Source organism: Micromonospora craterilacus (genome assembly GCF_003236315.1).
Classification (GTDB): domain Bacteria; phylum Actinomycetota; class Actinomycetes; order Mycobacteriales; family Micromonosporaceae; genus Micromonospora; species Micromonospora craterilacus.
The window spans coordinates 1-43,947 of the sequence record NZ_POTY01000021.1; the positions used below are offsets into that span (position 1 = coordinate 1).

38 protein-coding genes, 1 tRNA gene and 1 pseudogene are annotated in these 43,947 nt (G+C 71.6%); 24 read left to right on the plus strand and 16 right to left on the minus strand.

Features of this window, described 5'->3' with window-relative positions:
• Positions 1-83 precede the first annotated feature (83 nt).
• The 8 genes from C1I95_RS05745 to C1I95_RS05780 all read left to right on the plus strand — a co-directional run bounded on the left by C1I95_RS05745 (position 84) and on the right by C1I95_RS05780 (position 7,896).
• Complete coding sequence (locus C1I95_RS05745; RefSeq protein WP_233513383.1) at positions 84-392, plus strand: YbaB/EbfC family nucleoid-associated protein; 309 nt, start codon at positions 84-86, stop codon at positions 390-392.
• A gap of 8 nt (positions 393-400) precedes the next feature.
• A complete protein-coding gene (recR, locus tag C1I95_RS05750; RefSeq protein ID WP_111212716.1) occupies positions 401-994 on the plus strand; it encodes a recombination mediator RecR in 594 nt (197 codons plus the stop codon).
• A gap of 222 nt (positions 995-1,216) precedes the next feature.
• Complete coding sequence (locus tag C1I95_RS05755) at positions 1,217-1,741, plus strand: hypothetical protein (RefSeq protein WP_146605642.1); 525 nt, start codon at positions 1,217-1,219, stop codon at positions 1,739-1,741.
• Between the two features lie 212 nt (positions 1,742-1,953).
• Positions 1,954-3,618 carry an ABC transporter substrate-binding protein gene (locus C1I95_RS05760; RefSeq protein WP_111212718.1) on the plus strand — a complete coding sequence of 555 codons (1,665 nt, stop codon included), beginning with the start codon at positions 1,954-1,956 and terminating at the stop codon, positions 3,616-3,618.
• Positions 3,619-3,692: 74 nt separating this feature from the next.
• Positions 3,693-4,697: an ABC transporter permease gene (locus C1I95_RS05765; RefSeq protein WP_111212719.1), complete on the plus strand. Its 1,005-nt coding sequence runs from the start codon at positions 3,693-3,695 to the stop codon at positions 4,695-4,697.
• Positions 4,694-5,650 carry an ABC transporter permease gene (locus C1I95_RS05770; RefSeq protein WP_111212720.1) on the plus strand — a complete coding sequence of 319 codons (957 nt, stop codon included), beginning with the start codon at positions 4,694-4,696 and terminating at the stop codon, positions 5,648-5,650. The genes C1I95_RS05765 and C1I95_RS05770 overlap by 4 nt, the downstream gene beginning before the upstream one ends.
• A 9-nt stretch (positions 5,651-5,659) precedes the next feature.
• A complete protein-coding gene (locus C1I95_RS05775; RefSeq protein ID WP_233513381.1) occupies positions 5,660-6,796 on the plus strand; it encodes an ABC transporter ATP-binding protein in 1,137 nt (378 codons plus the stop codon).
• On the plus strand, positions 6,793-7,896 hold the full coding sequence (locus tag C1I95_RS05780; RefSeq protein WP_111212721.1) for an ABC transporter ATP-binding protein: 1,104 nt from the start codon (positions 6,793-6,795) through the stop codon (positions 7,894-7,896). Before C1I95_RS05775 ends, C1I95_RS05780 begins: the two co-directional genes overlap by 4 nt.
• A gap of 63 nt (positions 7,897-7,959) precedes the next feature.
• On the opposite strand, the gene C1I95_RS05785 is transcribed toward C1I95_RS05780, so the two are convergent.
• Together C1I95_RS05785 and C1I95_RS05790 are read right to left on the minus strand one after the other, a co-directional pair.
• Entirely contained in the window at positions 7,960-8,412 is a 453-nt protein-coding gene (locus C1I95_RS05785) for a hypothetical protein (RefSeq protein WP_111212722.1), read from the minus strand.
• Complete coding sequence (locus C1I95_RS05790) at positions 8,394-9,053, minus strand: HNH endonuclease family protein (protein ID WP_111212723.1); 660 nt, start codon at positions 9,051-9,053, stop codon at positions 8,394-8,396. Before C1I95_RS05790 ends, C1I95_RS05785 begins: the two co-directional genes overlap by 19 nt.
• A gap of 108 nt (positions 9,054-9,161) precedes the next feature.
• On the opposite strand from C1I95_RS05790, the gene C1I95_RS05795 reads away from it, so the two are divergent.
• Positions 9,162-10,646, plus strand: coding sequence for an MFS transporter (locus C1I95_RS05795; RefSeq protein WP_111212724.1), 1,485 nt, complete (start codon positions 9,162-9,164; stop codon positions 10,644-10,646).
• 53 nt (positions 10,647-10,699) lie between these two features.
• Here the strand turns inward: C1I95_RS05795 and leuA are convergent, their stop codons facing one another.
• The 3 genes from leuA to C1I95_RS05810 all read right to left on the minus strand — a co-directional run bounded on the left by leuA (position 10,700) and on the right by C1I95_RS05810 (position 14,178).
• Positions 10,700-12,457, minus strand: a complete 1,758-nt coding sequence (leuA, locus tag C1I95_RS05800; protein WP_111212725.1) for a 2-isopropylmalate synthase — start codon at positions 12,455-12,457, stop codon at positions 10,700-10,702.
• Positions 12,458-12,696: 239 nt separating this feature from the next.
• Entirely contained in the window at positions 12,697-13,245 is a 549-nt protein-coding gene (locus C1I95_RS05805) for a nitroreductase family protein (protein ID WP_111212726.1), read from the minus strand.
• Between the two features lie 84 nt (positions 13,246-13,329).
• Entirely contained in the window at positions 13,330-14,178 is an 849-nt protein-coding gene (locus tag C1I95_RS05810) for a hypothetical protein (RefSeq protein WP_233513382.1), read from the minus strand.
• A gap of 223 nt (positions 14,179-14,401) precedes the next feature.
• Here C1I95_RS05810 and C1I95_RS05815 point away from each other — a divergent pair, with 223 nt between their 5' ends.
• Together C1I95_RS05815 and C1I95_RS05820 are read left to right on the plus strand one after the other, a co-directional pair.
• A complete protein-coding gene (locus tag C1I95_RS05815) occupies positions 14,402-15,667 on the plus strand; it encodes an aspartate kinase (protein ID WP_111212727.1) in 1,266 nt (421 codons plus the stop codon).
• Between the two features lie 6 nt (positions 15,668-15,673).
• Positions 15,674-16,735: an aspartate-semialdehyde dehydrogenase gene (locus C1I95_RS05820; RefSeq protein ID WP_111212728.1), complete on the plus strand. Its 1,062-nt coding sequence runs from the start codon at positions 15,674-15,676 to the stop codon at positions 16,733-16,735.
• Between the two features lie 19 nt (positions 16,736-16,754).
• On the opposite strand, the gene C1I95_RS05825 is transcribed toward C1I95_RS05820, so the two are convergent.
• The gene (locus C1I95_RS05825; RefSeq protein WP_111212729.1) at positions 16,755-18,173 is read right to left on the minus strand and encodes a sensor domain-containing diguanylate cyclase; all 1,419 of its coding nucleotides are present in this window, start codon (positions 18,171-18,173) and stop codon (positions 16,755-16,757) included.
• Positions 18,174-18,362: 189 nt separating this feature from the next.
• On the opposite strand from C1I95_RS05825, the gene C1I95_RS05830 reads away from it, so the two are divergent.
• From C1I95_RS05830 to C1I95_RS05840, 3 genes are all read left to right on the plus strand, one after another.
• Positions 18,363-19,142, plus strand: a complete 780-nt coding sequence (locus C1I95_RS05830; protein ID WP_111212730.1) for a phosphodiesterase — start codon at positions 18,363-18,365, stop codon at positions 19,140-19,142.
• Between the two features lie 512 nt (positions 19,143-19,654).
• Positions 19,655-20,113, plus strand: a complete 459-nt coding sequence (locus C1I95_RS05835; protein WP_111212731.1) for a lamin tail domain-containing protein — start codon at positions 19,655-19,657, stop codon at positions 20,111-20,113.
• A gap of 245 nt (positions 20,114-20,358) precedes the next feature.
• Complete coding sequence (locus C1I95_RS05840) at positions 20,359-20,814, plus strand: hypothetical protein (protein WP_146605643.1); 456 nt, start codon at positions 20,359-20,361, stop codon at positions 20,812-20,814.
• A 534-nt stretch (positions 20,815-21,348) separates the two neighbouring features.
• Here the strand turns inward: C1I95_RS05840 and C1I95_RS05850 are convergent.
• Both C1I95_RS05850 and C1I95_RS05855 read right to left on the minus strand, forming a co-directional pair.
• Positions 21,349-21,425 (minus strand) — tRNA-Pro (locus tag C1I95_RS05850).
• 64 nt (positions 21,426-21,489) lie between these two features.
• Complete coding sequence (locus C1I95_RS05855) at positions 21,490-22,383, minus strand: metallophosphoesterase (protein ID WP_111212747.1); 894 nt, start codon at positions 22,381-22,383, stop codon at positions 21,490-21,492.
• Positions 22,384-22,408: 25 nt separating this feature from the next.
• Between C1I95_RS05855 and C1I95_RS05860 the strand changes: the two genes are divergently transcribed.
• Entirely contained in the window at positions 22,409-22,864 is a 456-nt protein-coding gene (locus tag C1I95_RS05860) for a GatB/YqeY domain-containing protein (protein ID WP_111212734.1), read from the plus strand.
• Between the two features lie 325 nt (positions 22,865-23,189).
• Here the strand turns inward: C1I95_RS05860 and C1I95_RS05865 are convergent, their stop codons facing one another.
• The gene (locus C1I95_RS05865) at positions 23,190-25,661 is read right to left on the minus strand and encodes a penicillin-binding protein (RefSeq protein WP_111212748.1); all 2,472 of its coding nucleotides are present in this window, start codon (positions 25,659-25,661) and stop codon (positions 23,190-23,192) included.
• A gap of 401 nt (positions 25,662-26,062) precedes the next feature.
• On the opposite strand from C1I95_RS05865, the gene C1I95_RS05870 reads away from it, so the two are divergent.
• Positions 26,063-26,383, plus strand: a complete 321-nt coding sequence (locus tag C1I95_RS05870) for a WhiB family transcriptional regulator (protein WP_111212735.1) — start codon at positions 26,063-26,065, stop codon at positions 26,381-26,383.
• Between the two features lie 9 nt (positions 26,384-26,392).
• Here C1I95_RS05870 and bagB read toward each other — a convergent pair whose 3' ends face one another.
• The 3 genes from bagB to C1I95_RS05885 are packed head-to-tail and all read right to left on the minus strand — an operon-like array spanning position 26,393 to position 29,183.
• Positions 26,393-27,544: an ArsA family ATPase gene (gene bagB / locus C1I95_RS05875; RefSeq protein WP_199523622.1), complete on the minus strand. Its 1,152-nt coding sequence runs from the start codon at positions 27,542-27,544 to the stop codon at positions 26,393-26,395.
• Between the two features lie 53 nt (positions 27,545-27,597).
• A complete protein-coding gene (gene bagA, locus C1I95_RS05880; RefSeq protein WP_111212737.1) occupies positions 27,598-28,575 on the minus strand; it encodes an ATPase BagA in 978 nt (325 codons plus the stop codon).
• 26 nt (positions 28,576-28,601) lie between these two features.
• The gene (locus tag C1I95_RS05885) at positions 28,602-29,183 is read right to left on the minus strand and encodes an Rv0361 family membrane protein (RefSeq protein WP_111212749.1); all 582 of its coding nucleotides are present in this window, start codon (positions 29,181-29,183) and stop codon (positions 28,602-28,604) included.
• Positions 29,184-29,507: 324 nt separating this feature from the next.
• On the opposite strand from C1I95_RS05885, the gene C1I95_RS05890 reads away from it, so the two are divergent.
• The 7 genes and pseudogenes from C1I95_RS05890 to C1I95_RS05920 all read left to right on the plus strand — a co-directional run bounded on the left by C1I95_RS05890 (position 29,508) and on the right by C1I95_RS05920 (position 37,458).
• Positions 29,508-29,984, plus strand: coding sequence for a hypothetical protein (locus C1I95_RS05890; RefSeq protein WP_111212738.1), 477 nt, complete (start codon positions 29,508-29,510; stop codon positions 29,982-29,984).
• 44 nt (positions 29,985-30,028) lie between these two features.
• Positions 30,029-30,184 (plus strand): Sp36 family protein, encoded by a 156-nt coding sequence (sp36, locus tag C1I95_RS05895; RefSeq protein WP_013736319.1) that lies wholly within the window; start codon positions 30,029-30,031, stop codon positions 30,182-30,184.
• Positions 30,181-30,642, plus strand: coding sequence for a RidA family protein (locus C1I95_RS05900; RefSeq protein WP_111212739.1), 462 nt, complete (start codon positions 30,181-30,183; stop codon positions 30,640-30,642). The genes sp36 and C1I95_RS05900 overlap by 4 nt, the downstream gene beginning before the upstream one ends.
• Before the next feature lie 112 nt (positions 30,643-30,754).
• Positions 30,755-31,582: an MBL fold metallo-hydrolase gene (locus C1I95_RS05905; protein WP_111212740.1), complete on the plus strand. Its 828-nt coding sequence runs from the start codon at positions 30,755-30,757 to the stop codon at positions 31,580-31,582.
• Complete coding sequence (locus tag C1I95_RS05910) at positions 31,579-35,145, plus strand: adenylate/guanylate cyclase domain-containing protein (RefSeq protein ID WP_111212741.1); 3,567 nt, start codon at positions 31,579-31,581, stop codon at positions 35,143-35,145. The genes C1I95_RS05905 and C1I95_RS05910 overlap by 4 nt, the downstream gene beginning before the upstream one ends.
• Before the next feature lie 200 nt (positions 35,146-35,345).
• Positions 35,346-35,795, plus strand: a pseudogene (locus C1I95_RS05915) (hypothetical protein); the annotation flags it as partial.
• Positions 35,796-35,967: 172 nt separating this feature from the next.
• A complete protein-coding gene (locus C1I95_RS05920) occupies positions 35,968-37,458 on the plus strand; it encodes a serine/threonine-protein kinase (protein ID WP_111212742.1) in 1,491 nt (496 codons plus the stop codon).
• A 27-nt stretch (positions 37,459-37,485) separates the two neighbouring features.
• Here the strand turns inward: C1I95_RS05920 and C1I95_RS05925 are convergent, their stop codons facing one another.
• A complete protein-coding gene (locus tag C1I95_RS05925; protein ID WP_146605644.1) occupies positions 37,486-37,821 on the minus strand; it encodes a hypothetical protein in 336 nt (111 codons plus the stop codon).
• Between the two features lie 222 nt (positions 37,822-38,043).
• On the opposite strand from C1I95_RS05925, the gene C1I95_RS05930 reads away from it, so the two are divergent.
• On the plus strand, positions 38,044-39,846 hold the full coding sequence (locus C1I95_RS05930; protein ID WP_111212744.1) for an alpha/beta hydrolase: 1,803 nt from the start codon (positions 38,044-38,046) through the stop codon (positions 39,844-39,846).
• Between the two features lie 65 nt (positions 39,847-39,911).
• Here C1I95_RS05930 and C1I95_RS05935 read toward each other — a convergent pair whose 3' ends face one another.
• From C1I95_RS05935 to C1I95_RS05945, 3 genes are all read right to left on the minus strand, one after another.
• Positions 39,912-41,102 (minus strand): acyl-CoA dehydrogenase family protein, encoded by a 1,191-nt coding sequence (locus C1I95_RS05935; protein ID WP_111212745.1) that lies wholly within the window; start codon positions 41,100-41,102, stop codon positions 39,912-39,914.
• The gene (locus tag C1I95_RS05940) at positions 41,099-43,111 is read right to left on the minus strand and encodes an ATP-binding protein (protein ID WP_111212746.1); all 2,013 of its coding nucleotides are present in this window, start codon (positions 43,109-43,111) and stop codon (positions 41,099-41,101) included. The genes C1I95_RS05935 and C1I95_RS05940 overlap by 4 nt, the downstream gene beginning before the upstream one ends.
• 70 nt (positions 43,112-43,181) lie before the next feature.
• On the minus strand, positions 43,182-43,947 hold a 766-nt coding region (locus tag C1I95_RS05945; protein ID WP_325048779.1), incomplete at its 5' end, for a carboxyl transferase domain-containing protein.

A 43,947-nucleotide genomic window follows, 5' to 3' on the forward strand; every position in this document is an offset into this window, starting at 1 on the left:
GGGTCGGTGGGGACAGCTAGGCTGGGCGGCGGCCAAGTAGACGAGTCGAGGGAGCCATCGTGCGGCCTGGTGGACAGCCGAACATGCAGCAGATGCTGAAGCAGGCGCAGAAGATGCAGCAGCAGATCGCCAAGGCGCAGGCCGAGCTGGCCGAGGCCGAGGTGACCGGCACCGCCGGCGGTGGTCTGGTCACGGCGATCGTCTCCGGCGCCGGTGAGGTCAAGAGCATCAAGATCGACCCGAAGGTGGTCGACCCGGACGACGTGGAGACCCTGGAGGATCTGGTCGTCGCCGCCCTGCACAACGCCACCCAGGCGGCCCAGGAGCTGACCGAGCAGAAGATGGGCCCGGTCGCGGGTGGGATGGGCGGCCTCGGCCTGCCCGGTTTCTGAGCCCGCAGATGTACGAGGGTGCCATCCAGGATCTGATCGACGAGCTGGGCCGGCTGCCGGGCGTCGGTCCGAAGAGTGCCCAGCGGATCGCCTTCCACGTCCTGTCCGCCGATCCGGCCGACGTCAACCGGTTGGCCGGCGCGCTGCGCAAGGTCAAGGATCTGGTGCGGTTCTGCACCAGCTGCTACAACGTCGCCGAGTCCGAACAGTGCCGGATCTGCCGCGACCCGCGCCGCACCGACGAGGTGATCTGCGTGGTCGAGGAGCCGAAGGACGTGGTCGCGATCGAGCGGACCGGTGAGTTCCGCGGGCGGTACCACGTGCTCGGCGGGGCGATCAATCCGCTGGAGGGCATCGGGCCGGACAATCTACGCATCCGGGAGCTGATGGCCCGGCTGAGTGGTGGTGCGATCCGCGAGCTGATCCTGGCCACCGATCCGAACACCGAGGGCGAGGCGACCGCCACCTACCTCGCGCTGATGGTCAAGCCGATGGGGATCGCCGTGACCCGGCTGGCCAGCGGGCTACCGGTCGGCGGCGACCTGGAGTACGCCGACGAGATCACCCTGGGTCGGGCCTTCGAGGGTCGCCGGGCCGTGTGACGAACCCGTCGCCGCGGCGAGCGGTGGCGGCGTCCTCCGCGCCGTCCACTCCGGACCCTGGTCCGGGCCCACCCGGCCGCCGCGGGCGGCGCCACTCGCACCGGACCGGGTACTGGCCGTGATCGCCGGCTCGGCAGGTTGAGCCCGGTCCGCGCGGCGATGTCGGCGCTTCTGGCGGCGCCAGACCGACCGGGTGACGGCCCCCTCCGCCGACGAGCCCGGGTGGCACATCCTGGTGGCGGTGCGGCGAGGGGAGGCCGAGGTGCGACGGGAGCGGACCGGCCCTGGCCGCCGTCGGTGCTGGCCGGCCTGCTGGTCATCGGGGTGCTGGTCGGCTGGTGGTGCTTCGCGGCGGAGCTGCGGGAGTTCCGGGAGGCCAGGCGGGACGGCGCGGTGACGGCCGGTACGGAGCTGGACCAGCGGGCCGGTCGCTACGCCGAGGCGGTGCTGGCCGCCGGTGAGCAGGTGCCGGACGATCGGTTACGGGCACTGGCCGCCGAGCACGAGGTGGATGTGTGGGAGATTCGCCGCGAGCCGGAGCTGTCGCTGGTCATCGAGGCTTCCGAGGGGTACGGCCGGTGGCCCCAGGGGACGCTGCGGGCCTGCCATCGGCTCGACTTCCGGGCGCTGGGCGCACCGGCCGCGGGCTTTGAGCTGGCGCGCCTGCCGGCCTGCCCGACCCCACCCACGCCCTTGAGACGCGCCGATTGGCGATATGACACCGGTGTTGGTCGGTCGTCCGATTGATGTAACAGAATGATATCGATTAGAAGAGGCTATTGGGCCGTTTTGTCCGATAGCCCGTTGACCCGCGTTACGAGGGCTGGTCGCTAAGGACACGATCCGGTACCAAGAGCTTCTCCGGCCGTTTCCGGGCGGTCCAAACGGAGGCTAAGGTCACCGCCATCGGTGACCCTGTCACCACGTTGTCCGTACCCCCTAGGACGAGGTGAAGCACCATGCGTGCATCCAGGCCGAAGGTCGCCATCGCGGCCGTAGCGGTCGCGGCCCTCGCGGTAGCAGGCTGTGCCGAGAGCAACCGCGAAGAAGGTTCCAGCGGTAGTAGCAAGGACACCCTCGTCTTCGGCGTCGCCGGAGACGCGAAGGTCCTCGACCCCACCATGGCCAGCGACGGTGAGTCGCTGCGCGTGGCCCGTCAGATGTTCGAGACGCTGGTCCGCCCGGAAGAGGGCGGCACCAAGGTCAGCCCCGGCCTCGCCGAGTCCTGGACGCCGGACGCCGCGGGCACGACGTGGACGTTCAAGCTGCGTTCCGGCGTGAAGTTCCACGACGGCACCGACTTCAACGCCGACGCTGTCTGCGTCAACTTCAACCGCTGGTTCAACGCCAAGGGCCTCATGCAGAGCCCGGACGTGACCGCGTACTGGCAGGACATCATGGGTGGCTTCGCCGCCAATGAGGACGACACGCTCCCGCCGAGCCTCTTCAAGTCCTGCACCGCCACCGACCCCACCACGGTCGACCTGGCCTTCACCCGGGTCTCCAGCAAGATCCCGGCCGCCCTGATGCTGCCGTCCTTCTCCATCCACAGCCCGAAGGCGCTGCAGGACTACGACGCCAGCAACGTCAGCGGCAGCGCGGACGACATCAAGTACCCCGCGTACGCGACCGGGCACCCGACCGGTACCGGTCCGTTCAAGTTCAAGTCCTGGGACGTCCCCAACAAGACGCTGACCCTGGAGCGGAACGAGGACTACTGGGGCGACAAGGCCAAGCTGAAGAGCCTGATCTTCAAGACCATCTCGGACGAGAACGCCCGCAAGCAGGCGCTGCGTTCCGGTGACATCCAGGGCTACGACCTGGTCGGCCCGGCTGACGTCGAGCCGCTCAAGAACGAGGGCTTCAACCTTCTGACCCGTCCGGCCTTCAACATCCTCTACCTGGCGATCAACCAGAAGGGGAACCCGAAGCTGGCCGACCTGAAGGTCCGGCAGGCGCTCGCCCACGCGATCAACCGGCAGGCCCTGGTCGACTCGAAGCTGCCCCCGGGCGCCCAGGTCGCGGTGAACTTCTTCCCCGACACCGTCGAGGGCTGGAACGGCGACGTCACCAAGTACGACTACGACGTCGAGAAGGCCAAGGCGCTGCTGGCCGAGGCCGGCGCGTCGGACCTGACCCTGCGGTTCCACTACCCGACCGAGGTCACCCGGCCGTACATGCCGAACCCGAAGGACCTCTTCGAGCTGGTCTCGGCGGACCTCCAGGCGGCCGGCATCAAGATCGAGGCGATCCCGCTGAAGTGGAGCCCGGACTACCTCAACGCCACCACCTCCGGCAACAAGCACGACATCCACTTCCTCGGGTGGACCGGCGACTACGGCGACGGCTACAACTTCATCGGTACGTTCTTCGACCGGCAGAAGGACGAGTGGGGCTTCAACAACCCCGCCCTGTTCGAGAAGTTCAAGCAGGCGGATTCCACCGCGGACCAGGCGGCCAAGGTGGCGCTCTACAAGGAGCTGAACGCCGACATCATGAACTTCCTGCCGGGTGTGCCGATCTCGCACGCACCGCCGGCCATCGTGTTCGGCAAGGACGTGACCGGGGTCAAGGCGAGCCCGCTCACCGACGAGCGGTTCTCCTCCGCCGAGTTCAAGTCCTGATCTGAAGCACTGACCGCGGGCGGGCGCTGAATACAGCGCCCGCCCGCGATCCTCAGCACCCCTTCGAGGCCGCCGTGTTCCGGTTCATCGTCAGACGCCTGCTACAGCTGATACCCACGCTGTTCGGGCTCTCCATTCTGTTGTTCATCTGGCTCCGGCGGCTGCCCGGCGGCCCCGAGACCGCCATTCTCGGCGAGCGGGGTACGCCCGAGATGCGTGCCGCGATCCGCCACAACCTCGGTCTCGACGAGCCGGTCCTGGTCCAGTACGGCCGGTTCGTGCGGCGGATGATCCGGCTCGACCTGGGCACGTCGATCTCGACCAAGCGCGAGGTCACCACCGAGTTCCTCCAGCGCTTCCCCGGCACTGTCGAGCTGACCATCACCGCGATGGTGATCGCGATCGGGATCGGTATCCCGCTCGGCTACCTCGCCGCCCGTCGGCGTGGCCGGCTGCTGGATCACATGTCGGTCGGCGGCTCGCTGATCGGCATCTGCATCCCGGTCTTCTTCCTGGCGTACATCCTCAAGGCGATCTTCTCCGAGAACCTGGGCTGGTTCCCGTCCAGCGGCCGGCAGGACCCGACCCTCGGCGCCACCCGGATCACCAACTTCTTCGTCCTCGACGGGCTGATGACCCGCGAGTGGGACGCCGCCGCCGATGCGCTCTGGCATCTGATCCTGCCGGGCATCGCGCTGGCCAGCATCCCGCTGGCGATCATCGTCCGGATCACCCGGGCCAGCGTGCTCGAGGTGCTCAACGAGGACTTCGTCCGTACCGCCGAGGCCAAGGGGCTGACCGAGAACGTGGTCCGTCGCCGGCACGTGCTGCGCAACTCGCTGCTGCCGGTGGTCACCTCGATCGGCCTGCTCACCGGTGGTCTGCTCTCCGGCGCGGTGCTCACCGAGACCGTCTTCGCGTTCAGCGGGATCGGGGCGTTCGTCGCGGAGGCGATCAGCCAGCGCGACTACCCGGTGCTGATGGGCTTCATCATGATCATTGCGGTGGTGTACGTGCTGGTGAACCTGATCGTGGACCTCTCCTACAGCCTGATCGACCCGAGGGTGAGGGTCCGATGACGATCATCAGCCGCAAGAAGAAGGAGAAGATCGACCGGCTCGCCGAACTGGCCGCGCGGGACGACGAGCGCGGCGTCAGCCTCTGGCAGGAGGCGTTCCGCCGGCTGCGCCGCAACCCCGCCGCGATCGTCGGCGCGGTGGTCCTGGGCCTGTTCGTCATCGTCTCCGTGGTCGGCCCGTTCCTGGTCCCGTACGCGCCCGAGGCCCAACTCTGGAAGGGCGAGATCCGGGTCGGCTTCATTCCCGGCGTGCGGGCCGAGAACTGGTTCGGTCTCGACCACATCGGTCGCGACCAGTTCAGCCGGATGGTCGTCGGGGCCCGGCAGACCCTCCTGGTCGGTGTCGTCGCGACGATGATCGGTCTGGCCGTGGGCTCGCTGATCGGCGGGATCGCCGGTGCCGCCGCCGGCCTCGGCGGCCGTTGGGGCCGCGCCGTCGACAACGTCCTGATGCGTTTCATCGACATGCTGCTGGCCATGCCGAGCCTGCTGCTCGCGATCAGCATCGCGGCGATCCTGGGCGCCAGTCTCACCACGGTCATGATCGCGGTGGGTACGGTCTCGGTTCCGGTCTTCGCCCGACTGTTGCGCGGCGCGATGATCGCACAGTCCAACAGCGACTACGTTCTGGCCGCGACGTCGCTGGGCGTACGAAAGCCGAAGATCGCGCTGGCCCACGTGGTGCCGAACTCGCTGGCCCCGGTGATCGTGCAGGCCACGCTCACGCTGGCCACGGCGATCATCGAGGCCGCCGCGCTCTCCTTCCTCGGTCTGGGCAACAACGACGCGTCCATCCCCGAGTGGGGCATGATGCTCGCCGACGCGCAGCGCTACATCGACATCGCACCGCGACTGGCGATCCTGCCCGCACTCGGCATCATCATCACCGCGCTGGGCTTCACGCTGCTCGGTGAGGCGATGCGTGAGGCCCTCGACCCGAAGCTGCGGAAGTAGGTATCCGTCATGGCACTGCTCGAAGTGGAGGACATCTCCGTCACCTTCGCCCGGCGCGGCCAGCGTGCCGTGCACGCCGTCGACGGGGTTTCCTTCTCCGTCGACGCCGGTGAGGTGGTCGGTCTGGTCGGCGAGTCCGGCTGCGGCAAGTCGGTGACCTCGCTGGCGATCATGGGGCTGCTGCCCAAGCAGCCCGGTCTGCGGGTGGGCGGCAAGGCGGTGTTCGACGGGACCGACCTGCTCCAGCTCGACGACCGGTCGCGCCGGGACATCCGGGGCCGCGACATCGCGATGATCTTCCAGGACCCGCTGTCGTCGCTCAATCCGGTCATCCCGATCGGCCTTCAGGTGACCGAGGTGCTGACCCGGCATCGGGGGATGAAGGGCGACGTGGCGGCGAAGGAGGCCGCAGCGCTGCTCGACCGGGTCGGCATCCCCGACCCCAAACGGCGGCTGAAGGAGTACCCGCACCAGCTTTCCGGCGGGATGCGACAGCGTGCCCTGATCGCCATGGCGGTGGCCTGCCAGCCTCGGCTGCTGATCGCCGACGAGCCGACGACCGCCCTGGACGTCACCATCCAGGCGCAGATCCTCGAGCTGCTGAAGGATCTGGTCCGGGACTCCGGCACCGCGCTGGTGATGATCACGCACGACCTCGGCGTGGTGGCCGGGATGTGCGAGACGATCAACGTGCTGTACGGCGGCCGGGTGGTGGAGACCGCTCGGCGGCGCCCACTGTTCCGCGAGCCGAGGCACCCGTACACCGTGGGGTTGCTCGGCTCGGTGCCTCGCCTGGACGCCGGCCGCGGCGAACGGCTCAACCCCATCCCCGGCTCGGTGCGCGACCTGCTGCCCTGGCAGGAGGGCTGCGCCTTCGCCCCGCGCTGCACCCGCCGGGTGGACGCCTGCGTGGGTGAGCCCCCGGAGTTGGTGCTCGCCCACGACGGCCGCAGCTACCGTTGCGTCAACCCGGCTCCGCTGCCGGGCCTGGCGCGGGCCGCCGACGCGCCGGTGCCCGCGAAGTCCGAGCCGGCGGCGACCGCCGACGGCACCGGGCAGGCGGCGGAGGCCGGCACCGACGTACCGGCCGCGGGCAAGCCGGCCAGCGGCCCGGTGCCCGCGCCGCGCGAGGAGGAGAAGCCATGACCGGAAGCGACGTCCTCGTCGAGGTACGGGACCTGAAGGTGCACTTCCCGATCAAGCGGGGGGTGCTGTTCGAACGCACGGTCGGGCACGTCAAGGCCGTCGACGGGGTCGACCTGAGCATCCCGCGTGGCAAGACCTACGGCCTGGTCGGCGAGTCGGGCTGCGGCAAGTCCACCCTCGGGCGGGCACTGCTCCAGCTCACCCCGCCCACCGCCGGTGAGGTGAGCTTCGACGGGGTCGAGCTGACCACGCTGGCGCCGGGCAAGCTGCGCACGATGCGTAAGCGGATGCAGATGATCTTCCAGGACCCGATGTCCAGCCTCGACCCGCGGCAGAACGTCGAGTCGATCCTCACCGAGGGCCTGCAGGCGCACGGGATCGGCGGCAACCGGGACGAACGCCGGAAGATCATCGCTGAGACGCTGGACAAGGTCGGCCTGCCCCGGTGGGCGCTCTCCCGCTATCCGCACGAGTTCTCCGGCGGTCAGCGGCAGCGCATCGGCATCGCCCGCGCGCTGGTGCTCGGGCCGGAGCTGATCGTCGCCGACGAGCCGGTCTCCGCGCTCGACGTGTCGATCCAGGCCCAGGTGGTCAACCTGCTCGACGAACTCCAGGACAACCTCGGCCTGACCTACCTGGTGATCGCGCACGACCTGGCGGTGGTCCGGCACATCTCCGACATCGTCGGCGTGATGTACCTGGGCGGCCTGGTCGAGGAGGCGCCGAGCGACCGGCTCTACACCGAGCCGCTGCACCCGTACACCCGGGCGCTGATGTCGGCGGTGCCGGTGCCGGACCCGGACGTGGAGGACCGCCGGGAGCGGATCCTGCTCGCCGGTGACCTGCCCTCGCCGGCCAACCCGCCGTCGGGTTGCCGCTTCCACACCCGGTGCCCGTGGGCGCAGCCGACCCGCTGCGCCGACGAGCGGCCGGTGCTGCGGGAGATCGGCGGAAGCCGGGTCGCGTGCCACTTCGCCGAGCAGATCGCCAGCGGGGAACTGCGCCCGCACAAGGTGAGCGCGGAGATCGTCCGCCCGGAGGGCGAGGGCGAGGAGCCCGGCGTCGTCTCCGCCCCCAGCGAACCCGGCTCCTTCGTGTAAGGAAGGGCCCCTTCTTAACGCCTCGCGTATAGGAAGGGGCCCCTCTTAACAGACAGCCGCGTCTCAGCCCTCGGGGCGGTTGAGCAGGCCGACCGCAATGCTGTGCACCGCCTCCAGCCCCGCGGCGTCGTCCAGCGCGGCCTTGCCGCCGGTGACCACGTACCACTCGTCGGCGTCCTTGTACTGCACGTGCAGGGTGACCTGGCCGTCGGCGAAGTCGGTGCGCAGGGTCAGCTCCCCGGTCACCACGCCGACCTCGTCGGTCATCACCCCGCCCGGTCCGGGCACGATGTCCGTGGTCCGGCTCTGCGGGCCGGTGGCGCCGCCGGCGTCGGCCGTCATCCCGGCACCGGGCACCTCCACCTCACCGGCGGCGGCACCGTCGGCGGTCATCCCGGCCGTGGCCGGGCCGGGTGGTGGGCTGTCGGTGGCCGCCGCCGCGTCCTCCCCGCCGGCGTCCGGTGCCCGCTCGGGTGCCGGGGAACCGTCGGCGCCGGTTACGGCTTGCTCTCCCATGTGCAGCCCTCCAACATGTCGGCCAGCGCGGCCTTCTCGGCACTGGTCACCGTCAGCTGCCAGTGGTGCTTCACCGCCACCCAGTCGCCGGCGTACTGGCACCAGTATGACCGGTTTGGTGGTTTCCACTGGGACGGATCCTGGTCACCCTTTGCCCGGTTGGAGGACGCGGAAACCGCGAAGAGCTGCGGTCGGTCGAGGTCGTTGGCGAAGTCGCCGCGTTTCGAGTCGTCCCAGTCGTCGGCGCCCGACCGCCAGGCGTTGGCCAGCGGCACCATGTGGTCGATGTCCACCTGGGACGGATCGGTGAAGGCACGTCCGTCGTAGACGCTCTCCCACCGACCGCCGACCACATTGCAGCCGGAGTGCTGGATGTCCTTGCCGTCGCGTTCCAGCACCGTGTCCCGGACGTCGCAGTTCTTGCCGGTCTTGCGCCAGTGCGGGAAGCGGTTGCGGCTGTAGCCGCGCATCGGGTTGGCTTCGGCGACGGTGAGCTGGGAGAGCATCTGGGTGGCGGTGCCGCCGCCGGTGCCCGCCGGCTCCTCCGGCTCCTCCAACGGGACGCAACCGGCCGCGCCGAGGGTCAGCGCCGCGGCGAGCGCGAGCGCTCCCAGGGCGCGCGATCCTGATCTGGTACGCACAGACGACACCTCTCCAGCTTGCGGGCTTTCGGCGATCCCGCACAGTACCCGGACGTGGTTTCGGCGTTTCGTGGTGTCTGGCACATGGTGCACGGCAGATTGGTAGCCATGTCTGAACCCGCGCCCGCCATCCGACTCGGAACCGCCACCGGCCGAGGCACCCTGGCCGCCGCCGTGCTCGCCTCCGGCATGGTGTTCCTGGACAGCACCGTGGTCAATGTGGCGCTGCCCCGGCTCGGCGCCGAACTCGGCGCGTCCGTCGCCGGGCTACAGTGGACGGTCAACGGATACCTGCTCACCCTCGCGGCGTTCGTCCTGCTCGGCGGCGCGCTGGGCGACCGGTTCGGGCGGCGGCGGATCTTCCTGCTCGGCGTGATCTGGTTCACCGTCGCCTCGATCCTCTGCGGGCTGGCCCTGCGTACCGACTGGTTGGTGGCCGCGCGGTTCCTCCAGGGTGCGGGCGGGGCGCTGCTGGCCCCGGGCTCGCTGTCGCTGCTCCAGGCCAGCTTCCACCCCGACGACCGGGCGAAGGTGATCGGGGCGTGGTCGGGCCTGTCCGGCGTCTCCACCGCGCTCGGCCCGTTCGTCGGTGGCTGGCTGATCGACGCGCTCTCCTGGCGGTGGATCTTCTTCCTGAACCTCCCACTGGCGGTGCTGGTGGTGCTGGCTGCCGTCCGCTGGGTGCCGGAGAGCCGGGACGAGAGCGCCACCCGTACCCGGGGACCGGGCCGGCGGGGACGTCGGTTCGACGTGGCCGGTGCCGTGCTCGGCGCAATCGCCCTGGCCGGTATCACGTACGCGCTGGTCGAGGCGCCCGGCCGGGGCCTGCATTCGCCGCAGGTGGCGGTGGCGGCCCTGGTCGCGGTGCTCGCCGCGGTGGTGTTCGTACTGCTGGAGCGGCGTCGCGGAGAGACGGCGATGCTACCCACCGGACTGTTCGGCAGCCGGCTGTTCTCCGTGCTCAACGTCTTCACCGTGCTGGTCTACGCCGCGCTCGGCGGTTTCACCTTCTTCTTCGCCGTCTACCTGCAGAACGTGGTCGGCTGGTCGGCGTTCCTCACCGGCATCGCCCTGCTGCCGATGACCGTGCTGCTGTTGGTCGGCTCGCCCGCAGCCGGCGCACTGTCGGCCAAGATCGGGCCACGGCTGCCGCTGACCGTCGGCCCGGTGCTGGCCGCCGCCGGTCTGCTGGTGCTGCGCGAGGTCGAGCCGGGCGCGTCGTACTGGCGACAGGTGCTGCCGGGCGTGGCGCTGTTCGGGGCCGGGCTGACCCTGGTAGTGGCGCCGCTGACCGCGTCCGTGCTGGCCGCCGTCGCGGACCGCTTCGCCGGGGTGGCGAGCGGCTTCAACAACGCCGCCTCCCGGGTCGGTGGGCTGCTCGCGGTCGCTGCCCTGCCGCTGCTGGTCGGGCTCTCCGGCACCGGGTACGAGCAACACGCCGAACTGGCCGCCGCCTACCGGGGTGCCCTGCTCTGGTGCGCGGGCCTGCTGGTGGTCGGCGCGGCCATCGCCGCCGTGCTGGTCCACCGTCCGACCCGCAAGCCTCCGCCGGCCCAACCCTGCCACTCCCTACCCGTCTCCACCCCCCGCTAGCCGGACAGGTGTAAGGAAGGGCCCCCGGTCGACAAGGGGCCCTTCCTTACACCTCAGCGGCGGGTGCGGTTGACGGCGCTGGTTACGGCCTTGATGGAGGCGGTGACGATGTTGGCGTCCATGCCCACGCCCCAGACCGTCCGGCCGTCGACCTCGCACTCGACGTACGCGGCAGCCTGCGCGTCGCCGCCGGAGGAGAGCGCGTGCTCGTGGTAGTCGAGCACGCGTACCGCCACGCCGGCCGAGCCGAGCGCGTTGACGTACGCGTCGATCGGGCCGTTGCCGACCGCGCTGAGCGTGCGCGGCTCGCCAGCGACGCCGACCTGCGCGGTGATCTCGACCTTGCCGTCGGCGGTGCCGATGGCGTACTCGGCCAGCGTCACCGCCGGGTCGGACTGGTGGTCGAGCAGGTACTGCCCGGCGAAGATCTGCCACATGGTGGCCGGGTCGACCTCGCCACCGTCGTGGTCGGTGACCTGCTGCACCACGCCGGAGAACTCGATCTGGAGCCGGCGGGGCAGGTCGAGCTGGTGCTCGGTCTTCATGATGTACGCGACGCCGCCCTTGCCGGACTGCGAGTTGACCCGGATCACCGCCTCGTAGCTGCGGCCCAGGTCCTTCGGGTCGATCGGCAGGTACGGCACCGCCCAGGTGAACTCGTCGACCGGAACGCCGGCCGCCGCCGCGTCGGCGTTCAGCGCGGCGAAGCCCTTGTTGATGGCGTCCTGGTGGGAGCCGGAGAAGGCGGTGTAGACCAGGTCGCCGGCGTACGGGTGGCGCTCGTGCACGGGCAGCTGGTTGCAGTACTCGACGGCCCGCTTGATCTCGTCGATGTCGGAGAAGTCGATCATCGGGTCGATGCCCTGGGAGAACAGGTTCAGCCCGAGCGTCACCAGGTCGACGTTGCCGGTGCGCTCGCCGTTGCCGAACAGGCAGCCCTCGATCCGGTCCGCGCCGGCCAGCAGACCCAGCTCGGCGGCGGCGACCCCGGTGCCCCGGTCGTTGTGCGGGTGCAGGCTGAGTACCAGGCTGTCGCGGCGGGGCAGGTGCCGGTGCATCCACTCGATCGAGTCGGCGTACACGTTCGGCATGGCCATCTCGACGGTGGCCGGCAGGTTCACGATCAGCTTGCGGTCCGGGGTCGGGTCGACCACCTCGATGACCTTCGCGCAGACCTCCAGCGCGTACTCCAGCTCGGTGCCGGTGTACGACTCCGGCGAGTACTCGTAGTGGATGTCGGTGTCCGGGGTGTGGATCTCGGCGTACTTCTGGCACAGCCGGGCCCCGGTGGTGGCGATGTCGGTGATGCCGTCGCCGTCCAGCCCGAACACCACCCGGCGCTGGAGCGTGGAGGTGGAGTTGTAGAAGTGCACGATCGCCCGGCGGGCGCCGCGCAGCGACTCGAACGTGCGCTCGATCAGGTGCTCCCGGCACTGGGTGAGCACCTGGATGGTGACGTCCTCGGGGATCAGGTCCTGCTCGATCAGCTGCCGGACGAAGTCGTAGTCGGTCTGGCTGGCCGACGGGAAGCCGACCTCGATCTCCTTGTAGCCCAGCTGCACCAGGAGCTGGAACATCCGGCGCTTGCGTTCCGGCGACATCGGGTCGATCAGGGCCTGGTTGCCGTCCCGCAGGTCGACCGCGCACCAGCGCGGCGCGGCCTCGACGTGCCGGGTCGGCCAGGCACGGTCCGGCAGGTCGATCCGGAACTGCTCCCGGTACGGCTGGTAGCGGCGGTACGGCATCCGGCTGGGGCGCTGCCGGGCGATGGGATCGGACTCAACGTCGGTGGTGCCGGCTGGGTGAGCCATGGCGGAGTTCTCCTGGGGTCATGTGACGTCAGCAGTGGAGGTCGGCAACGATGCCGAGCGGAAAGATCCGGGACAGTGCTGGCGGCGCGATTCGACTCCGCGACGAGGTGCCGGCCTTCAGGCCCCGTCGCGGCGACCAAGGAGGAGGTGCGCCTGCCACATGACAGGGTGACCCTACGTGATGAGACGGGGTCTGGGAAGGCGCGTCCGGACTTTGGGACGGAATTCGCAGGCTGTGGTCAATGGATTGCATTCCCGCAGCTCAGGACGATTTCGGCGAGGGGGCGCCGGTGGCGCAAGGCGGACTCCTCGGCCACCAGGTCGGCCGGAAGGCTCAGCGGATCGCCCAGTTGCCCGACCGCCACCACCACGTACGGTCGCACGTCGTCGGGCAGGTCGAGGTCGGCGACCAGGCCGGCGCGATCGAAGTCGGTCAGCTGTCGTACGTGCAGTCCCAGCGCGGTGGCCTGCACGGTGAGGTGGGCCACCGCCTGACCCAAGTCGTACGCCGCGAACGGGTGACCGGTGCGGGGGTGCGCGGCCAGCAGCAGGGCGCTGGCCCGCCCGGCCCAGCGCTGCTCCGCCGGTGGCAGGTTGACCGCGATCCGCTTGAACATCTCGTCGTCGCGGTGCCCGATCGCGAACCGCCAGGGTTGTCGGTTGCCGACCGATGGCGCCCAGCGGGCCGCCTCCAGCAGGGTCGCCGCCTCGGCCCGGGTCAGCTCCGCGCCCGGGTCGAAGGAACGGGGGCTCCACCGGAACGCGAGCAGCGGGGTGAGGTCAGCCATGCGCAAAGAGTTACGTATGGGCGTTTTGGCGCGATGTCGGGGGTGGGTGAATGTGGGCAACACCACCCGTAACGGGACAGGTGGTCAACGCGTTCCCGCGTCCGTGGCACCCGGGTCGACGCCGCCCGAGTCGGTGCCGGCTGGGTCGGTGTCGCCCGGGTCGGTGCTGGCCGGATCGGTGGGTAACGCCTCCATGCCCAGCGGCTCGCCCTCGACCACCGGCCCGGCCAACTGCACCGTGGCCGGTGCCGGCTCGGGTGGTGCGGCCAGCGTCAGGGTGCCGAACGCGGCGCGGACCCCGGTCGGGGTGCCGTCGGCGTCGAAGCAGTAGATCCCCACGTCCAGCGGAGGGTTGATCGAGGCCGCGGTGGTCTCCACCGAGTAGCAGGAGCCGGTGGCCCCGGGCGGCGCCATGGCCGGCGAGACCGACAGCGGGGCGCGTCGGTCGGTCAGCACGTCCAGCCAGTCGGTGAACGGGTGCTGCACCCGGGGGTCGAGCCGTCGGGGCAGCGTGTCGTCCCGCTCGCCGAGGCGTACGCAGCTCGGCGGCTCCGGCCGGGCCGCCGAGGGCAGCGCGCACTGGAACAGCCCGTCGGCCGTCGCCGCGAGTGAGATGTCCGCCGCGCCGCCGAGCGCGCCACCCGGCACGTCCACCCGCCAACTGCCGTCGTTCGCGCTGGTTACCAGGATCGAGCGGTCGGCGGCCCCGTCGGCCAGCAGGTTGTACCGGGCGACCAGGTGCCGATCCTGGGCGGCGGCGGCGAGCGCGGCCAACTCGTCGCGGGCCGCGTCCATCCCCACCGGTCGTGGCGCGGCGCTCGGAGGCGGCGGCGGATCTGCGGGCGGGTCGGCGGAGCAGCCGGCGAGCAGGACGGGCAGGGCCAGCGCGAGCGGGGCGGCCAGGCGTCGGGCCGGGCGGTGGGCGGCGTGCACCCGGTCATTCTCGGCGTTGCGGCCGGCTTCCGGACACCCCCGGGCAGGTCGACGTTTGCGGCGTGTCGCGCACCACTCGCGGGCTCCGGCCGGGCCGGATCGTGGGATCACCTGACCCGGTGATCAGAGCGGCCCGATACCCTGAGATCGTCCGACCCGCGCCGCCGGCCCCGGAGCCGGCGGCGTCGGCACGCTCAGGGCAACCGGGAGGGAGTGCACCGTCGTGGCACTCGTGGTGCAGAAGTACGGCGGGTCCTCCGTCGCCAACGCCGAGCGGATCAAGCGGGTGGCCGAGCGGATCGTCGCGGCCCGCAAAGCCGGCGACGACGTGGTCGTCGTGGTCTCCGCGATGGGCGACACCACCGACGAGCTGCTCGACCTGGCCAACCAGGTCAGCCCGCTGCCCCCGGGGCGGGAGCTGGACATGCTGCTCACCGCCGGAGAGCGGATCTCGATGGCGCTGCTCGCCATGGCGATCCACAACCTGGGGTACGAAGCCCGCTCGTTCACCGGTTCGCAGGCGGGCGTGATCACCACCTCGGTGCACGGCCGGGCGCGGATCATCGACGTCACTCCGGGGCGGCTCAAGGGTGCGCTGGACGAGGGGGCCGTGGTGATCGTCGCCGGCTTCCAGGGCGTCTCGCAGGACACCAAGGACGTCACCACCCTGGGCCGTGGTGGGTCGGACACCACTGCGGTGGCGCTGGCCGCCGCGCTGCGGGCGGACGTGTGTGAGATCTACACCGACGTGGACGGGGTCTTCACCGCCGACCCGCGGATCGTCCCGAACGCCCGGCACATCAAGCAGATCACCTACGAGGAGATGCTGGAGCTGGCCGCCTGCGGCGCGAAGGTGCTGCACCTGCGCAGCGTGGAGTACGCGCGCCGGGCCGAGCTGCCGATCCACGTCCGTTCGTCATACTCGACCAACACCGGCACCATGGTCACCGGATCGATGGAGGAGCTTCCTGTGGAGCAGGCACTGATCACCGGAGTGGCCCACGACCGCAGCGAGGCCAAGATCACGATCGTCGGGGTGCCCGACGAGCCGGGCGCCGCGGCGCGGATCTTCGACACCGTCGCGGGCGCCGAGATCAACATCGACATGATCGTGCAGAACGTCTCCACCGAGGGCACCGGTCGCACGGACATCTCCTTCACCCTGCCGAAGACCGACGGCCCCACCGCGATGGCCGCGCTGAGCAAGATCCAGGAGACGGTCAACTTCAAGGGCCTGCTCTACGACGACCACGTCGGCAAGGTCTCCCTGATCGGCGCGGGGATGCGGTCGCACCCCGGGGTGGCTGCGGGCTTCTTCGCCGCGCTGGGCCAGGCCGGCGTGAACATCGAAATGATCTCCACCTCGGAGATCCGGGTCTCCGTGGTCTGCCGGGACACCGACCTGGACGCCGCGGTCCGCGCCATCCACGAGGCGTTCGACCTCGGCGGTGACACCGAAGCCGTGGTGTACGCGGGGACGGGACGGTAGCCCGCGGTGGCCGGGCTGCCCACCCTGGCCGTGGTCGGGGCGACGGGGGCCGTCGGCACGGTGATGTGTGAGTTGCTCACCGGGCGGCGCAACGTCTGGGGCGAGATCCGCCTGCTGGCCTCCGAGCGGTCGGTCGGGCGGAAGGTGCGGTGTCGGGGCGAGGAGTTGACCGTCCAGGCGCTGACCGAGGAGGCGCTCGACGGCGTGGACGTGGCGATGTTCGACGTCCCGGACGAGGTCTCGGCGCACTGGGCGCCGATCGCGGTGCGCCGCGGCGCGGTCGTGGTGGACAACTCCGGCGCCTTCCGGATGGACCGGGACGTGCCGCTGGTGGTGCCGGAGATCAATCCCGAGCAGCTGCACAATCGGCCCCGGGGCATCGTCGCCAACGCGAACTGCACCACCCTCGCGATGATCATCGCGGTCGCCCCGCTGCACCGCGAGTACGGCCTGCGTGAGCTGGTGCTCGCCTCGTACCAGGCGGTTTCCGGGGCGGGTCAGCTCGGCGCGGACACGCTGCACGACCAGTTGACCAAGGTGGCCGGCGACCGGCTGCTCGGCTCGCGTACCGGCGACGTGCGGCAGGCGGTCGGTGACGACCTCGGCCCGTTCCCCGCCCCGATGGCGCTCAACGTGGTGCCCTGGGCCGGCTCGCTGGCCGACGGTGGTTGGTCGTCCGAGGAGATGAAGATGCGCAACGAGTCGCGCAAGATCCTCGGGATGCCCGACCTCAAGGTCTCCGCGACCTGCGTACGGGTGCCGGTGGTGACCGGCCACTCGGTCGCGGTGCACGCCGTCTTCGCCACCGAGATCGACGCCGACGGTGCCCGTGGGGTGCTGCGCGACGCGCCCGGGGTGATCGTGGTCGACGACCCGGAGGCCGGGGAGTTCCCGATGCCGATCGACGCGGTCGGCACCGACCCGTCCTGGGTCGGCCGGATCCGCCGGGCCCTCGACGACCCCCGTGCGTTGGACTTCTTCGTCACCGGCGACAACCTCCGCAAGGGCGCTGCCCTCAACACCGCGCAGATCGCCGAACTCCTGGCCCAGGAGCTGACCCAAGCCTGATCATCCGGCCGAGGGGCCGTCAGGCGGCGGACAACTGGACCCCGTCACGGCCTTGCCGTTTGACGGCGTAGAGGGCCTGGTCGGCGCGGCGCAGGGTCAGCTCGGGAGACTCGCCGGGCCGGGGAAGGGCGACGCCGACGCTGATCGTACGGCCGATGCGGCGGGCCGCCTCGGTGAGCCGCTCGGCGACCCGCACCGCCTCCTCCGGGCGAGTCACCTCGATCACCGCGACGAACTCGTCGCCACCGATCCGGTACAGCTCGTCCCCCTGGCGCAGCGCACCCTCCAACGCCCGTGCCAGGCCGACCAGCACCCGGTCGCCCGCCTGGTGGCCGTACGTGTCGTTGACGCTCTTGAAGCCGTCCACGTCGATCGCCAGCAGCGCGGTACGGCCCGGGGTCGCGGTGGCGATCCGCTGCCCGAACGGGCCGGTGTGCCGCAGCCCGGTGAGCGGGTCGGAACTGGCCTGCTCGCGTAGCCGGTCCAGGGTGCGTAGCCGGTCCAGGCAGCTCCACGCCTGGCCGGCCAGCAGCTCCATCAGGTTGACCGTGGTGGGATCCGGGCGGAGCAGCCGCTCGTCGGCGACCAGCAGCACCCCACCACGCTCGGGCGGGCCGACCGGCACCGCCATCAGCGTGCGTACCCCGGCCCGGACCAGCGGCTCGTGCTCGGCCGTCGGCGGGTGGCCGGACTCGCCGAGGGTGTAGCCCGCGCCGTACCGGTGAGCCCGGTCGGTGATGCGCCGCAGCGCCTGCGGCCCTGCCTCCGCCAACTCGGCGCGCATCCGGGTCTCCAGTTCGCCGGGGGCCACCGTTGGGGCGCCGAGCTGCGGGCCGGTGCGGTCGGCGAGCACCAGGATGGCCGTGGCGAGGGCCGACACGTCCCGGGCGGCCCCGATCGTGGCCGCCATCAGATCCCACTCGGTGCTGGCCGCGGTCATCGCGGCGGCGTGCCGGAGCAGCTTCTCGCTGCGACTCTCCGCCGGACCGCCGAGCGCCACGATCCGAGCGCCGAGGCGGCCGGCGACCCGTTCGGCCGTCGCCTGCCACGACCCTAGGTCGGCCGGGCCGGTCCACTGCAAGTCGAGTACGCCGACGGCTCGACCCGCCGGATCCAGCACCGGTACGCACACCTCGGCGGCGACGTCGGGGCGTACCGGGATGTGGTCGAGGTCGGCCGCGACGTCCGGGACGACGGCCGACTTGCCGCGGGTGTAGACCCGGCCGACGATCCCGGCGTCCGGCGCGACGGTGGCGAAGACCTGCCAGGATCCGGTGGCGGCGACGCAGCGCAGCCGGCCGCGCACGTGCAGCAGGACGGCGATGGTGGCGGGTGTGTACCGGGCCAGCGCGGCGACGGTCGCCTGGCACACCTCGGTGACGGTCGACGCCATGGGCAGGCGGGCCGTGACGTCACGGATGACTTGCTGGTGATCCACTCGTACGTCGTTCCAGGTCGGGGTACCTTCCCGGCCGGCGCCGGGTCGCCGATCAAGCGTACTCACGGCGGCTGGGTGCGGGCTGACTTCGTACACATGTGCTATCCACAGGCTGTGGACGTGGCCTGTGAGGTCACGCGTGGGCGGCCGCGACGATAGCGTGAGGGTTCCTGGTCCAGTGGAGGCCCGATGCTCATCGCCCACCTCAGCGATCCGCACCTGACCACCGGTGCGCTCGCCGCCGAGCCGGCCGCCGGGCTGCACCGCGCGCTCGGCCGGGTGCTGGCGCTGAATCCCCGGCCCGACTGTGTGGTCATCACCGGCGACCTGGCCGACCACGGCCGCCCCGACGAGTACGCCGCGCTGCGTGAGGTGATCGGCCGGTTCCCGCTGCCGGTGCACCTGACCACCGGCAACCACGACGACCGGGAGTCGTTGCTTGACGCCTTCGGCGGCACCCCCTGGCTGGGTGGCGGCTTCTCGGCGCACTACCAGGTCCACCATCCCGGGGCGACCGTGGTGGTGCTCGACTCGCTCGTCCCCGGCGCGGACGGCGGGCGGCTCGGTGACGAGCAGCTCGGCTGGCTCGACGGCGTGCTCGCCGCGCGACCCGACGTGCCGGCCGTCGTCTGCCTGCACCACCCGCCGGTCGAGGTCGGCATCCCGGTCGCCGACGCGATCCGGCTCGCCGACGGTGACGCCCTCGCCGAGGTGCTCGTCCGCCACCCCAACGTGGTACGCGTCGCCGCCGGGCACCTGCACCGGCCGGTGACCACGGCCTTCGCCGGCACGGTGCTCACCGTCGCCCCGAGCACCTGGCGGCAGGCCACGCTGACGATGAGCGGCGACGAGCAGATCGGCTGGGTCGCCGAGCCGACCACCCTGCTGCTGCACCGGGTGACCGATGCCGGGTGTGTCACGCACACCGTGCAGGTCAGCCACACCGCCGGCATGACCTGCGGTTTCTGATCGCTTTCCGGCGCCCTGACCCGGTCCGGCCCGCTGCTCGTGGCCACGATCGCCGTGGCCCCCGGCCGCCCCTACCCCGAACCGCTTCCCCGCTGCCGGCGCACCTCAGCGGCGGCTGCCAAACGGTACACAGTGGTCAGCGCACCACAGCCGGGGACCAGGCGTCGGGGATCAGCAGACGCGGCTGGCCGCTGCCGTGGGCCGGGGTGGGCTGTTTGGGTGCCCGCCGCGACGGCAGAGGTCGGCGCCAGAAGTCCACAGTGCTGGTCGAACGCGCGGCCAGGGCCAACCTTTCGGCCCGCCGGTCGCGGACCCGCGCCGAGCCGCACCGGCCGGACCGGCCGCCGGATCTGGGCCGGCCGGGTGCCGATGGACGGCCGCGCGGCCGTAATCGGTGGCGCGGTGTGCGCGGGTGTTCACGTTGCCGTGTCACGTCGTTAGCCTCGCTCCGTCACGCGTCGGCGTGACAGATCCGCGCCGGCTTCCCGGCGCAACAAGTGGGGGTAACACGCATGACCAGAAGGCTCCTCGGGCTCGTGGCCGCGCTCGCCGTCGCGGTGAGCGGTTCGCTGGCCGTCGCCGCCCCGGCGCACGCCGCCACCCCGGCCATCGAGATCACGAAGGTCTACTACGACTCGCCGGGTGTGGACAACCGCTCGAACAAGAGCCTCAACGCCGAGTGGGTGAGGCTGACCAACCGGCGGTCCACCACCATCAACCTGAAGAACTGGACGCTGCGCGACAAGGCCAACCACGTCTACAAGTTCAGCGGGGACTTCAAACTCGCCAAGGGCAAGAGCGTGGTCATCCACACCGGCAAGGGCACGAACACCGCCGGCCACCGTTACTGGGGCTCGGGCAACTACATCTGGAACAACACCGGCGACATCGCCTACCTGCGCAACGCCAGCGGCAAGCTGATCGACTCCTGCAAGTGGACGAAGAAGGGCAACGGCTACACCAACTGCTGAGCTGCCCGGGCCGGCCGACCCCCGCGGCCTCGGCCGGAGCAGGCGAGATCGTGCTCGATCGGGGATCGAGTGGCCTCACTGCGGTTGGCAGGCCACTCGATCCTGGATCGAGCGTGCTTCATGAGCGGAAGCCGGCCGTACCGGCGGGTGGGAAGCGATGCGGATCACTATCGTGGAGCGATGAGCGCGATGGTGGTCGCTTCGAACCTGCTCCACGTGCCGACGCGGATCGGCTGGTGGGTGTCGTGCTGAGGCGCGCGGTCCCCGTGCTGGTGGTGGCGTTGCTGCTGGCCACGCCGGTGGCGACAGCCTGGCTCGTCGGCGACCTGACCAACCGGGAGGCCCGACGGCTGGCCGCCGAGGGGGTACCGCTCGACTACTTCCTACGCCCGGTCAGCCTCGGCGCGACAGGCGACCGGGTGGTCGGCGTACTGGCCTGTGTGTTGGTGATCCTGTCGCTGGCGCTGCTGATCCGCGCCACCGCCACCCGTACGCTCGATTCGCGCTGGTGGACGGTGCTCCTGGCGTTGATGCTGTCCGGCGCCCTGATCGGCTTCGCCTGGCGGGTGATGACGGCCGGCGGGATCGGCGCCAACATCGGCGCCGGTCTCGTCGTCCTGGCCGGCGGCCCGGTGTTGCTGCTCCTCCTCATCGTCGCTGCCGTGCAGGCGTTCAGACTGCGCCGCCAACAGGCGGCGTGACAGCGACAATCGCCGTGATCGGCGCGGACTTCTAGACTTGTCGCTGTGAGGCACCCACGCCTTCGAACGTTGCAGCTCGGCTTCGGGTTCCTGCTTTGGGTCGTGGCGGGTTTCGGCCTGTGGCTCGGCTGGGCCGGGCAGGTCGTGTCGTCGCTCATGATCGCCGCAGGGCTCGTGGTCCACGGCCCGCGCCTCGTGACAGCGTGGCGCGAGAGGGGGTCGAAGCCAGCGGAACCGGCGGAGCGGGTTCTGCGGCACTATCCCAACTGGTGGTGACCGCAGCACTACTGGTCCGTCGGGGCGAACGTCTCTCGGGGCGGACCCGGCTCGACCCAGCTTCGGCCGCCGCGGAACTCGACTCCGGGCACGCCTTCGGCCACCCGACTGATGTCCGCCACGGCTCCGAGCGACGCCCCGATGCTGCCGCGCAGCTCGGCGGTCGCCGAATCGAGATCGTCAGCATGCCGTGGTCAGCCTCGGCTTGGAAGAAATGCCAGAGGGCACATCCAGCGACTGGATGTGCCCTCTTACCTCTGGTCGGGGTGGCCGGATTCGAACCGACGACCTCTTCGTCCCGAACGAAGCGCGCTACCAAGCTGCGCCACACCCCGAGGCGTGCCGACAAATAGTAGCCCACCCGTCCCGGGGGTCAAACTCGGTACCCCCGGGCGGCGGTCAGCGCGGGATCAGCGCCAGCAGGCTGGCCTCCGGCGGGCAGGCGAAGCGGACCGGGGCGGTCGGATGGGTGCCGAGGCCGGCGGAGACGTGCAGCCAGGAGTCCGAGCCGGGCCACCGGTGCAGGCCCTTCGCCATCGACCGGGGCAGCCCGCAGTTGGTCACCAGCGCCCCCACGCCGGGTACGCACACCTGGCCCCCGTGGGTGTGCCCGGCGAGCAGCAGCCCGAAGCCGTCGGCGGCCATCTCGTCGAGCAGCGCCGGCTCGGGGGAGTGGGCCAGGGCGATGGAGAGATCGGCCGAGGACGCCACCGGGCCGGCCACCGAGGCGTAGTCGTCCCGTTCGATGTGCGGGTCGTCGACCCCGACCATGTCGATCGCCCGGCCACCGGCCTTGACCGTGACCCGCCCGTTGTTCAGGTCCGTCCAGCCGGCCCCGGTGAAGACGTCGCGCAGCTCTTCGTACGGCAGCTCGATCCCCTCGGCGTACTCCCGGTCGGGCAGGAAGTAGCTGAACGGGTTCTTCCAGACCGGCCCGGTGTAGTCGTTGGAGCCGAAGACGAACGCGCCCGGGTAGTCGAGCAGTGGTTGCAGCGCCCGCAGCACACCGGGCACCGCCCCGGGGTGGGCCATGTTGTCCCCGGTGACCACGACCAGGTCGGGGTCGAGGGCGGCCAGCGACGCCACCCACTGCTGCTTGCGTAGCTGGTTGGGGGTCATGTGCAGGTCCGACAGGTGCAGTACGCGCAGCGGCTCGGTGCCGGTCGGCAGCACCGGGACGTCGAAGCGCCGGAGGGTGAACATGTTGCGCTCGACGAGCGACGCGTACGCCAGGGCGGCGGCGCCCGTCGCGACAGTGGCGGTCGCGAGCCGGAATAGTGTGCGCTTTCGCATGCCGATCAGGGTAGTTTGACCGTCCATGAGCACGCTGAAGGACCGCCTCACCGCCGACATGCGCGCCGCCCTGAAGGCCCGCGACGAGCTGACCACCTCCACCCTGCGGATGGCCCTGGCCGCCGTCGGCACCGCCGAGGTCTCCGGCAAGGCCAAACGCGAACTCAGCGACGACGAGGTGCTGGCCGTGCTGACCAAGGAGGCCAAGAAGCGCCGGGAGGCCGCGACCGCCTTCGCCGACGCGGGCCGCGCCGAGCAGGCCGCCAAGGAGACTGCCGAGGGCGAGGTGCTGGATCGCTACCTGCCGAAGCAGCTCTCCGACGACGAGCTGACCGAGCTGGTCGCGGGGGCGCTGGCCGAGGGCGGGTTCACCGACAAGGCGCAAATGGGGCCGGCGATGAAGGCGGCCCAGGCCGCGGTGGCCGGCCGGGCCGAGGGCGGTCGGGTGGCCGCCGCGGTCCGCAGCCAGCTCGGCCGCTAGGCCCGGGGTGCCGACCGGCTGGCCGAGGAGCCGGGCGAGGTGGGTGTCGCCGCCGCCTTCGCCAGCGGGCGGCAGGGCCACGGCCCGGCGTGCCAGCAGACGGGCCACTTCGAGGACGGCAGCAGCAGGGATCTCGTGCCGGGCCAGGTGGGCCTTCTGCTGTTCCTCACCCCGGTGCGGTTGAGGTCGCTGCGCCGAGTCATGGCGGTCACCGCCCGTGTGCGCGTACTCGGGTACCGGTCGGCGTATTCGGTTTCCCGCGGCATGCGAACGGGCGGGCACCCCAGGTGGGGTGCCCGCCCGTTCGGTTCGGGCTTGGCGAAGATCAGCCGCCGGGCCGGTCGTCCGGCGGGCGTCCCGGGCTGCTGGGCGGGGTGGACTGGCCGTTGCCCGGCCGGCCGTTCCCGTTGCCGTTCCCGTTGCCGTTGTCGTCGTTGCCGCCGCCGGCGCTGACCAGGATCGTCACGTAGCCGCCCTTGATGGTGCGGCCCTCAGGGCTGGTGCCGGCCGCCGTACCGGCCGGGCACTCGGAGGTGGTCCGACTGCCGGAGACGAGCGGCTGGAAACCGGCACCGGAGATGCGGGACTTCGCCCGCTCGATGTCCAGGCAGCGGACGCCCGGAATGGTGCGCTGGTCGCCGAGGGCGATCTTCTGACCCGGCGGGTCGAAGTTGATCGCCTTCTTGCCGTCCATGGCGGCCTTCAACGTCTCGTAGACCGGCGGGTTGATGCCGTCGGCCGGCTTGTGCTTCATCTTGACGTTGGTCTGCGGCCAGTCCGGGTCGGCCAGGATGCCGGCCACCGCGTACTGCTTGGTCATCGCGACCAGGGAGGCGGTCTTCTCCGCGTCGGTGGTGCCGGACTTGCCGGCGATGGGCTTGCCGACGATGTAGCGCCCCTCGGCGGCAGTGCGGCTGCCGCCGCACTTGGTGGTGGAGGAGTTGTCACCGACCGGGCAGCGGGCCACGTCCACGGCCGCCCGGGCCACCTCCGTGCTGAGCCGCTTCTCGCAGCGCGGGTTGGCCACGTCGAGCTTCTTGCCGTCCAGGTCGCGGATCTCCTGCACCGGGATCGGCTCGCAGTACTTGCCGTCGGCGGCCAGCGTGGCGTACGAGTTGGCCAGCTCCAGCGGGGTGACCTGCGAGACGCCCAGGGTGAAGGCGCCCCACTGGTGTGCGGCCTCCTTGTTGTTGGCGAACTTCGCGTCCTCGCTCTGCCGGAACTGGATGCCCAGACGCTTGGCCACGTCGACCACGTTCTCCGCGCCGACCTGCTGTTGCAGCGGGACGAAGTACGTGTTGGTCGAGGCCGAGAAGGCGCTCCACATGTCCTTCACGCCGCCGGGCTGCCGGTTGGAGTTGGTCGGGCAGTAGAGGTTGGTGCCCGGGCAGGCAGCCGGGCTGCTGCTGCTGATGATGTATTCGGACTTGAACTGCTGCGGCGCGTTGATGGTGTAGCTGAGCGGGATGCCCTTCTCCAACGCGGCCACGATGGTGAAGATCTTGAAGACCGAGCCGGCCTGGTACCCGGTGATCCCGTCACCGCCGGTCAGCAGCGGGTTCACCGTGTTCGGGTAGTTGCCGAGCTTGCCCTTGTTGCGCTGGACCGGGTCGCTGTGCGGCCGGTTCTTCGGAGCCTTCGGGTTGTCGAGCTTGTAGTTCCGGTTGGTCGACAGCGCCCGCACCCGGCCGGTGCCGGGCTCGACCACGGCGATCATCACGGCTTCCTTGGAGGTCACCGGCTTGGCCTTGCGGACCGCCTTGTCGGCGCCCTCCTGCGCCTGCTTGTCCAGCGTGGTGACGATCGTGTAGCCGCCGCTCTTGAGCCGCCGCTCCCGGTCGTACGAGGTCGAGCCGAACGTCTCCTGCGACATCCACCAGCGGTAGAAGTAGTCGCAGAAGTAGCCCCAGGCGTTCTTGTTGGCGGCGACGCAGCCGTTCGGCGCCCGCTTGCCCTTGACCACCAGCTTGACGGCCTTGGCCTTCTCGCCCTCCTCCTTGGTGATCGCGCCGGTCGTGACCATGTGGTCGATGACGTAGTCGCGTCGGGCGACCGCCTGCGGGTAACCGCTCTTGGTGGTCGGGTCGAACGACGTCGGCGCCTTGACCAGGCCGGCCAGCATGGCGGCCTCTTCGATCTTCAGGTCCTTCGGCGGCTTGTTGAAGTAGACCTGGCTCGCGGCGTAGACGCCGTACGCGCCGTTGCCGAAGGCGGCGAGGTTGAGGTAGCGCTCCAGGATCTCATCCTTGGACATTTCCTTGTCCAGTTGGATGGCGTACCGCATCTCGCGCAGCTTGCGGGCGCTGGTGTCCTCGGTGGCGGCGACCACGTCGGCCGGGTGGGTCGCCGAGTAGGCGATGGCCATCCGGACGTACTGCATGGTCAGCGTCGAGGCGCCCTGCCGGTCCTTGGTGGCGTCGCTGTTGTTGACGAAGGCCCGGGCGACGCCGTTGAGATCGACCCCGTTGTGCTTGTAGAACTGGTGGTCCTCGGCGGCAATGATCGCCTGACGCATGTAGGGCGAGATGTCGGCGAATTTCACCTCTCGCCGGTTCTCGTCGTACATGGTGGCCAGTGGTGTCTTGCCGTCCGAGGCAAGTAGATAACTGATCTGGGGTGCGCGGGCCACGGTCAGTTCCTTCGGCAGCGCGCCGAAGGTATCCGCGCCGGCCTTGGCGGCCAGGCCCGACATCGCCACCGCGGGAAATGCCGCCGCAGCCACCACCACGCCGGCCAACAGCCCACAGATGAGCAGCGATGCGGCGTTGGTCAGGACGTTATGGTCACGTTTCCGCATCCAGGTCACCTCGACAGGGTACGCGTACAGGTAGCGAGGGGCGCTGGGGCGTCTTTTCCCCATTTCCTGCGTGCGCCGGCCTCGTTGTGCTAGACGCGTGGCACTGGGTGTCCGGTTGCGTGATCCGTGTCGAGTTTCCTCCTTGCGGAGGTGGCCCGCAGCGTTTTCGCGGACTCCGGTGGGGTAAGCGGTGATCCCGAGCCCGAGAAGCCGGGAGTGTCCGGAATGATGGATTTGGCCGACAACGTTGCGTAATCGGGCAACTACAGAGCATGATGGGGGCGGCGACAGTGCCACATGTCGTCGGTGCCGCCTTTGGGGTAAGGCGCGCCGGACGACCGGGGGGAATGCCGGCTGGCCCGCGACGGCGTCGGTAGTACTGCAAGGGGGGACGTGTACAGATGGGCATGATCACTGACTGGCCGTCACTGGCGGCGTGTCAGAACGGGGACCCGGACGCGTTGTTCGTACAGGGCGCCGAACAGAACGTGGCCAAGCGGATCTGCCGGAGCTGCCCAGTCCGGTACGAGTGCCTGGCCGACGCGCTGGACAATCGGATCGAGTTCGGCGTGTGGGGTGGCATGACCGAACGGGAGCGCCGCGCGCTGTTGCGCCGCCACCCGCAGGTCACCAGCTGGCGCAAGATGTTCGAGGCGGCGATGAAGAAGAACGCCAAGGACAAGGCCGGCAAGGACAAGATCCTGGCGACCACCAGCAGTTGATCGGCGCGATCAGGAGCGGCTGATCGCCGCTGCGATCGTGCGTAGCCCGTCGACGTCGTGCACGTCGGCGGGCTGCGCCGTCACCGAGACCGTCGGCACCTGCGGGAACGCCTCGGTGAACCGCGCGGCCACCTGCTGCTCGCGTACCGCCTGCTCGGCCAGGGCGGCGTGCGCCCGCAGCACCTCGACGGTGCCCTCGTGGCCGCCGGCCGCGGCCAGCCGGTCGGCGGCGGCCCGGCTCTCCGGCGCGCCCAGCTCGGGCACCGCCGGGCGGTGCACCCGGTTGAGCACCAGGCCTGCGAGCGGCATGTTCTCCTCGCGCAGCCGGCCGGCGAAATAGGCGGCCTCTCGGACCGCGTCCGGCTCCGGCGCCGCGACCAGCAGGAACGCCGTCTCGCGCGCCTGCAGGATGCGGTACGTCTGCTCCGCGCGCTGCCGGAACCCGCCGAACATCGAGTCGAGCGCGGCCACGAAACCGGACAGGTCAGTCAGCAACTGCGCACCGATCACCTTCTGCACGATCCTGGAGAACATCCCGAAGGAGGCGGTGACGAGGCTGAACATGCTCCGTCCGCCGGTACGCGCCGGAGCCAGCAGCAGCCGCAGCATCCGCCCGTCGAGGAAGCGGGACAACCGGGCCGGTGCGTCGAGGAAGTCCAGCGCCGAGCGCGACGGCGGGGTGTCCACCACGATCAGGTCCCACTCGCCCCGGGCGTGCAGCTGGCCGAGCTTCTCCATGGCCATGTACTCCTGGGTGCCGGAGAAGGTGGAACTCATCGCCTGGTAGAAGGGGTTTGCGAAGATTTCCGCTGCCTTCGCCGGATCGGTGTGCGCGAGCACCACGTCGTCGAAGGTGCGTTTCATGTCGAGCATCATGGCGTGCAGTTCGCCGCCGCTGTCCTCGACGTCGATCCCCTTGACCCGCCTGGGCGTGTTGTCCAGCTCGGTCAGGCCGAGTGACTGGGCCAGTCGTCGGGCCGGGTCGATGGTGAGCACCACCGTCCGCCGGCCGTGCCGCTCGGCCGCGCGTAATGCGAGCGCGGCGGCCGAGGTCGTCTTGCCCACCCCACCCGCTCCGCAGCAGACCACGATCCGTACGCCCGGGTCGGCCAGGATCTGGTCGACGTCCAGCGGCGGCGCGGCGTTGTCGGAAGGCACCAATCGAGCGTATCGGGCCGACCCGGCAAACGCGCCAGGCCGAGGTCAGGTGTGAGTCAATCGCCGGGTACGAGAGCTGCGGCGAGGACGTCCAGCCCGGCGCGGTCCACCCCGTCGGGCAGGAACGGCAGCTCCACCAGGGGCACGCTCAGCTCCACCAGATCAGCGCGCAGCGAATCCTCCAACTCCCGGCGGATGACCTGGTCGCGCGCCTCCGCGTGGAGGCCGGCGACGATTCGCCGGTCGGCCGGCAGCCCGGCGGCACGCAGCCCCCGGCCCAGCTCGGCCTCGGTGACCAGCCGCCCCGCCGGCAGCGGCGGCCGGGCCCCGTTGACGATCACCCGGCGCACCCCGAAGCCCAGCGAGCTCAGTTCGTCGATCGCGTCGACCGTCTCCTGCACCGGCATCTCCTCGAGCAGGGTCACCACGTGCACCGCGGTCATCGGCGAGCGCAGCAGTGCCGCGACCCCCTCGCTCTGGGTCTTGATCGGGCCGACCTTGGCCAGCCGGGCGGTTTCGGCGGTCACGTTCAGGAAGCGGCCGATACGACCGGTGGGCGGGGCGTCCAGTACCACCGCGTCGTACACCCGCCGCTTGTCGACCGCGCGGGTGGTGGCCTCCTTGAGCTTGCCGGTGAGCAGCACATCGCGCAGCCCGGGGGCGATGGTGGTGGCGAAGTCGATCGCACCGAGCTTGCGCAGCGCCCGGCCGGCCGCGCCGAGCTTGTAGAACATGTCCAGGTATTCGAGCAACGCCTCCTCGGCGTCCACCGCGAGCGCGCACACCTCGCCGCCGCCCGGCGCGTCGGCCAGGTGCCGCTCGGCGTACGGCAGCGGCTCGGTGCCGAAGAGCTGGGCGATGCCCTGGCGTCCCTCCACCTCGACCAGCAGCGTACGCCGCCCACCGGCGGCCAGGCCCAGGGCCAGGGCGGCAGCCACGCTGGTCTTGCCCGTGCCCCCCTTGCCGGTCACCACATGCAGACGGGCGGGCCAATCGGTGCCGGCCCGGTCGGCCGGGCGCTGCGCTGCTCCCACCTGTCGAGCCTATCCAGGCAACGAGGTCAGGCGACCTCGCAGACCCACCAGCCGGTTTTGCGGATCACGGTGAAGCGCAGGTTCTGGTCGGCGATCTTCTCGTCGGCGGTGGTCACCGTCACCGTGGTGGTGACGGTGGCGCGGTCCCCGGTCTCGTTGTCCACCTTCGGGGTGTCCCAGCGGAACCGAGGGTTCTGGTAGGTCGAGGCGTATTTCTCGATCTCGGCGACCTTTGCCCGGATCTTGTCGTGGTCCCGGGAGGCGGTGCAGACCAGCTTGGCCGCCTTGGCCGCGTCCCGCTCCTGGTAGACCGCGGTGAGGAACTCGTCGACCGCCACCGACGGCTCCCGCGCGCCCTCGCCGGACTCGGTGTTGCGCAACGTCAGGAAGGCGGCCACGCCGCCACCGGCGCAGAGCAGCAGGACCACCGCCAGGGCGAGGGAGGCCATCAGGGCACCGCGTTTGGCGGGCGGGCCGGCCGGCGACTGGTACGGCGGATATCCGGGCGGGGGCGGCGGGACCGACGGACCCTGGGCGGCGTCCGGGCCGGACTGGTCCGCCGGAAGGTCCGTGGGGCCGGTCGCACCGCCGGCGGGTGGCTGGGTCATCGCGTCCCCCCGGGTGCGCCGCATCGCCGCGCGGGGCGGCGAGCGTGGGATAGGTGGCCGGGCTGAGCGCCCGTCCAGACCGGAAGGGTAGCGGTCCGGCTGCCCGGTGCGGAGGGCCCGGTGTCTCCCGCGCGGAACGGCGCGACCAGCTTCCCGCTGGTCGGGTGTCGCAAATGTGACCGAAAGCCATCGTCCGTGCGCGTCCTGTTGATGGGACCAGCGCACCGTCCTACCGTCGCTCCGGCACGCCCGGGCCGGGTCGGGTGCAGCGGCTCCGGACCGGCGGGCGGGGCCGTGACCAGGTACGACGCCCGGAGGCAGTGCATGCGCGACACGGACAACACCCCCCGAGCCCAGTTCCCGCAAGGGGCCCGAGGGGACCGCCGGACGGCCGGCGGTGACTCCCCCGGCCGGCTGCCGGTCAACGAGCGGTCGTACCGGCGGCCCGCCGAGGCGGCCAGCGCCGGAGAACCGGCCGGAGGGCGGGACGAAGAGGGCCCCGGGTACGTCATCCACCTGCCCATTCGGGTGACCAACCTGGCCGCCGCGATCGCACTGGCCGGCCGGGTGGCGACCTCGCTGAACTTCCTGCCCGAACTGGACGCCGGTGAGACCGAGGTGTCGACGGCCGACGACCAGAACAACCGGCACCGGGTCTTCTGCGACCTGCTGCTGCCCGACCGCACGCGCTGCCCCCAGCCGTACGACCACAACGGCCCCTGCGGCGAACGGCCGACCGCGCCGGAGCCGCGCCCCACGTCTGAGCAGCGTCCCGCGTCCCGACCGGCCGGTGGACCGTAGGCTGTGCCCCGAAGTGTCCACGCCACCGAGGGAGCCCTCCACCGATGCAGAAGTGGGAATACGCCACGGTCCCGCTGCTGGTCCACGCGACCAAGCAGATCCTCGACAACTGGGGTGAGGACGGCTGGGAACTCGTTTCCGTCGTCCCCGGGCCGAACCCGGAGCAGCTGGTCGCCTACCTGAAGCGGCCCAAGGCATGACCAACGGACCGCACGGAAAGTTGGCGGAACTCGGGCTGGAATTGCCGGAGGTGGTTCCGCCGGTGGCGAGCTACGTACCGGCGGTGCAGTCCGGGCAGCACGTGTACGTCTCCGGGCAGCTGCCGATGGCCGAGGGCAAGCTGCTGGCCACCGGCAAGGTCGGCGCCGGCGTCTCCGCCGAGCAGGCCAAGCAGCTCGCCCAGCGGTGCGCCCTCAACGCGCTCGCCGCGATCGATTCGCTGGTCGGTCTGGAGAACGTCGTCAAGATCGTGAAGCTGACCGGCTTCGTCGCCAGCGCACCCGGCTTCACCGGCCAGCCCGGCGTCATCAACGGCGCCTCGGACCTGTTCGGTGCCGTCTTCGGCGAGGCCGGCCGGCACGCCCGCAGCGCCGTCGGCGTCGCCGAGCTCCCGCTGGACGCCCCGGTCGAGGTCGAGGTCATCGTCGAGGTTTCCTGACCTCCCGCGATCTTGCAGTTTTCGCCCGGACGAAAGCCCCTCGGGAGGGCGAATCGGGGACCGGAACTGCAAGATCGCGGGGCCGCGCCCGTGGGGTCGTACGATCGCAGCCATGGGAGGGCATGTGACGGGGGCGGTGACCGCCCTCGCCAGCGAACTGCCGGAGTGGGTGACGTTGCTGCGCGCGCCCAATCCGGGGCCGATGACGCTGGACGGGACCAACACCTGGCTGCTGCGGGCCGCGCCCGGCGAGCCAGCCCTGGTGGTCGACCCGGGGCCGGCGGACGAGGCGCACCTTGCGGCGATCGCCGCGCAGGGGCCGGTCGGACTGGTGCTGATCACCCACGGCCACCCGGACCACACCGAGGGCTCGACCCGCCTACACGACCTGCTCGGCGGGGTTCACGTGCTGGCCGCCGACCCGGCGCACACCATCGGCGGAGAGCCGCTGTCCGAGCCCGGTGAGGAGTTCGCCGGCTTCGGCCTGGAGATCGATTTGCTCGCCACTCCCGGGCACACCGCCGACTCGGTCTGCTTCCTGGTCGAGCACGGCGACCGGCGGGTAGTGCTGACCGGCGACACCATCCTGGGCCGCGGCACCACCGTGGTCGCCCACCCGGACGGCCACCTCGGCGACTACCTGGCCAGCCTGGAACTGCTCTCGACGTACCGCGGGATTCCGGCGCTGCCTGGGCACGGCCCGGCGCTGGCCGACTGCGGTGCGGCCGCCGACTTCTACCTCGCCCACCGCCGCGCCCGGCTCGACCAGGTACGGACGGCGCTGGACGAGGGCGCGCATACCGCGGCCGAGGTGGTCGCGAAGGTCTACGCGGATGTGGACCGGTCGCTCTGGTGGGCGGCGGAGTGGTCCGTCCGCGCCCAACTGGAGTACCTGAGACGGGAATCCGACGGCGGCAGCTCGGGGTTGGACCGACCGTGACCTGCCCGGTGTGCGGAACCGTCGCCGTGCCCGGCGCCCGGTTCTGCCACAACTGCGGGGCCGCGCTGCCGGCCGCCGCCACCCTGCCCGCCGCCGAGCGTCGGGTGGTCACCGTGCTCTTCGGCGACCTGTCCGACTTCACCTCCTGGTCGGAGGACCTCGACCCGGAACGCGTCGGCGCGGTCACCGACCGGGTGCTGGCCGCCCTCGCCGGGGCGGTCAAGACCTTCGGCGGGCACGTCGACAAGCTGACCGGTGACGGGATCATGGCGGTCTTCGGTGCCCCGGTGGCGCACGAGGACGACGCCGAGCGTGCCGTCCGCGCCGCGTTGTCCATGCAGCGGGCGGTCCGCCGGGTGCTCGACGACGAGCGGGGCGGCGGCGCGCCGCTGGGCCTGCGGGTCGGGCTGAACACCGGCGACGTGATCGCCGGCATCCAGGCCGCCATCGAGTACACGGTCATCGGCGACACCGTGAACACCGCCGCCCGGCTGGCCGACGCCGCCGCCGTCGGCGCGGTGTACGCCGGTGCCCGTACCGCCGCGGCCACCCGGCACGTGGCCAGTTGGCGGGCGCTGCGCCCGTTGCGGCTCAAGGGCAAGCGCGAGCCGGTCGAGGCGTACGAACTGCTCGGCCTGCTGGACGCCCCGGGCACCCGCTCCGGCCTCGGTGACGAGGCACCGTTCGTCGGCCGGGAGACCGAGATCGGCCGGATCGCCGGCCGGCTGGCCGAGGTGATCGACCGGGGCGAGCCACGGGTGCTGCTGATGACCGCCGAGGCGGGCATCGGCAAGTCCCGGTTCGCCGCCGAGGTGGAACGCCTCGCCGCCGGTTACGACGTGGGCGCCGGGCGGTACGCCGCGCACACCGGCGCCCGGGTGCTCTCGGTACGCTGCGCCGCGTTCGGCGAGCGCCGCCGGCTCGCCCCCCTCGCCGACCTGGTACGCGCCGCCACCGGTCTGCCCAACGACGCGGCCACCGCGGTCACCCGCCCGGCGGTCGAGGAGCGGCTGCGCCGGCTCGGCCAGCGGCTCAGCCGCGCCCGCACCGACCAGCCCGCCCCGGTCGCCGTCGACCAACTGCTGGCCCTGCTCGGGTACGCCGAACTGCCCAGCCCCACCGACCCGGTCGAGTGGAGCAGCGCCCAGCCGCCGGCCGACGCCGACGCGGTGCCCAACGCCGTGGCCGACCTGCTCAGCGCGCTCGCCGCGGAGGCGCCGCTGATGGTGGTCGTGGACGACCTGCACGACGCCACCTCGGAGACCATCCGGGCGTTGGAGGTGACCCTGTCCCGACTCACCGGCCCGGTGCTGGTGCTGCTGCTCGGGCGGCCCGAGCTGGTGCGTACCGCCGGAACCCTGACCCGGGTCGCGGACGCCGAGGTGCAACCGCTGCCGCCGATGCGCGGCGCCGACGCCGCCCGGCTGCTCACCAGCTACCTCGGCGGCGGGCGGCTGCCCCAGGCCGACACCGACCGGCTGCTGGCCACCGCCCAGGGCAACCCGTTCTACCTGGCCGAACTGGTCACCCTGCTGATGGAGCGCGGCGCGCTGACTGCCGGGATGGGCAACGGCTGGCGGCTGGCGCCCGGCTCGCTCGGCAGCCGGCTGCTCTCCCGCGACCTCGCGGCGGTGCTCGCCGCCCGGATCGACGCCCTGCCCGCCGAGGCCCGTGCGGTGCTGCGGGACGCCTCGGTGGTCGGCGACACCGTGCCCGACGGCGCGCTGGAGGCGCTGCGGGAGCAGCGGGCCGGTCGGGACGGCCGGCCGGCCGCGGTGGCCGCGGTCGAGCTGGAACGGGCGGTGGACGAGCTGCTGCAACGCCGGATGCTGCACCGCACCCGCACCGGCTACGCCTTCGCCACCCCGCTGATGCGGGAGGCGGCGTACGCCGGGATCAGCAAGGCGGACCTGGCCGAACGGCACGCCGCGCTGGCCCGTTGGGCCGCGCCGGGGGACGGCGCCCCGGGCGGCTCGGGCGGCTTCACCGAGGTGGCCCGGGACGACTTCGTGGCCGGGCACGTCGAGCGGGCGACCCGGCTGGCCGACGCGGTCACGCTGCGCCCGGACGCGCCGGCCCGGGCGGTCGCACCGCTGGGCGTCGCCGCCCTCGGCCGGGCCGCGCGCCGGTCATTGCACGCGGGGGAACCGGCGCTCGCCGTCGAGTACGCCGAACGCGCCGCCGAGCTGGCCCGGGGCGACGTACCGGCCGTCGACCGGGTGGTGCACGCCCGGGCGCTGCTCCAGGTCGGCCGGGCCGCCGACGCGCTGGCCTTTGCCGAGAAGATCTCCGCGAACGCCGGGGACCAGGCGGCGACGCGGACCAGTGCCCTGCTGCTCGCCGGGCAGGCCCAGCAGGTGATGGGCGACCTGCGGCGGGCGGAGTCCTGCTGGCGGGAGGCGTTGCAGGTGGCTACCGACGCCGACCTGCCCTCGCTGCGCGCGTCGGCGATGCGCCGGTTGGGCATGGCGGACTTCCTCGCCGGCCGGCTCGGCCAGGCGAGCAGCCGGTTGGCGGCGTCGTACCAGGTCAGCTTGGCGGTGCAGGACCGCCGTGGGCAGGCGTGGTCGTTGCAGAACCTGGCCTGGGTGACCACCACCCGGGGCGACTTCGCCGGTACGGACGCGGTGCTCGGCCGGGCCGCCCGGCTCTTCGCCGAGCTGAAGGACCCGTACGGGCGGGCGTGGCTGCGCGGCACCACCGCGTTCGCCCGGCTGCTCGCCGGCCGGTTGCGCGACTCGCACCGGCTGGCCCGGATCTTCCTGCCGTTCGGCGAGCGGGTCGGCGAGGCGTGGGCGGTGGGCACCCTGCGGGCGGTCGACGCGTACGCCAACGCCGAACTGGGCGACCTGGCCGACGCCGACCGGGAGGCCCGCCGGGCGTACCGGGACTTCGCCGCCGCATCGGACGACTGGGGGCAGGGCTTCGCCCTGGTCGTCCGGGGGGTGGTCGCCCGAGGGCTGGGCGAGCCGGAGCACGCCGCAGACCTGCTCACCGACGCGCTGTCGTACGCCCACCGGACCGCCCACCCGCTGCTCACCGGGATGGCCGGCACGCTGCGCGGTTTCGTGGCGCTGGACATGGGCGACGTGGCCGCCGCCGAACGCGACGCCCGGGCGGTGCTGACCACCGTGGAGCCGCACAACCCGCAGGCGCCGGCGCAGGTGGCCCCTCGGGTGCTGCTGGCCACGGCCCGGCTGGCGGCCGGCGACTCCGGCACCGCGGTCGGGCTGCTCGCCCCGGTCGCCACTGCCGCCGCGACCACGCCCTCGCTGCTGTTCTCCCGGCGGCAGTCGATGGCGCGCTACGCCTCGGCCCTGCTCGCCCACGGGCAGTGTGAGCAGGCGCTGGACTGGGCCCGCCGGGCGGTGAACGCGCCGGCCGAGGACGTCCGTAGCCAGGTGATCGCGGCAAGCGTGCTCGCCGAGGCGTTGGCCGCCTGCGGCCAGCCGCAGGCGGCGTTGGCCAGCGCCGAGGAGGCCGTCCGCCTGGCGTACGGCACCGAGCAGCGCAGCGAGCGGGCCGCCGCCGAGGCACTGTGGGCCCGTCTCCGCAGCACCTGACCACCTCCGCCCGTCCTCTTCTCGCATCCCGGATCGACCGTGCCGTCCGGCGGGCGGTCCGCCCGATTCGTCCGCCGGTGGGGGCACCAGGGGCAGGTCTGTCGGTTTCGGGGATGTGGCCTGTCGGGGGTGGCCGCTAGCGTGGCATTTGCACGCGGAGGTCACTATGGACAGCCGTGCCGTCGAAGGGGAGGGCCCAGATGAGGCTGCCGCGTTCGGTCGCGGGTTGGACGATCGCGGTGTTCGGCGTGTTGGCGCTGGTGATGGGCGCGGTCGGGCTGCTCTGGCCGGAGGCGCTGCTGGGGATGCTCGGCTTCGAGATACCGGAAACCCGCGCACCGGGCGACTACACCGGCGTGTTCGTGACGGCGTCGTCGATGGCCTCGTTCAACATGGGTGTCTACTACCTGCTCGCCACCGCTACCGAGTGGCGCGCGTTCTATCGCTTCACGGTGGTGTTCCGGCTGGTCACGTTCACCGTGTTCACCCTCGCGGTGCTGGCGGACGTCGCACCCGGCCGGTTCTTCGGGGTGGCGGCCTGGGAGGGCGTGGGCGCGCTGGCCACCGCCGCTGGGCTCTGGTGGGACGCCCGTCGGTCGGCCCCGGCCGGCGACGGGCCGTCGGACGGTGACGCGTCGTCGGGCTCGGCCGGGAGCGCGGCGGTGGGCGGCACCGATGGCGCGGCGGGTGACGGTGACGGTCCGGTGGCCTTGGCCGGTGAGCCGGTGCCGGGCGACCGGCGTGGCACCGGGACGCGGGGCGCGGGGCCGGCCACCGATGCGGTTCACTGAGCGACCGGTCGGGTTGGGTATTTTCGAGGTTGTGACCGACACCCCGCCCGGCGCTCTGCCGACGCCCATTGTGCCCGGTCTGACCGATTTGCAGGTCTTTGCCCGAGGTGGGTACGCGACGGTTTACCGGGCCACGCAGATCTCCGTGGGCCGTGAGGTCGCGGTCAAGGTGGAGAATCGCACCCTGGCCAGCGATCGGGACCAGGCGCGCTTCCTGCGCGAGGCGCGGGCGGCCGGCCGGATGTCGTCCCACCCCCACGTGGTCGACCTGTTCGACGTGGGCGTCACCATCGACCAGCACCCCTACCTGATCATGGAGCTCTGCGACGGGTCGTACGCCGAGCGGATGCGGACCTCGCCGCTGGGGGCCGCCGAGGCCCGGGACCTCGGCGTCAAGATCGCGGATGCGCTGGCCCACTCGCACGGCGCCGGCGTGCTGCACCGCGACGTGAAGCCGGCCAACATCCTCTACTCGCACTTCAACTCGGCAGTGCTGGCCGATTTCGGGCTGGCCGTGGTCGCCGAGATGCGGGATGCCTCCGTCGCCCTGGAGGTGCTCACGCCGGCGTACGCGCCGCCGGAGATGTTCAGCCACAGCCCACCGTCGCCGGCCGTCGACGTGTACGCGCTCTGCGCCACGCTCTACGCGGTCATGCACGGGCGGCCGCCCCGCTGGCAGGCCGAGCGCAATCCCAGCCTGGTCACCGTGCTGGAGATGTTCCACCAGCCGATCCCCAGCCTGCCCGGGATCCCGGACGCCCTGGTCGACGTGCTCCGCGCCGGCATGGCCAACGACCCGGGAGACCGGCCCTCCGCCCTGGAACTGCACGACCTGCTCGCCAACCTGCCGCTGGATACTCCGGGAGCCTCGACGGGCGGGGCGACGGTCCCGGTCGGCGGTGCCACCGCCACCGGCCGGTACGACGCCGCCCGTCCGCAGCGGGCCGCCGTGCCTACCGCTGAGGCCGCCTCCGGTGGCGCCTCCGATCGTCGCTGGCGGCGGCGCTGGTTCCTCGGCGCGGCCGGTGTGGTCGCGTTGGCCGCGTCGGCCGGCGTCGGCGCCTGGGCGGCCGGTGGTGCCCCGGCGCCACAACCCACCACGCTGCCCCGCCCGGCGGCGACCGGCGTGCTCCGTCCGGGCTGCGCCACCCTGCCCGATGCGCTTCCGAACGGTGCCCAGTGCGCGGTGGAGCTGGAGTGCTTCGGGCCGGTGCAGGTGCGCGGTCAACGGGCCACGGCCAGCCGGGTGCCGTGCGACACCCGGCACACCTGGGAGAGCTACGCCGAGGGGAAGTTGCCCGCCGCCCTGGCCGGCGCCGACCACGAAGAGATCGTCGCGGATTCGACCGTGCGCCGGGTCTGCAACGAGGAGACCTTCCGGCTGGTCAGCGGGATCCGCCAGTCGGCCGGGTGGAATCTGGAGGTGCTGCCGCCGACCGACCCGGACGTCGACCCCACGTACCGGTGTCTGGCCGGGCGGGGCCTGGACGGGCTCGCCTCGCCCACCCTCACCAGTCGCTGACGACCCGGCCGTAGGCCGGCGCCGTGCTCACCGGTGGCTGTCGCCGCGGTGGTACCGCTCGCGCATCGAACGGACCGCGTCCCGGTCGCCCAGCGTCTCAAGCGTGTCCGCGTCGATGCCGGGCGGCTGGGTCTCAGGATGCCGGGAAGGCTGATCCGGATCCCGCGAGTCGTCGGCGTCACGCTGCCGGGCGGCGGTCGCCGCCACTCCGGCGACGGTGGCGAGCAGGACGCAGAGCAGGGCCATCGCCACTCCCAGCAGGTCCTGCCGGCGCCCGAGGACGAGCGTCGCGAGCAGCCAGAACGCCGAGAGTCCCGCGACCACCGCCACCATCCGCGCGTCGGGTCGGGGAAACCGTCTCATGCGTCCAGAATGTCGGAGATTGTCGATCTGTCAATAGCAGTTGCGTCGCCAGAAAGTAACAGCTGGTAATAAGAGCGTCCGGGATGAAGAGGTCGTTACATCGCCGCGCGCTTTGTTGGCTTTGGGGGGTTGTTCGGGCATCGGCCATTGCCCGACATCTCTAGAGTGGCGATGGTCGAGTGTCGACTCGACGTGTCCCATACCCCACCGGAAGGCGTCCACATGCCACGACCAATCCGGGCCCTGGCCGCAGCAGGACTCGCCGGCGTACTCCTCGCCGGGGTGGCGGTCGCACCCGCCACTGCCGCTCCCACCACGGTCGCCAGCAAGGCCCCGTACTTCTCGCACCGCACCAGCAAGCTGGAACAGAAGCGGGTCGACCGGGTGCCTACGCCCAAACTGGACTGGTACCGCTGTTACGACTACGCCGAGTGCGCCACCGTCCGGTTGCCGTTGGACTACGACAAGCCGAAGGGCGCGAAGACCGAGATCGCCGTGCTGCGGGTCAAGGCGCGGGACCAGAAGCGCAAGATCGGCAGCCTCTTCCTCAACCCGGGCGGGCCGGGTGGTTCAGGCACGAGCATCGCCCTCGCCGCGCCGTACTTCCTCGGTGACGACGTGCTCGACCGCTTCGATGTGATCGGCGTCGACCCGCGCGGCGTCAACGCCAGCGACCAGGTCAAGTGCTTCAAGTCGGTGAAGGACCAGACCCGGGCGTACGAGGGGCTCGACGTCGCCTTCCCGTACACCAAGAAGGAAGAGAAGGCGTACGTCGCCGCCTCGAAGCGGGTCGGCAAGGCCTGCTCGACCACCGGCAAGCCGCTCAGTGGTGCGATGTCGACCGCCGAGGTCGCCCGCGACATGGACGTGCTGCGCCGGGCGGTCGGCGACAAGAAGCTGACCTACCTGGGCTTCAGCTACGGCAGCGTGCTCGGGCAGTACTACGCGAACATGTTCCCCGACCGGGTACGCGCCCTGGTGATCGACGGCGTGCTGGACGCGCGGGCCTGGTTCGGCAAGGGGAAGTCCGGCAACGTCCTCCAGGAGGACCGGATGCGCAGCGCGCAGGGTGCCACCAAGGCGCTGCGCGAGATCCTGAAGCGGTGCAAGGCCGTGGGGGTGGCCGCCTGCCCGCTGGCCGACGGTGACCCGGCCGCCAAGTTCGAGCTGCTGACCAAGCGGCTGAAGGCCAAGCCGCTGGTGATCGACGACCCGGACTTCGGCCAGTTCACCGTCACCTACGCCGACTTCATCTCCTTCATCCTCGGCGGCCTGTACGGCCCGTACGGCTACTACGATGTCGCGTTCATGACGGCGGAGCTGTTGGTGCTGACCGACCCGTCGGCGAAGAAGACGGCCCGTGAGCAGGCCCGCACCTCCGTCGTCGAGCTGGCCGCCGAGGCCCGCAAGCAGGCCCGCGCCTACGACTTCCCGTACGACAACGGCCTGGAGACCTTCCTCGGGGTGGACTGCACCGACGCGAACCACCCGAAGAACGCCGGCTCGTGGCCGAGCCGGGCGGCCAAGGCCGACCAGCGCGACAAGTACTTCGGTCGGCTCTGGGCCTGGATCAGCGCGCCCTGCGCCCGGGACACCTGGACCGTGCGGGACGAGGACCGGTACACCGGCCCGTTCAACCGGCGGACCGCCAACCCGGTCCTGGTCGTCGGCAACTACTGGGACCCGGCCACCAACTACAAGGGTGCGGTCGCCTCGGCCAAGCTGCTGCCGAACAGCCGCCTGCTGTCCAGTGACAGCTGGGGGCACACCGCGTACGGCACGTCTGCCTGCACCACCCGTGCGGTCGACGCGTACCTGCTCCGGCTGACGCTGCCGAAGAAGGGCAAGGTCTGCGTCGGTGACATCCAGCCGTTCGAGGACCTGCTGGAGCCGGAGGCCGCCGTGCGGGCCGACTCGTCCAAGAGCGACCTGGCCGCTCAGGGCGCGCCGCGGCGCGGCGCACCCAAGCAGCTGCCGCCGGTGGTCGCGCCGCTGCCGGCCGTCGGCTCGCTGAACGGCCGCTGAACAACCCGGGGTACGGCGGGCGGGTGACCGCCCGCCGTACCCCGGCCCACCGGCGTGAGCCGCGCTCAGTACGACTTGTCCTGGCCGAGGACGTGTTGGGCGACGAAGTTGAGGATCATCTCGCGGCTGACCGGGGCGATCCGGCCCGCCCGTACCGCCCCGAGCAGGGTCGCCACGCCGTACTCGGTGGTCATGCCGGCGCCGCCGAGGGCCTGGACGGCGGTGTCGACGGCGAGCGCGGCGGCGTCGGCGGAGGCGTACTTGGCCATGTTGGCGGAGACGCCGGCCTCCAGGTCACGGCCGGCGTCGTAGAGCACCGCCGCCTTCTGGATCATCAGCCGGGCCAGCTCCACCTGCACCGCTGCGTGCGCCAGCGGATGCGACACGCCCTGGTGGGTACCGATCGTGCGCCCACCCCACACCGAGCGGGTCGAGGTGTACTCGGACGCCCGCTCGGTCGCGTACCGGCCGGTGCCGGCGCCCATCGCGGCGACGGTGATGCGTTCCGGGTTGAGGCCGGAGAAGAGGGCCGGGAGGCCGGCGTCCAGGGATTCGCCGACGAGGGCGTCGGCGGGCAGGCGCACCTCGTCCAGGTAGAGCAGGAACTGGTTTTCCGGGGACAGGATCTCCATGTCCAGCTTGGACCAGGTCAGCCCGGGAGCGTCGGTCGGCACGATGAACAGCGCCGGCTTCAGTTTCTGTGGCGCGGCGTCCGGTGAGCCGGCATCGCCGTCCTCGACGGCGACCCGGGCCACCACCAGGACATGGTTGGCGTTGTCGACCCCGGAGATGTAGCACTTGCGGCCGGAGATGACCCAGTCGTCGCCGTCGCGGCGGGCGACCGTGCCGAGGCGGTGGAAGTTCGAACCGGCCTCCGGCTCGGTGATCGCGAAGACGATCTTCTGCGAGCCGTCGGCCAGGCCGGGCAGGTGGCGCTTGCGCTGCTCCTCGGTGCCGTGCTTGTTGATCACGGTGGCGGCGATGGCGGGGGAGACGACGAGCAGCAGCAGCGGGCAGCCGGCGGCGGCCAGCTCCTCGCAGACGATGGCCAACTCGGTGATGCCGCCGCCTCCGCCGCCGTACTTGGTGGGGATGTTGACGCCGAGGTAGCCGAGCCGGCCCGCCTCGTGCCACAGCTCGGTGGTGTGCTCGCCGGCCTTGGCCTTCGCCACGAAGTAGCGGTGGCCGTACCGCTTGCCCAGCGACCGGACGGCGTCGCGGAGCTGGTCCTGTTCGGGGCTGAGGTCGAAGTTCATGACGATGTCTCCTCAAGAGGGTTCACCACGGCCAGCACGGCACCCGTCTCGACCTGCCCACCGGCCGGCACCGGCAGCTCGGTGACCACGCCGTCGGTCGGGGCAAGCACGGGGTGTTCCAGCTTCATCGCTTCCAGGGTCAGCAGCGGGTCACCGGCGGCGACCCGCTGGCCGACCTCGACGTGCACCCGGGTCACCGCGCCGGGCAGCGGGGCGAGCAGCGACCCGGCGGCCAGCTCCGCGGTCGGCAGGGGGAAGCGCGGCAGCTCGACCAGGCTCACCGCCCCGTCCGGGCCGTCCACGAAGACCTCCGACCCAGCCTGGTGTACGCGGTACACCCGCCGCACCCCGTCGACGTCGAGCACGACACGCTCCGGGGTGGCCTCAAGCAGGGTGACGGCCGGGGGCGGCTCGGCCTCGGTGGGCTCGCGGGCGGGGCCGGGCCCGGCGACCGGCGACGCCGACCATTCGGCGAGCGCGCCGGTGCGGTCCAGCCGGTAGCGGAGCTCGATCTCGCCATCCGGCCCGTCGAAGTGGGCGACCTGCGGGAAGGCGGGCACGTTCCGCCAACCGGAGGGCAGTCCGGCCAGCACTGGCGCGGCGGCCCGGCGGGCGTCTGCCGAGGCGAGCGCCGCCGCGAGCGCGACCACGGGGAGCTGCGCGACGGGCAGTAGTGGAGCGAAGACCTCGGGGTGCCGATCGAGGAAGCCGGTGTCGACCTCGACCGCGCCGAACTGCCGGCTGCGCAGCACCCGGACCAGCAGGTCGCGGTTGGTCGCCACGCCGTGGATCTCGGCCCGGGCCAGCGAGCTGGCCAGCATCCGGGCGGCCTCGTCCCGGGTCCGCCCCCAGGCGATCACTTTGGCCAGCATCGAGTCGTAGTGCATGCCGATCACCGAGCCGTCCGCCACGCCGGAGTCGAGCCGCACGCCCTCGACCCGGGTGAACTCGCCGGCCACCCCGGGAATCGTGAACCGGTGCAGGGTGCCGGTCGCCGGGCGGAAGCCCTGGGCCGGCTCCTCGGCGCAGAGGCGTACCTCGATCGCGTGGCCCTCGACCGGCGGTGTCGCCGCCAGCGGCAGAGGTGAACCCTCGGCGACCAGCAGTTGCAGCCGGACCAGGTCCAGCCCGGTGACCGCCTCGGTGACCGGATGCTCCACCTGGAGGCGGGTGTTCATCTCCAGGAAGTGGAACGCGCCGTCCGGGGCGAGCAGGAACTCCACCGTGCCCGCGCCGACGTAGTCGACCGCCCGGCCGGCGGCCACCGCTGCCTCGTGCAGCCGTTCCCGCAGCTCCGGCGGGACGACCGCCGGTGCCTCCTCGACGATCTTCTGGTGCCGGCGCTGGACCGAGCAGTCCCGCTCGCCGAGGGCCAGGATCGTGCCCTGCCGGTCGCCGACGATCTGCACCTCGACGTGGCGGCCCCGCTCGACGTACCGCTCGATGAAGACCGTGCCGTCGCCGAACGCCGACGCCGCCTCGCGGCGCGCGCTCGCGATCGCCTCGGCGAGCCCGGCCGCGTCCCGGACGATCCGCATGCCGCGACCGCCGCCGCCGGCCGACGCCTTCACCAGCACCGGGAAGCCGGTGACCTGCTCCTCCGCGGTCCAGGTGGGCAGCATCGGCACGCCCGCGTCGGCGAGCAGTGCCTTGGCGGCCAGCTTGTCGCCCATCGCGGCGATCGCCTTCGCCGGCGGGCCGACCCAGGTCAGGCCGGCGTCGGTCACCGCCGCGGCGAAGTCGGCGTTCTCGGCGAGAAAGCCGTAGCCCGGGTGTACGGCGTCCGCGCCGGCCTTACCGGCCGCGTCCAGGAGCGCCTCGATCCGCAGGTACGTCCCCGCGGGCGTGTTCCCCGGCAGGCGGACCGCCTGGTCGGCCTCGGCGACGAAGGGCGCGTCGGTGTCCGCGTCGGAGTGCACGGCCACCGTCTGGATGCCGAGTGCGCGGCAGGTGGCGAAGACCCGGCGGGCGATCTCCCCCCGGTTGGCCACCAGCAATCTCGTGATCATGTGAGCTGAGCCTGCCTTTCGTTCGCGACTGCGGTACTCCGCTTCGCTGCGTTCCTCGCGCTCACGGGGATCACATCCGGAAGACGCCGAAGCCGTCGGCGCCCTTGACCGGTGCGTTGTGGATGGCCGACAGGCAGAGCCCGAGGACGGTACGGGTGTCCCGGGGGTCGATCACCCCGTCGTCGTACAGCCGCCCGGAGAGGAACAGCGCACCGGACTGGGACTCGATCTGCTGCTCGACCATCATTCGCATCGCCGCGTCGGAGTCCTCGTCGAACTCGCGGCCCCGCGCGGCGGCGGCCTGCCGGGCCACGATGGACAGCACCCCGGCCAGTTGTGCCGGGCCCATCACCGCCGACTTCGCGTTCGGCCAGGTGAACAGGAACCGGGGCTCGTACGCCCGCCCGCACATGCCGTAGTTGCCCGCGCCGTACGAGGCACCCAGGTTCACCGTCAGGTGCGGCACGGTCGAGTTCGACACCGCGTTGATCATCAGGGCGCCGTGCTTGATGATGCCGCGCTGCTCGTACTCGGTGCCGACCATGTAGCCGGTGGTGTTCTGGAGGAAGATCAGCGGGGTGTCGGCGGCGTTGGCCAACTGGATGAACTGGGTGGCCTTCTGCGCCTCCTCGCTGAACAGCACGCCTCGCGCATTGGCGAGTACGCCGACCGGGTACCCGTGCAGCTCGCCCCAGCCGGTGACCAGTGCGGTGCCGTAGGCCGGCTTGAACTCGTCGAACTCGCTGCCGTCCAGCACCCGGGCGAGCACCTCGCGCGGGTCGAACGGCACCTTGAGGTCGGCGCTGACGATGCCGAGCAGCTCCTCGGGGTCGTAC

Excerpts from the sequence above, each read along its gene's own strand:
- C1I95_RS05860 (WP_111212734.1), top strand. The coding sequence starts at position 22,409 with ATGAGCACGCTGAAGGACCGCCTCACCGCCGACATGCGCGCCGCCCTG.
- C1I95_RS05935 (WP_111212745.1), bottom strand. The coding sequence starts at position 41,102 with ATGAACTTCGACCTCAGCCCCGAACAGGACCAGCTCCGCGACGCCGTC.
- C1I95_RS05855 (WP_111212747.1), bottom strand. The coding sequence starts at position 22,383 with ATGCGAAAGCGCACACTATTCCGGCTCGCGACCGCCACTGTCGCGACG.
- C1I95_RS05780 (WP_111212721.1), top strand. The coding sequence starts at position 6,793 with ATGACCGGAAGCGACGTCCTCGTCGAGGTACGGGACCTGAAGGTGCAC.
- C1I95_RS05830 (WP_111212730.1), top strand. The coding sequence starts at position 18,363 with ATGCTCATCGCCCACCTCAGCGATCCGCACCTGACCACCGGTGCGCTC.
- sp36 (WP_013736319.1), top strand. The coding sequence starts at position 30,029 with ATGCAGAAGTGGGAATACGCCACGGTCCCGCTGCTGGTCCACGCGACC.
- C1I95_RS05905 (WP_111212740.1), top strand. The coding sequence starts at position 30,755 with ATGGGAGGGCATGTGACGGGGGCGGTGACCGCCCTCGCCAGCGAACTG.
- C1I95_RS05890 (WP_111212738.1), top strand. The coding sequence starts at position 29,508 with ATGCGCGACACGGACAACACCCCCCGAGCCCAGTTCCCGCAAGGGGCC.
- C1I95_RS05835 (WP_111212731.1), top strand. The coding sequence starts at position 19,655 with ATGACCAGAAGGCTCCTCGGGCTCGTGGCCGCGCTCGCCGTCGCGGTG.
- C1I95_RS05930 (WP_111212744.1), top strand. The coding sequence starts at position 38,044 with ATGCCACGACCAATCCGGGCCCTGGCCGCAGCAGGACTCGCCGGCGTA.
- C1I95_RS05925 (WP_146605644.1), bottom strand. The coding sequence starts at position 37,821 with ATGAGACGGTTTCCCCGACCCGACGCGCGGATGGTGGCGGTGGTCGCG.
- C1I95_RS05775 (WP_233513381.1), top strand. The coding sequence starts at position 5,660 with ATGGCACTGCTCGAAGTGGAGGACATCTCCGTCACCTTCGCCCGGCGC.
- C1I95_RS05805 (WP_111212726.1), bottom strand. The coding sequence starts at position 13,245 with ATGGCTGACCTCACCCCGCTGCTCGCGTTCCGGTGGAGCCCCCGTTCC.
- C1I95_RS05940 (WP_111212746.1), bottom strand. The coding sequence starts at position 43,111 with ATGATCACGAGATTGCTGGTGGCCAACCGGGGGGAGATCGCCCGCCGG.
- C1I95_RS05870 (WP_111212735.1), top strand. The coding sequence starts at position 26,063 with ATGGGCATGATCACTGACTGGCCGTCACTGGCGGCGTGTCAGAACGGG.
- C1I95_RS05865 (WP_111212748.1), bottom strand. The coding sequence starts at position 25,661 with ATGCGGAAACGTGACCATAACGTCCTGACCAACGCCGCATCGCTGCTC.
- C1I95_RS05770 (WP_111212720.1), top strand. The coding sequence starts at position 4,694 with ATGACGATCATCAGCCGCAAGAAGAAGGAGAAGATCGACCGGCTCGCC.
- C1I95_RS05900 (WP_111212739.1), top strand. The coding sequence starts at position 30,181 with ATGACCAACGGACCGCACGGAAAGTTGGCGGAACTCGGGCTGGAATTG.
- C1I95_RS05785 (WP_111212722.1), bottom strand. The coding sequence starts at position 8,412 with ATGGGAGAGCAAGCCGTAACCGGCGCCGACGGTTCCCCGGCACCCGAG.
- C1I95_RS05760 (WP_111212718.1), top strand. The coding sequence starts at position 1,954 with ATGCGTGCATCCAGGCCGAAGGTCGCCATCGCGGCCGTAGCGGTCGCG.
- leuA (WP_111212725.1), bottom strand. The coding sequence starts at position 12,457 with ATGGCTCACCCAGCCGGCACCACCGACGTTGAGTCCGATCCCATCGCC.
- recR (WP_111212716.1), top strand. The coding sequence starts at position 401 with ATGTACGAGGGTGCCATCCAGGATCTGATCGACGAGCTGGGCCGGCTG.
- C1I95_RS05885 (WP_111212749.1), bottom strand. The coding sequence starts at position 29,183 with ATGACCCAGCCACCCGCCGGCGGTGCGACCGGCCCCACGGACCTTCCG.
- C1I95_RS05745 (WP_233513383.1), top strand. The coding sequence starts at position 84 with ATGCAGCAGATGCTGAAGCAGGCGCAGAAGATGCAGCAGCAGATCGCC.
- C1I95_RS05795 (WP_111212724.1), top strand. The coding sequence starts at position 9,162 with ATGTCTGAACCCGCGCCCGCCATCCGACTCGGAACCGCCACCGGCCGA.